Raw genomic sequence first — 57,671 nt, 5'->3', positions numbered from 1 at the left:
CCAAGCCTTGGCGCAAGTGCGGCGTGGTGTGTCTGGCACGGCAGCCCTAGAGGCTGTGCCGTCAAGCTTGCGCCCTGGCGTGCAAGCCTTGCTGTTTCAGGCCTTGCGCCAGTTGGGGCGTGCGCAAGCCTTGCGTGCGCAACTGGCGTCGCGTGCGCCTGCACCTTTACCAGATGCCTTGCTGTGTACCGCACTGGCTTTGGCGTGGGACCCAGAGAATGCGCCTTACGAGCCCCACACCTTGGTCAACCAAGCTGTGGAAGCTGCCAAAAAAACGCGAAGCTTGCAAATGCAAGCCAACTTTTTAAACGCTTGCTTGCGCCGCTTTTTGCGAGAGCGAGATGCCTTGGTCAAAGCCACAGACAACGACGTGCACGCGCAATGGAATCATCCTGAGTGGTGGGTTAAGCGCTTGCAAAATGACCACCCCGACCATTGGCAAAACATCCTGCAGGCGAACAACCAAGCCGCACCCATGACATGGCGGGTCAACACCTCGCGCATCAGCCGTGAGGCGTTACAAACTGATTGGGCCAACCACGGCATCGTCTCGCAGCCTGTGGGCGAGCAAGGCTTGGTACTGGCGCAAGCCCACAGCGTGCGCGACATACCTGGATTTGCCGAAGGTCTGTGTTCGGTACAAGATGCCGCTGGCCAATGCTCAGCGCAAATTTTGCTCAAAGACCTCGCGCCCGTAGATCAAAAACTGCGCGTGCTCGACGCTTGCGCAGCACCCGGGGGCAAGACAGCGCACTTGCTGGAGCTGCTCCGCGACACCTCTGAAGTTATCGCTCTCGACATTGATCCACAACGCTGTGAACGCATCACGCAAAACTTGCAACGCATTGGCCGCTCAGCCAAGGTGATTGCCGCCGATGCGGCACAAACCAAAACATGGTGGGACGGCCAATTGTTTGATGCGATTCTTTTGGATGCTCCGTGTACAGCCTCGGGCATCGTGCGACGTCACCCAGATGTGCGTTGGTTGCGTCGTGAGGCTGATATCGACAAGCTGGCTGCGATTCAGAAAAATTTACTCAAACAGTTGTGGCCTTTGGTCAAACCTGGTGGTCGCTTGTTGTACTGCACCTGTTCAGTTTTCAGAGCTGAAGGTGAGAACCAAGCCAAAACGTTTGTTGAACACAACACCAATGCCCGTTTACTGCCGTCTCCGGGGCATTTAAGACCCCAAAGTGGCTCAACAACTGCCGTGCTCACCGACAATCTACAGGGTGACCACGATGGCTTTTATTACGCACTGCTGGAAAAATTTTCTGCGCCTTGATCTGCTCATTTTGGGTGGCCTCAAACGCGGACAGCAGCTGTGCGTGGCGCTCTTGGTCGTGATGTCACTGTTTGTTTCTGGTGTCGCGCAAGCTGATACAACAGTTGAATTGCAAGGACTGAAATTAGAACGACAAGACACAGGCCTGTATATGTCGGGTCAGTGGCGATTTGATTTGCCACCCGCACTAGAAGATGCCTTGCTCAAAGGCATCACACTTTACTTCGTGACTGAAGTGGATGTCAGTCAAGAGCGTTGGTATTTTTACAACCAACGTGTTGCGCATGCAGAGCGCCATGTGCGTTTGTTTTACCAACCCCTCACGCGCCGCTGGCGCGTCAACATTTCGCCACAGCCTTTCAATGTCAGTGGCTTGGGCGTGAGTCTGGGACAAAGTTACGACACAGCCGAGGATGCGCTGAATGCTGTGCGTCGAATTGTCCAATGGCGCATCGCGAATGCGGCCGAGGTGAGTTCGGATGCTAAGCAAACCATAGCGATCAATTTCAAGCTGGATCTCAAACAATTGCCGCGTCCATTGCAAATCGGTGCGGCTGGCCAAAGTGATTGGAATATCAGCTTTGGTAAAACGCAGCGTATGGAGCTGGTGCCATGATCGAGCTTGCAGAAAAGCGCACGCGCCTTTCTAGCTTTCAGTTGAGATGGTTGTTGGTCATCAGCGCTGCGGTGGTGTTAGGGCTTGGATTGGTTTTGTTGTTCTTGCTGACGCAAGCCGCAGATAACCGCGAACTTTACGAACAAAACTACCGACAACTGTTTGGCTTGAATGTGGTGGTTGCCACGTTGTTGATGGGTGTGATCGTCTGGATGTCTGGCCGTTTACTCATGCGGTTACGTCAAGGAAAGTTTGGCAGTCGTTTGTTGCTCAAAATTGCCGCCACATTTGCGTTGGTCGGTTTTTTGCCAGGCTTGTTGATTTACAGCGTGTCGTATCAATTCGTATCCCGTTCGATTGAGAGTTGGTTTGATGTGAAGGTTGAAGGGGCCTTAGATGCAGGCTTGAGCTTGGGGCGCATCACACTGGACACCTTGGCCAATGATCTCGGTCAAAAAACACGTGCGGCGAGTTCGCAAATCAATGATCTGCCAGATGCTTCTGTGGGCATTGCCCTTGAACGCATGAAAGATCAGCTTGGTGCAGACGATGTGATTTTGTGGAGTACAGCCGGACAAGCAATTTCCAGTGCGGGCGAATCGCGCTACAAAATCAATCCCGACCGCCCCACGCCTGCGCAGTTGCGATTGGTCAAAACACAAAGCGTGGTGACAGCCATTGACGGCTTGGACGAAGCTGAATTGCAAGGCACAGCCAAGGCGCGCATTCGTGCACTGGTGTTGGTGGCGCCTTCTGGCTTGGGGCTGTTGATTGAGCCGCGTGTGTTGCAAGTCACCAAGGCTATCCCACCGACGTTGGTGAGCAATGCGTTGGCTGTAGAAGTGGCCTACCGTGAGTATCAAGAGCGTGCACTCGGTCGAGAAGGGCTGCGCAGCATGTACATCGGTACCCTGACCCTGAGTTTATTTTTGGCAGTGTTTGGTGCGGTGCTGCTGGCCGTGTTGTTGGGTAACCAACTGGCTCGTCCGTTGCTGATGTTGGCAGAAGGTGTGCGTGATGTGGCTGCCGGCGACTTGAGCCCCAAGCCCGCACTGCAAGGACGAGACGAATTGGGTGGCTTGACACGCTCATTCGCCCAGATGACCCAACAACTGGCTGACGCCCGTTCTGCGGTGGACCGAAGCATGCTGCAGGTACACACCTCGCGTGCCAACTTGCAAACCATCCTCGATAACCTCACCGCCGGTGTGATTGTGTTGACTGAGGATGGTCGCATTAAATCTTCCAACCCTGGTGCCACGCGGATCTTGCGTGTGCCATTGGCCGCATGGGAAGGCCGCTCGTTGCGTGATATCGAAGGTTTGGTGGAGTTCGCCGAACATGTGCACCACGAGTTTGACGGTTTCTTGGGCGAGCGCAGTCAACACGGTTTAGACCATTGGCAGCAATCGTTTGAACTGCATGCCACCGCCATCAGCCCGGCTGTGCAGTTGAGTGATGACAAGCAACAGCACATAACCTTGCTGGCGCGTGGTGCCGTGCTACCTAACAACGGTCGCTTGTTGGTGTTTGACGATATTTCTGAAATCGTCTCTGCACAACGTGCGCAAGCTTGGGGCGAAGTGGCGCGTCGTTTGGCGCATGAGATTAAAAATCCGCTCACACCTATTCAGCTCTCGGCTGAGCGTTTAGAGATGAAGCTCACAGGCAAGCTGCAAGAGCCTGAACAGCTGATCTTGAATAAATCGGTCAAGACCATCGTGGACCAAGTGGATGCGATGAAGCGTTTGGTCAATGAGTTTCGTGATTACGCACGACTGCCGGTGGCTGAGTTGAAGCCGCTGGACTTGAATGCTTTGGTGCAAGACGTGATGCAACTTTACGGGACAGAGAACGCTGCTGTGCCAGTGCATGCGCAACTCGATGTGGCTTGCCCCATCATCTTGGGTGATGCGCAGCAGCTGCGCCAAGTCGTGCACAACCTGCTGCAAAACGCGCAAGACGCAACCGAGGGGCAAGCACATCCCATGGTGTCGATTGCCACCCAATGGGTGCCGACATCAGGCCGTGTGCGCTTGGTGGTGCGTGACAACGGGCCAGGCTTTCCTCCCAAAATTCTGAACCGTGCGTTTGAGCCGTATGTGACCACCAAGACGCGCGGCACTGGCCTTGGATTGGCTGTGGTGAAGAAAATTGCTGATGAACATTCGGCACGCATTGACTTGAAAAATCGTGGATTACAGGGGCGGGTGATAGGGGCGCAAGTGTCGTTATCATTCCAAGTTGCAGAATCGCAACAAAACCAACTCATTTAATTCAGCGAGACAAGTTAAGACATGGCAAACATTTTGGTGGTGGATGACGAATTGGGCATTCGGGACCTCCTGTTTGAGATCCTCAACGACGAAGGTCATGCCGTTGAAGTGGCGGAAAACGCAGCGCAGGCACGCATAGCACGCCAAGCTGCACGCCCTGATTTGGTTTTGCTGGATATTTGGATGCCCGACACCGATGGCGTGACTTTGCTCAAAGAATGGGCAGGGGCCGGTTTGTTGAACATGCCCGTCATCATGATGAGTGGCCATGCCACCATCGATACAGCGGTCGAAGCGACACGGATTGGCGCACAAGCATTCCTAGAAAAACCCATCACCATGCAGAAATTGCTCAAAGCGGTTGAGCAGGGTTTGATGCGTAAGCCGATGGCTTCGCCAGCTGCCAAAGGACTTGCTTCTAGCACGAGCAAAGATGCCGCTGCATCACTTGTCACGCCGCAAGCCGTGGTGTTGCCGCCGACACATCAAAGCTTTGATTTGGAGCAACCGCTGCGCGAAGCGCGTGATGCGTTTGAGCGCGCTTACTTTGAATACCACCTCACGCAAGAGAGTGGTTCCATGACCCGTGTGGCTGACAAAACAGGTTTGGAGCGTACGCACTTGTATCGCAAGCTCAAGCAGCTTGGGGTCGACTTATCTAAGGCCAAGCGCGCGGCTTAGGCTGCTGCTTCGTGCTATAATTTCATTCACGGCCCGGTAGCTCAGTTGGTAGAGCAGCGGATTGAAAATCCGCGTGTCACAGGTTCGATCCCCGTCCAGGCCACCAGATTCAACCCCGTAGTTTCGCAAGAAGCTACGGGGTTTTTCTTTGTGCTGTGCAGTTTGTAGTCTCGTTGTACAACAAGGGTTACTCCTGATTTATCAGGCCAAACTCTGACGGTATTCTCTGTATACAGAATACAGAGCTCGGAATTTAATCTCTTCATCAACCACAAACCTCACAGGCAGAGCCATGAACACACGAGACAAAACCAATCCAGCAGACGCACCCACGGAAAAGAAGTTGGTTCCGTTTGGGGGCTACTACACCAGCCGCGAGCCGGGCCATGACCCCGAGCTGACGGAGACGGGGCCAGGCACGCCCTTGGGCGAATACATGCGTCGTTTTTGGCATCCGGTTTGCATGGCCATGGAGCTCACGGATACGCCACGTTTTCTGAAAATCATGGGGGAAGAGTTGGTGGCATTCCGTGATGGTTCGGGCCGCATTGGCTTGCTGCACGCACATTGCGTGCATCGCGGTGCTTCATTGGAATACGGCAAGATCGAAGAGCGTGGCATTTCATGCTGCTACCACGGCATGGTGTTTGACATCGATGGCACATGTTTGCGCGTGCCTTTCCCACAAGGTGAAGAGGAAGAAGGTGAGCGCTATCGTTGTTCGATCCGACAAGGGGCCTACAAGGCCTTCGAGCGTCATGGTTTGATCTTTGCCTACATGGGCCCGCCCGAGCAAGAGCCGCCATTTCCAGAGTGGGAAAGCAATTACACGGTGGCCGATGGTGATGAGCTGGTGCCGTACAGCAACTTCCAACATTGCAACTGGCTGCAAGTTCAAGACAACTCAGCCGACAACTATCACACCATGGCGTTGCACGCCAAACGCCAAGTGACAGGCGAGCATTACCAAGGCACCACGTTTGATGAGGTGGGTGCTGCATCGATGGAAGTGCCCCCCGATATGCAGTTCGTGCCTGTGCATGGTGGCCGTGGCCTGGCTGGTGCAGGTGCACGTCGTTCAGACGACGATCACATGTTCATCCGTGTGCAGCACCAAGTGTTGCCCAACATGAGCTTGCATGCCTACACCTCAGAGGATGGCAAGAAAAAGAAATTGTTCAGCCGCTTTCACATGATCCGTTGGACTGTGCCGGTGGATGACCAAAACAGCAAAATGATCGGATGGCGTGTCATGGGCCCCGGCATTGATACGCGTGGCATTGGCGACAAGAGCATGGTGGGTTACGAGACCATCGACTTCTTGGAAGGTCAAGTGGCCATGCGCCGTCCTGAGCGATTTGGCAAATACAAATTGGAAGACATGCCGCCTATCCCGACGGATCACCGCGCACGGGAAAACTACAAAGACTGCCAATACGCGCCTGGCGATTACGAGGCCATCATCAGCCAGCGCCCGATTGCGATTCATGCGTTGGAAAACCCCACCAAATTCGATGCAGGGTTGTACATGTTCCGTAAACTGCTGCGTGACGCTGTGCGCGGCACCAACCCGCAAGCCGGCCCAGAGCAGTTTGCCCAGTGGCTGCGTGATTGCGGTGGTGAGCCTAACAGCTACTGCTCGGGTAACGTGTTTGATTTGCCTGTTGGACGTACGACAGAAGAGGAAGTGACTTTGCGTCGTTACCTTGCCAAGCAAGTTCTGGCGATCATCACCGAGGCAGAAAAGCTCAAAGGTCAAGAGCGCGCTCAGTTTGTCCAAACCAAGATGGAAGCGCTCCAACAAGAAGTGCTGGCCAAGAGGCACGCATGAACGCCTCGTTGCCCAAAAACGTGATGTCACAACCGCCTGAGCACATGCAATTGCAGGTGCAGGCCATCCGCTTAGAAGCCCAAGGTATTTGTTCCTTTGAGTTGACGGATCCCAGCGGACATGCGTTGCCCAGCTTTGAGGCTGGCGCGCATGTGGATGTGCATTTGGCAGGAGGTCTTGTTCGCTCTTACTCATTGGCGGGCGATCCACAGGATGCAAGTAAATGGGTGCTGGGTGTGTTGCGCGAGCCCAAGAGTCGAGGCGGCTCACAAGCCATGCACGACAAGGTGCGCGTGGGCGATGTGATCACCGTCGGCCCTGTGCGCAATGCATTTCCAATGACCACCGATGCAAAACACACCATTTTGTTAGGGGGTGGCATTGGCATCACGCCGCTGAAGTCCATGGCGCATACGCTGGCTGCCAAAGGCGCGTCATTTGAATTGCACTACTGCGCACGCAGCTCCAAAAACGTTGCATTTGTCGATGTGTTGCGTACCGTTGTACCTGCTGAGCGCTTGCACTTTCACTTTGATGAGGGAGATCCTGCCAAGGGTCTAGACATCAAAGCGTTAATGTGGCGGCCGGCTGCTGACACACATGTGTACTACTGCGGGCCGGGAGGATTTATGAAAGCCTGCGCAGAAGCGAGTGCGCATTGGCCAGACGCTATGGTGCACAGCGAGCACTTCAAGGCGCCTGATCCTGTGGCCTCCGATATGCCCGACGGTGCATTTGAGGTGCGCTTGGTTCGCAGCGGCGAAACCATCCAAGTGGGGCCAGACCAAACCATCGTACGTGCCATTGAGCTCACGGGCAGAAGGGTTGCTACCTCGTGCCTATCCGGCTTGTGCGGCGCGTGCAAAGTGGACTATATCGACGGTGAAGTCGATCATCGCGACTACATCTTGAATGACGAAGAAAAGACACGTTGCCTCACCGTGTGTGTGTCACGCGCCAAGGGCAAAACATTGTCGTTAGATCTTTAAATAACCATCAGGAGATACATATGTTGGACAAAGTCAAAACACCCGTTGCAACGCAACACAAAAAATCAATTTATGACCCGATACAAAGTGGGTTGATTTACCCAGAGATGCCAAAGTTTGAAAGCTTTGAAGCCGAGCGACTGCACCGCAAGCAACGCCTGGTGGCCGCTTGCCGAGCATTCGCATTGGAAGGCTTTGACTACGGTTTTGCGGGGCACTTGACCATTCGCGACCCTGAGCATCCAGAGCTCTACTGGACCAATCCCATGTGTGTGCACTTCTCACAGGTCAAGGTGTCAAACCTGATCTTGGCCGATCACAAAGGCCATGTCGTGGAAGGAAAGCATGCCATCAACCGTGCGGGCTTTGTGCTGCATGCCGCAGTGCATGAGGCGCACCCCGACATCATTTCCATGTGTCATGCCCATACGGTGTATGGCACTGCCTTTGCCGCGCTGGGTCGCCCGCTTGAGCCTATCTCGCAAGATGCCGCGGCTTTCTTTGAAGACCATGTGGTGATCAAAGACGAAGCCGGTCAAGTCGCGGTGGAAGAGAGCGCGGGTTTGGCGGTGTGTGATTGGTTCAAGGGCGTGAAAGCCGCCATCCACCAAAACCACGGTTTGCTGACGGCCAGCCGCCACAGCATCGAAGCCGCGGCGTTTTGGTTCATCGCCTTGGAGCGTTGCTGCCGTCAACAGTTGATGGTTGAAGCCACGGGGCACAAGCCTGTGTTGGTCACGCCAGAGCGTTCACGCTACAGCCGTGAACACGTGGGCTCTGAATACATTGGCTGGTTGCATTTCCAACCCATTTACGACCATTTGGCTGCCACGCAACCCGACATGTTCGCGTAAGTGTCGTCGCTGGGAATCTGGTAGCCTCATCATGAAGAAAAAATGGAGTTCTGAATGAGTTTGGCCAAGATTCCCAGTCGTACAGACTACGTGGATGAAGTCTATAAAACATTGCTAGATGCCATCAGCGCGGGAAAGCTCGCACCAGGTGAACGCATCACCCAAGAAGACCTGGCTGAACGGCTCAACGTGTCGCGGTCGCCTGTTTTGCAAGCGTTGCGCTTGCTCAAAAAAGACGGCTTGCTTGAAGAAGCACCAGGCCGTGGTTTGGTGGTCGCCAAGCTCAACCCTGTTCAGATCGGTCACCTCTACCAAGTGCGCGGCGCGTTGGATGGCCTGGCCGCAAGGTTGGCTTCCGCGCGTCATGCCAAGATTCCTTTGTCGTTGATTGACGCGGGGCGCGAAGCCGCTGTGGGTTCAGATGTCAAAGCCATGATTGAGGCGGACACTGCGTTTCACAAAGCCATCTACGAAGCCTCTGGTAATCCGTTCATCGTGGATAACGCGATGCTGCACTGGATTCATCTGCGCCGCGTGATGGGCGCTGTCTTGCAAAGAAGCGTGGGCCGTGATGGCATTTGGGATGAACATGCCGCCATCGTCACAGCCATTCATGACGGCAATGGCGACCTGGCGGCCGCTTTGTCTGAACAGCACACAGACGTTGCGAGAGAGGCATTGGTCGGCAATCTTCAGCATTCCGAATCAGAACTTGAACGCATGGAAGCCTAAGACGGACATGACCCTATGGGACAACTTGCTGACGCGTTTCACCTCACTGTCGATGTCCCCCTTTACTTGGTGAAACGCCCTCGTTTGTGGCGATTGTTTTTTGGACTCGTGTGTTTTTCGCTTGGATTTTCTTTTCTGTGGGTTCCGCAAGCGACAGCCTATTGGCAGTCGAAGCAACTTGGTGATCCACAGACCGCAGGGCTGATTTTTCTACTGCTTGGAATTTTTTATGCCGCCAAGTCGGCGCTCAACGATCTCCTGTATGTGCATCGGATCAGTTTTAGTAAAAACGGTGTGCATTTGGTTTGGAGTCATGCCCCGCAGATATTTGGTCGTCGTGCGCAAAAAGAACGTTTGTTTCAATGGTCCGATTTGGACACGTTGGCTTGGGTGGAGAGCAACCATGAACACGCATTGACGCAGCACCTAGAAATTGAGTTCAAAGAAATAATTGGACTGAACACAAGCCGCATTAAAGTTCTCGTCAGTGACGATCGAAACGCAGACCATTGCGAAAAATTAATTTCTTGCTTGCCAGACGCATTCACAGTCCCCGAGTGGCTTGACGTGGCAAGAAAGAAAAAACTCGGAGGCCTGGCCTCTTCCTCATGACTCATTCCGTATCAAATTCTTCTATTCCTAGCGTGGTGGTGGCCTCTGTGGACCAAATGCGAGAAGCGATTCGTCGCAAAGGCCAACTCAAAGGGCGACAGGTTGATGCGTTGTCGTTGCAAGAAGTGCGCGCGCTCATTGGCGAAGCGCCGCATCGCCGCGATGTGTTGATTGAGCATTTGCACAAGCTCAACGACACCTACCGTTGTTTGCACGACCGCCACTTGGTGGCCTTGGCCAATGAGATGAAACTGCCGATGGCCGAGGTGTTTGAGGTGGCCACTTTCTATCACCACTTCGAAGTGGTGCGTGGCGATGAAGCCGTGCCAGGGCTGACCGTGCGCGTGTGCGAGGGCCTGAGCTGTGAGCTTGCAGGCGCCAAGCAGTTAATCGACAAATTACCAGCCTTGCTAGGCAGCCCAGATGTGCGCGTGATCGCAGCCCCTTGTGTGGGCCGTTGCGAACAAGCGCCAGTGGCCGTGGTGCACCAAAACCCTGTGCCACATGCCACGCCTGAATTGGTGGCGGCCACTGTGAGCGCCAAGCAAACCCACCAAGCCATGACCGAGCATGTCGACTTCGAAGCCTATGTGGCCGATGGCGGCTACCGCTTGCTGGCCGACCTGCACACGGGCAAAGCGGATGCTGAGCAAGTGCTCAACGCCATGGAAGATTCAGGCCTGCGAGGCTTAGGAGGTGCAGGTTTTCCTGCCGGTCGTAAATGGCGCATCGTGCGCGAGCAACCTGCGCCACGTTTGATGGCGGTGAACATTGACGAGGGTGAGCCTGGCACTTTCAAAGACCGCACCTACCTAGAGCGTGACCCGCATCGTTTTTTAGAAGGTATGTTGGTGGCCGCCCACGTGGTGGGCATGGATGCGATTTACATCTATTTGCGTGATGAATACCACGGCTGTCGCGCGTTACTCACGCAAGCGTTGGCGCATTTACGAGCCAACCCACCATGCCCCTTGCCGCACATCGAGTTGCGTCGTGGCGCAGGTGCCTACATTTGCGGCGAAGAGTCCGCCATGATTGAAAGCATCGAAGGCAAGCGCGGTGAACCGCGTATGCGTCCCCCTTACATTGCGCAAGTGGGCTTGTTTGGCAGGCCCACGCTCGAACACAACTTTGAAACCCTGTATTGGGTGCGCGACATCGTGCAAAAAGGCGCGCACTGGTTCAGTGGCTTTGGTCGCCATGGCCGAAAAGGTTTGCGCAGCTTCAGTGTGAGCGGGCGCGTCAAGCAACCAGGCGTCAAGCTCGCACCTGCGGGCATCACGATTCAAGAATTGATTGACGAGTATTGCGGCGGCATGTTGGATGGCCATGCGCTCTATGCGTATCTCCCGGGCGGTGCATCGGGTGGCATCTTGCCTGCGCGCATGAATGACATTCCCTTGGACTTTGACACCTTGCAACCCTATGGTTGCTTTATTGGCTCTGCCGCAGTGATTGTGTTGAGTCAATACGATTCGGCGCGTGATGCAGCGCTGAACATGATGAACTTCTTTGCGCATGAAAGCTGTGGCCAGTGCACGCCGTGTCGTGTGGGCACGGCCAAGGCAGCGCAGCTGATGCAAGCCAAGGTGTGGGACAACGCCACCTTGGAAGATTTGAATCAGGTGATGACCGATGCTTCGATTTGCGGTTTGGGCCAAGCCGCACCCAACCCAGTTCGTTGTGTGCAACAGTACTTTCCAGAGGAGATCGTTTAAATGAACGCTCCGATCCAATCCGCAGATTTGATGCCTCAAACGGTGGAGTTCAAGCTCAACGACCAGCGTGTACAAACCTATGAGGGTGAAAGCATTCTGAAAGCAGCGCAGCGTCATGGCGTGGACATTCCCCACCTTTGCTACAAAGATGGCCTGCGTGCAGATGGCAACTGCCGTGCTTGTGTGGTGGAAATCAAAGGCGAGCGCACCTTGGCGCCTAGCTGCTGTCGCACAGCGACCGCAGGTCTCGAAGTGCTAGTGAGTGACCGAGCTATCAAGAGTCAGAAGATGGTGTTGGAGATGTTGCTGTCTGACATGCCTGATGTGGGGTACAAGTGGAACGATGAAGGACAACATGGTGAGTTGAGCGACTGGGCTTCTCGCTTGAATGTTTCAGTCCGACCTGAGTTGCGTGCGTTGCGCCGCGAACAACCCGCGTGCGATGTGTCACACCCTGCGATGGCAGTCAACTTAGATGCATGTATTCAGTGCAACCGCTGCGTGCGTGCTTGCCGTGAAGAACAAGTGAATGATGTGATTGGGTATGCCCACCGTGGTGCACACAGCCAAATCGTGTTTGATTTGAATGACGAGATGGGCAACAGCTCGTGTGTGGCGTGTGGTGAATGTGTGCAGGCTTGCCCCACGGGCGCGTTGATGCCGAAGACGCAAATAGGTTCGCAAGTGGTGGACAAACAAGTGGACTCGGTGTGTCCGTTCTGTGGCGTGGGTTGCTTGCTGACCTACAACGTGAAGGACAACAAGATTGTCAGCGTCGATGGCCGTGATGGACCTGCCAACCACAACCGTTTGTGTGTCAAAGGTCGCTTTGGTTTTGATTACATCCACAGTCCGCAGCGATTGACGGTGCCGTTGATTCGCAAAGTGGGTGTGCCCAAAGATCCCGCGCTCATTGGCCAACTCAACCACGATGCGGCTGATTGGTCACAGGTGTTTCGCGAGGCAACCTGGGAAGAGGCGTTGGCCTTGGGTGCGGGCCAACTCAAACACTTGCGTGACACCCATGGCAAAAAAGCTTTGGCAGGTTTTGGCTCGGCCAAGGGCACTAACGAAGAAGCGTATTTATTCCAAAAACTGGTGCGCACCGGCTTTGGTTCCAACAACGTGGACCACTGCACGCGCTTGTGCCACGCCTCCAGCGTGGCCGCGTTGTTAGAGGGCGTGGGCTCAGCTGCCGTGAGCAACCAAGTCAATGATGTGGAACACGCCGAGTTGATTTTTGTCATCGGCTCCAACCCCACGTCGAACCATCCGGTGGCCGCCACATGGATGAAGAACGCCGCCAAGCGCGGCGCCAAAATTGTGCTGGCTGACCCGCGTGTGACCGATATGGGCAAACACGCGTGGCGCACCTTGCAGTTCAAGCCCGACACCGATGTGGCGATGATCAATGCCTTGATCCACACAGTGATTGAAGAGGGCTTGGCAGATGAGGCGTTCATCCGTGATCGCGTCAACAACTACGAGGCCTTGAAAGCCAACGTTCAGGGCTACAGCCCCGAAGCCATGGCGCCGATTTGTGGCATTCCCGCAGAAACTTTGCGTGAAGTCGCGCGCGCGTTTGCCACTGCCAAGGGCGCCATGGTGCTGTGGGGCATGGGCGTGAGTCAGCACGTGCACGGCACCGACAACGCACGTTGCTTGATTGCTTTGGTGTCAGTCACGGGTCAAATCGGCAAGCCAGGCTCGGGCTTGCACCCGCTGCGCGGACAAAACAATGTGCAGGGTGCGAGTGATGCGGGCTTGATCCCCATGATGTATCCCAACTACCAGCGTGTCACCAACAAGGCCGCGCACGATTGGTTTGAAAAGTTTTGGGACACACCGCTGGACGACAAGCCGGGCTACACCGTGGTGGAGATCATGGGCAAGATCTTGGCCGATGACAGCGACCCGCACAAAGTGCGCGGCATGTACATCATGGGCGAAAACCCCGCCATGAGCGACCCTGATTTGAACCACGCACGCCACGCTTTGGCCTCACTAGAGCATCTGGTGGTGCAAGACATCTTCATGACCGAAACTGCGTGGCTCGCCGATGTGGTGTTGCCTGCCACCGCTTGGCCCGAGAAAACTGGCACGGTCAGCAACACCGACCGCATGGTGCAGCTGGGCCAACAAGCCATTGATCCACCCGGACAAGCCAAACCCGATTTGTGGATCATTCAACAAATCGCCAAACGCGTTGGCTTGAATTGGAACTACGCAGGCCAGGACAGCGGCGTGGCCGAGGTGTACGAGGAAATGCGCCAGGCCATGCATGCAGCCATCAGTGGCATCACATGGGAGCGTTTGCAACGCGAATCCAGCGTGACCTACCCTTGCTTGACGGCAGAAGATCCGGGCGAGCCCACCGTGTTCAAAGAGCACTTTGCCACCGACGATGGTCGAGTGCATTTGGTGCCCGCCGACATCATTCCGGCCAATGAGCGACCCGACAATGATTTCCCATTTGTGCTCATCACCGGTCGTCAGTTGGAACACTGGCACACCGGCAGCATGACGCGACGCGCCACCGTGCTCGACGCCATCGAGCCCATGGCCACGGCATCGATGTGCGTTGCCGATATGCAGCGTTTGAAAGTGGAAGCGGGGGATGTGATCACCATTGCCTCACGCCGTGGCCAAGTGACCTTGCGTGTGCGCCGTGATGACGGCACGCCGCAGGGAGCGGTGTTTGTGCCGTTTGCGTATTACGAAGCGGCTGCCAATTTGATGACCAATGCCGCGTTAGATCCTTTCGGAAAAATTCCCGAATTCAAATACTGCGCTGTGGCCATTCATGCCGGTGGCAGCTTGGCGGAGTCGCGGGGCTTTGCTACTTGTTAGCCGCGCTCTCGGCGGAGGCGGCGCTGGCGCGCTGAGCAAACTCTGCGCGTAAAGCTTTTAGTTTTTCGCGCGGGTCTTCTTTGACCGTGTCTTTGTTCAGATCCATCTCAGCAATGAAGCGGCTGGGCATGGCGGCAATCATGTCGCGGCCTTTTTTGCGACGGCGTGTCCAGCTCACGGCCAGTGAGCGCTGGGCGCGAGTGATGCCCACGTACATCAGGCGGCGTTCTTCTTGCAAACGCACGGCGATGTTTTCGTTGGTTTGTTCAGAGCCTGGTTCGTCATCGAGTTTGAAGGGCAGCATGCCCTCGGTCACGCCCACCAGCATGACGTGTGGCCACTCCAAACCTTTGGAGGCATGCAACGTAGAGAGCGTCACCACGTTTTGGTCTTTTTCGCGTTCGGTGAGCGTCGACAGCAGCGCAATGGTTTGCGCCACCTCTAGCAAGTTCTTGATTTCATTGCCAGTGGTCACGCCGGCGGTGTCGTCTATCTGTCCGCCACAGCGCTGGGCCATCCAGTCGCAAAACTCCATCACGTTGTTCCACTTTGAGGCTGCGGCTTTTTCGCTTTCTTCGGCGTCGTAGAGGTGTTTTTCGTAGCCGATGTCTTTGAGCCAGTCGTTCAAAAATGCTCGCGCGTCTTCTGCGCCAGTGGTGAGGCGGGCGCGGAACTCAAGGTCGTTCACGTAGCGGCCAAATTCGTGCAGGCTGCCCAAGGCGCGGGCATTGAGTACCGAGGGCAGACTGTTGCTGAACAGCGCTTCAAACATGCTGAGTTTGTATTGGCTGGCGAACTGGCCCAGCGCGGCCAAGGTTTGGTGGCCAATGCCGCGCTTAGGGGTGGTGACAGTGCGCAAGAACGCAGGGTCGTCATCGTTGTTGACCCACAGGCGCAGCCATGCGCACAGGTCACGAATTTCTGCACGGTCAAAAAAGCTTTGGCCGCCAGATACCTTGTATGGGATTTGCGCTTTGCGCAGCGCCTTTTCAAAAATGCGCGCTTGGTGGTTGGCGCGGTACAGCACGGCAAAGTCTTTGAGCTCTTTGAAGCCGCAGCTGCCAGCATCGGTGCCCTCGCGCAAAGACTGAATGCGCGCCACCACGCGTTCGGCTTCGTGTTCTTCGTTGTCGGCATCGACCACGCGCACGGGTTCACCTTCGCCCAGTTCGGAGAACAAGGTCTTAGGAAAGAGCTTGGGGTTGAGTTGAATGACGTTGTTGGCCGCGCGCAAGATAGCGCTGGTGGAGCGGTAGTTTTGCTCCAGCTTGATGACTTTCAATGTCGGAAAGTCTTGCGGCAATTTGCGCAAGTTATCCAGCGTGGCACCACGCCAGCCGTAGATGGACTGGTCGTCGTCGCCCACCGCAGTAAAGCGGGCGCTTGCGTGATCAGGCCCTACCAAACACTTGAGTACTTCGTACTGGGTGGCGTTGGTGTCTTGGTATTCGTCCACCAGCACATGGCCGAGCTGGGCTTGCCATTTGGCGCGCACCTCATCGTGCTCTTGCAGCAGCTTCAGGGGCATGCCGATGAGGTCATCAAAGTCCACGCTTTGGTAGGCGCTCAAACGCTCTTCGTAGCGCGCCATGATTTTGGCAATGATGCGTTCGTTGTCGTCTTTGGCCTGCGCCATCGCTTGGGCTGAATTGAGGCCCATGTTTTTCCACAAGCTGATGGTCCATTGCCATTGGCGTGCGGTGGCGATGTCGGTGGTGCCGCCTGCGTCTTTCAGGATGCCGGTCACATCGGCGCTGTCCATGATGCTGAACTGGGGCTTCAACCCCATCACGCCACCGTCTTGGCGCAACATGCGCACACCGAGTGCGTGGAAGGTGCAAATCAACACATCGTTGGCGGGTTTGCCAATCAAACCCTTGGCACGCTCACGCATTTCGGCGGCGGCTTTGTTGGTAAAGGTAATCGCCGCGATGCGTTTGGGCTCTAACCCCGTTTGAATGAGACGCCCAATCTTGTGCGTGATGACACGTGTTTTGCCAGAGCCCGCCCCCGCCAACACCAGACAAGGACCGTGCAAGAAATTGACGGCTTCTTGTTGCGCGAGATTCAGACCAGCAGACATTCGATATGCAGTTTATTGAGCGTGATGCGAAGCGGGCAATGATACCGACCTGCCCAGAAGGCAAAATAGCGGTTGTGCTGAATATTCTTCTTGTTACCTTTCCCTTCTTTGCGCTTGTATTGGCCGGTTTTGTGGCCGCACATCGGCGCATGCTCCCGCTGGATGCGATTCCCGGCCTCAATGGTTTTGTGCTGTTCTTTGCGCTGCCTTGCATGTTGTACCGATTCGGAGCGAGCACGCCCATCGTGCAACTGCTAGACCCCACCTTGTTCTTTGGCTATTTGTTTTGTTCATTGCTGATGGTGGGCTTTGTGGTGGCGGTGAGCTTGAACAAGCGCATCGGTTGGAACGATGCTGCATTCGGTGCCTTGGTGGGGGCGTTTCCCAACACGGGCTTCATGGGTGTACCTTTGCTGGTGGCGTTGCTCGGGGCTTCTGCTGCGGGCCCTGCCATCGTGACCATCGTGGTGGATTTGGTGTTCACCACTTCGTTGTGTATTGCCTTGTCGCGCTTAGATGGGGCCGACGAGCACGGTGCAAGCCGTGCCGCCAAAAACGCCCTTAAAGGTGTGTTGACCAATCCCATGCCTTGGGCCATCAGCTTGGGCGGCCTGTCGTCGGCGATGGATTGGCAGTTGGTCGGACCCGTGGCTAAGACCTTGGGGCTGTTGGCCGATGCCGCATCGCCTGTGGCCTTGTTCACCATTGGGGCGGTGCTGGCGCGCTCACAAATTCAAGTGAAGGACAGCGGCCATCCGCCTATTCTGTGGCGTGACTTTTTGCCTGTGGCCATTTTCAAATTGGTGTTGCACCCCGTGCTGGTCTTGCTGGTGCTGGCCGCTGCGGTGCAAATGGGTTTTCACATCGACCGCTTCGCCATGGTGGTGGTGGTGTTGGTGGCCGCTTTACCAAGTGCCAGCAATGTGGCGTTGCTAACCGAGCGCTTTGGGGCAGACACTGGACGCATCGCTATGATTATTTTGGTCAGCACGGCGGCCGCGTTTTTCACCTTCTCAGGTGCCGTCGCTTTGCTGAACGGCTAAGTTTCTTAAATCGCGAGCGGGTCTACATCCACCGCCCAGCGAATGACTTGCCGATGCGTGCTGCGCATCGCGTGCAAATCGGCCTGCCAATGCGCCAAGAAATGTTGCAGCGCTTTGCGTGAGGTGCACTCAATCAGCATTTGCGCACGTTCGATGTTGGCCACGCGCTGAATCGTCATCGGCACAGCCGGATACAAATCAACCAACAGTTCATCGGCCAGTGCCGCACCTGCATCGCGGGCTGCGTTTAAAAAACCTTGTGCGGCTTCTTGGCTGCGTGCTTCTGCGCGCACCAAGGCTTGGAAGCTGAAAGGCGGCAAAGTGGCCTGTTCGCGCTCTTTGAGCTGTTGTTCCGCAAATGCTGGATAGTCGTGTTGCTTGAGCGCTTCAAACAGCGGGTGCAGTGGGTGAAAGCTTTGCACCCACATTTCGCAGGGGCTGACCAAGCTCATGCTGGCGTCGCGTCCTGCACGTCCTGCGGCTTGCATGAGCAAGCTGAACAAACGCTCGGGCGCGCGGAAATCGCTGGAGAACAAAGCGCCGTCTGGGTTGAGCGCAGCCACTAAGGTGACGCGCCTGAAGTCGTGCCCCTTGGCAATCATTTGTGTACCCACCAGCACATCCACTGCGCCGGCGTGCACCTCGGCCAGCTGGCGCTCCAGCTCGCCTTTGAGGCGCGTGCTGTCGGCGTCGATGCGGGCAATGCGAATGGGCTCGCCGTCGGGTCGGCGCACATCGGCCAACAGCTCGGCCAAATGTTCTTCGAGTTGTTCGGTGCCTCGGCCCAAGGGACTGATGTCTAAATTGCCGCAGCTTGGGCACGCACGCGGCACGGGTTGTGTGAAGCCACAGTGGTGGCAGCGCAGCGTGCGGTCGAGTTTGTGGAATACGCGGTAGGCGCTGCAATGGGGGCATTCGCTTTTCCAGCCGCAGTCGTTGCAGTTGAGCACGGGCGCATAGCCTCGGCGGTTGAGCAGCACCAAGATTTGTTCGCCGCGCGTCACGCGCTCGCGCATGGCGTCGAGCAGGTGGTTGGAGAACACGGTTTTGTACGGCTGGCGGTTCATGTCCACGCGGCGCACCAAAGGCAAAGCACCTTGACCCACGCGTGAGGGCATGGCTAAGCGCATGTAGCGGCCTGCGGGTCCCGCGTCGGTGGCTGAGCGGCTGTGATGCCAACTTTCCAATGACGGCGTGGCCGAGCCCAAAATCACTTTCGCGCCTTCGAGTTGTCCGCGATAGATGGCGAGGTCACGTGCTGAGTAGCGCGCGCCTTCTTGCTGTTTGTAGCTCGGGTCGTGTTCCTCATCCACCACGATGAGCTGCAAATGCGGCATGGATGCAAACACGGCCATGCGCGTGCCCAACACAATGCGCGCCTCTCCGCTGTGTGCGGCAAGCCAGTTTTTCAGGCGCTGCGCTGGCGTGAGGCTGCTGTGCATGGACACCAAACAGTCGGTGCCCCACTGCGGGCAAAAGCGCGCGCGAAAGCGTTCTTCGAGTTGGGGCGTGAGGTTGATCTCGGGCACCATCACCAAAATTTGCGCGTGTGGGTCGCGTTCTAACTCCGCTTGTGCTGCACGCAAGTACACCTCGGTTTTGCCGCTGCCCGTGTTGCCAAACAACAAGAACGGACCTTTGTTGGCCGCGATGTCTGCCAGTACGTGGGCTTGCTCGTCGGTCGGTGTGGGTATGGTTTGCGTGTCACCTTCATAGGGCACGACGGCTTTGGGTTTGCGCTTTAAGCGGCGCGCCCACTGCTCGGTGCTGAGGTCGCGCAGTTGGCTGGGCAGTGCCGCTAAGGCCACCTCGCCGGCGCTGCGCTGGTAGTAGTGCGCGGCAAATTGCACCAGCTGGCGCCAGTGGGCGCTGAGCGGCGTGAGGCCTTCCAGCACGCTGGCGATGGCGCGCAGTTGCATGGCGGCTGGCGCTTGGTTTTGCAGCGATGGGTCATCGGGCATCAACAACGATGGCTGCTCGCTGGTGTTCGTGTTTGCGAGCGAGGCTTTATCGTCGTTTGGGGTGTCCGGCTCGGCCTCCCCCCACACCACGCCCAGCAACTCTCGGCTACCCAAAGGTACACGCACCAAGGTGCCAGGCGCGTGCGCTGCATCGCTTTCGTACGTGAGTGCGCCACCAATACCGCTGTGCGCGGGGGTGTGAACCATCACTGAAATTTGGTGCGACATGTCAAGCGGTGAGTTGGGGTGTTTTGCTCAGGTGTTTTGGCAGAAGAGGCTTTAAGTCGTTGATTTACAAAGGCTTCAGGGTAAACCCAGAATTTTTGTGGATAACTTTGTTGATATCTACGGTTGAGTGGCTCCGAAGGCCCATGAATCAAGGCTTTGAACAAACTGCCTCAAAAAAATGCAGGCGGAGAATCCTATATGAATCAATGACTTACGAGAAACTAAAGTTTTTCCAAATGCGGCAAAAGAAAAAACCAACTTGGTGCGCTGGCTCAACTTTTTTGTGCATAAGTGTGAAGTCGAAGTAAAACTTTTGGTGACTTGACACACGATTTCTTGAGTCGACTTTAAGGTTTTCGCAAGGCACGGGAGTAGCTGTGCACCGTCTCGACCAACACGCCCACGCTCTCCGGCGGGGTGAATTGGCTGATGCCGTGGCCCAAGTTGAAAATTTGGGTCGGGCCGGTGGTGGTTTTGTTGGTGTGGGGTTTGCCGAATGCGTCCAACACGCGGCGCGCTTCGGCGGCCAAGGCGTCAGCAGGGGCAAACAAAGCATTGGGGTCGAGGTTGCCTTGCAGGGCTTTGCCGGGGCCGCCTACTTGGCCGCCTACCTGTGCACGAGCTTTGGCGAGATTGACCGTCCAGTCCACGCCCAACACTTCGCAGTCGAGGTCGGCCATTTCGGGTAACCACAAGCCGCCGCCTTTGGTGAACACCAAGCGGGGAATGACCATGCCATCGTGCGAGCGCTTGAGCTGTGCCAACACGCGCTTGGTGTAGGCCATGCTGAACTGTTGGAACATGCCATCGGCCAGCACGCCACCCCAGCTGTCAAAAATCATCACGGCTTGCGCGCCGGCTTCGATTTGGGTGTTCAGGTACAGGGCCACTGCGTCGGCGTTGATTTCCAAAATGCGGTGCATCAGGTCGGGGCGGCTGTACATCAAGCTCTTGACTTGGCGGTAGTCGTCTGAGCCTGCGCCCTCGACCATGTAGCAAGCCAAAGTCCAAGGGCTGCCTGAGAAGCCAATCAAAGGTACACGGCCGTTCAAAGCTTTGCGAATGGAGGTGACGGCGTCAAACACATAGCGCAGCTTGGCCATGTCGGGCACAGCCAGCTCGTTGACGGCCGCTTCGTTGCGCACGTTCTTGGCGAAACGTGGGCCTTCGCCTTGGGCGAAAGACAGGCCTAAGCCCATGGCGTCGGGCACGGTCAAGATATCGCTGAACAAAATGGCGGCATCGAGCGGGTAGCGCTCCAGCGGCTGCAAGGTGACTTCGGTGGCGAAGTCGGTATTGGTAGCCAAGCCCATGAAGCTGCCTGCCTTGGCGCGTGTGGCGCAGTACTCGGGCAAGTAGCGGCCGGCTTGGCGCATGAGCCAAACGGGGGTGTGGTCGGTGGCTTGGCGCATGCAAGCGCGCAAAAAGGTGTCGTTTTGGAGTGGTGCAAACATGGCGACATTGTCGCCGAGGACCGGCCTAGCCCAATTGACGGTGCTCAACCATCAAGCAAAGGTTTTGCACCACGACCAAGCCTGCATCGGTGGCTTGTTTGGCTGCGTCGTCGTTCACCACACCGATTTGCAGCCACAGCGACTTGGCACCAATCGCGATGGCTTCTGCTGCGATGGGTGGGATGTCATCGGAATTGCGAAAACAGTTCACCATGTCGATGCGTTCGTGCTGCGCAGCTTCGGTGAGTGAGGCGTAGGCTTTTTCGCCCAACACTTCCGTAGCGTTGGGGTTGATGGGCACGATGCGAAAACCGTGGTCTTGCATGTACTGGGCCACCCGAAAACTGTCGCGGTGTGGCTTGGGCGAGAGGCCCACCACGGCGATGGTTTTGCAATCGGCAAGGCTTTGGTGAACGGCGGCTTGGGTCATGGTTGGGTCGCTGGCAAGGTGGCCAATGCTTCTTTCATCTTGTTCACGCTGAGCAACTCCGACAACACCAACGGCACTTTGCCTGGCGCGTACAGCACATACACAGGCACACCGCTGCGGCCCAGGGCGGTGAGCGCGGCTGTGATGGCGGGGTCACGGCGCGTCCAGTCGGCACGCATGAGCGTGACTTGGCGTGCTGCCAAGTCTGCCAACACGTCGCTATTTGAGAGCGTGGATTTTTTGTTGATTTGACAGGTCACGCACCAAGCGGCGGTGAAGTCCACAAACACGGGACGGCCTTGGGCCAAGCTTTGGGCCACGGCAGCTTCGGACCATGGTTGCCACATATTGGGTGTACTGCTCGTGGTTGCCGATGCGCTGCTGGCCGTGGTGATATTCGCTGGCGCTTTCAGTTCTTCCGCAAAGTTCAACGCGCCCCAAACCAAGATCGCTGCAATCAACCAAGCCAAACCACGTGCGGCCAGCGTGTGTTGTTTGAGCGACCAAATGAACGCGGCGAGCAACAGCAAACCGCCCAGCGCAAACATGGCGGCATCTAAGCTGGTTTGCTGGCCCAGCACCCACAGCAACCAAACGACGGTGGCCAACATGGGGAAGGCTAGGAGCTGGCGCAGCGTGACCATCCATGGGCCAGGGTGCGGTAACACGCGCGCAACCGCAGGCACGAAGCTCGCCAGCAAATAAGGCGCAGCAAGCCCCAAGCCCATCACCATAAAAATGCTCAACGCTTGCCAAGTAGGCAAGGTCATTGCCAGTCCTAACGAGGCACCCATGAATGGCGCGGTGCAAGGCGATGCCACCGCCACTGCCAGCACGCCTGACAGACCAGCGTCCATGACGGGGTGTTTGTATTGAAAGCTCGCCACGCGGGAGGGCAGTATTTGCCCAAATTCAAATAAGCCAAACAAGTTCAGCGCAATGAGTGTGAAGAAGGCTGCCAGCACGCTCACCACGGCGGGCGATTGCAACTGAAAGCCCCAGCCCAATTGCTCGCCTGCTGCACGCAGGGCCAATACGCCAGCGCCCAAGGCCAAAAAGCTCAACACCACACCTGCGGTGTAGGCCATGCCCGCCACGCGGTGTGCACGGTGGGCTCGGCTGTGTTGCGCAAAGCCCAGCAGTTTGATGGCCAGCACAGGCAACACGCAAGGCATGAGGTTGAGGATGAGGCCGCCCACAAATGCGCCTAGCAGTGCTAAGACAAAACCCACTGCGCCTTCGTCGCTAACGACAGGTGCGATGGCGGGAGCAGTGGCAGCTGGTAGCTCTGACACAGCAGGCCAGGCGTGCGTGACGGGCGCCGAAATCTCAAAGCCTTGTCGCGCAGCGCCCATGCCTGTCGTGAGTAAAAAGCCCACCTGTTTGGGGTTGTTCAAACGCAAATCGCTCAGGGGAAGCTGCACTGTCCACACGCCGTCTTGCCAAGCTTGGTTCGCCTGTGGGTGTTGTTCTGTGGCGGATTCCACCAGTTCTGGCGTGTTTGGAAACACGCTCATCATTTGCCCGTGCAGCGAGGCGGGCAGGCCGCTGACTTGCAGCACCAAACGCTGTGCTTCAAAACTTGTGGTGACTTTGGCGTTGGGTAGAGATTGAGGTTGCTGCGCTTGCAGCGCGTCGAACGCCGCAGCCTGGGGTGCGAAGCTGCTGTTGACGGGAATGCGCAGCGCAAAGTCGCCCTCTTGTGGAATGCATTCGAGTCGGCAGACCAGCCAGTTGGCGTGCACTTGCAGGTCTAGCGTTTGCGAAGCGTTGGGTTTGAACGCTTGGGTCACGGCCAGGGGCACGGCCAGCAGCACGGTTTTCTCAAAGCCGTAGTTGGTGAGGTTGCCGGCATTGAGTTTGTGCGGCAGTGGCCATTGCACCTCACCCGCGGTGATGCCTGCCGGCAGATTGAGTTCAATTTGCGTGGGCAGGCCCGAGTCGCCAGGGTTGCGCCAGTAGGTGTGCCACTCGGGCTGGTGTGTGAGCTGCAAGCCCACCCACATAGGCTGACCTGCTTGCAGACCTTGTGGTGCGTGCGCGACTAACTCGGCACGTAGCTGCGGTGTGCTGACCACGGCGGTGGGCACACCTTGCGCCCATGCCGAGCCGAGCAGGCCAACGGCCCATAAAACACATGAGATGAGTTTGAACATGCGCCAGATGTTACCTAGCCGCAGCCGCGCGCGTGCAGCAGGTCTAGAGGAGGGAAAGTAAGATGGCGTTTATGACTGCGAACACCAGCACACACACCGCCCAAGCTTTGGCCTCGCACCGTTGGGCCGAGCTCAACACGCGTGACTTTGCCGCGCTTGACCCCGCACGCACCGTGGTCGTGTTGCCCCTTGGTGCAACCGAACAACATGGGCCACACCTGCCTTTATCAGTAGACACCGTGCTGGTGGATGGCGTGGTTAATGCCGCGCTGGGGCATTTGGCGGCAACTGACCCCGTGTTGGTGTTGCCCACACAAACCGTGGGTTTGAGCACGGAGCACACGGCGTTTGCCGGCACCTTGCATTTATCACCCCAAACGCTGATTCAGCTCTGGTGCGACATTGGCGCATCGGTGGCGCGTGCGGGTGTGAAGAAGCTGCTGATGTTCAACGCCCACGGCGGCAATGTGGGGCTGATGGATGTGGTGGCACGCGAGCTGCGCGCGCAGCATGGCTTGATTGTTTACAGCAGCAGTTGGTACAACCTGCCGCTGGATGCGGATGTGATGGGTCAGTTCTCAGCGGATGAGCACCGCTTTGGCATCCATGCGGGCGACATAGAAACCTCGATGATGCTGGCGCTGTCGCCAGCCAGCGTGAACATGGCTGAGGCGCAAAACTTTGCATCCACCTCACAAGACCGTGCCAAGCACTATGTGGTGTTGGGCAACGGCAAAAGCGCCAAACTCGGCTGGCACATGCAGGACTACAACCCACAGGGCGCCGCGGGCAATGCCGCTGCAGCCACAGCCGCCAAGGGCGAGGCCCTGGTGCACAGTGCCGGCGAGCAACTGGCGCTGTTGCTCAAAGAACTCATTGCGTTGCCGTTGACCACTGTTCGCGTGTGAGACTTGCTGTGGCGAGAGCCAAGGCAAGCGCAGGCGTCAGTAGACCTTAAGCGAACGTCACCCAGTCTTTGTGGCTGGGTGTTTCCAAGTGCGGCAGGCTGTTAAAACTCAGCAGACTGTGTCGCTTCGTGCTAAAGCTCAACTCTGTCACGGCTGTGTTGCGCAGCCGCATGTTCAGCTCAATGCTGGTTTCTGGGCTGGTACGCAGCACATGTGCCACGGCAGTAGCGATCGGCCCGCCGCTGGACACCAACAATACATTTCCTGCGTGCTGCTGGCGAATGTGGTCCAAAGCTGATGTGACCCCTTTGGCAAACTCAGCGTAGCTAGGCATGCCCTGCGGGCTGACCACCCCAGCCATCCATTGCGTGAGGCCATCGCGCAGCAAACGGAAATGTTGTTTGTAGCCTTCAGGCGTGGTGGGCTTGACTAACTCGCCCGGCTGAATGGCGCGAATGATGGCATCAGCGTCGTATTCATTTAGGCCCGGCCACACCGCGGCTTCGTGCTGCGTGCCCATCCCCGCTTGAATGCCCGCCAAGGTTTGCGCATGGCGCTTGAGTGCGCCGGTGATGACCGCTTCAAAAGTGATGCCCTGTGTACGCCAGTGTTCGCCCAAGCGTTGGCTTTGCTGTTGTCCCAAGGGGCTGAGCTGGTCATAGTCGGCGGCGCCTAGAGAGGCTTGCCCGTGTCGCACTAAGTAAAGGTGTCCCATGGCTGTGAAGTCTGTTGTTTGTCCTCATTTTGAGGATGGGGCGTCAGAGTTGCAGTCGCGGCAGAGACCCTCAGTCACGTGCGCGGCACGGCTTAAGCTGCTTGCAGTGCGGCAGAGCGAACCATCCACACCACTGTGCCCAAAAGCGCCAAGGCCATGATGCGGTTGAACCATTGCAGCCGTTGGGCAGTGTCGTTGGGGCCGCGCAGCCAATGGCGCAAGCTGGCTCCTATCCATGCATAGGTCAGGTTGCTGGTGAGTCCAAAGAACATGAAGATGGGCAAGGTTTCCAGAAGTCTTGCCACGGTGTCGTCATGGCCAATGACCCAGCCACTCACCACCGACAAAGCCAAGAACCACGCTTTGATGTTGATGAATTGCAGCATCACGCCATGTTTGAAACCCACGACGGGGCCAATTGCCGCTTCACTCAAATGCTGCGTGTTCGCTAGTTTCCAAGCCAGCCATAACAAGTACAAAACACCCGCCGCCAGTAGGCCCCAACGCAGCGGTGGGTAGCCCAGCACCATCACGCCTAAGCCGGCAGCATTGAGCACTAGCAGCAGGCCCCAGCCTGCGGGTACAGCGCATACAAAAGGCAGCGCACGACGCAGTCCGTGGTTGGCTGCAATCGTGGCCGACAGGGCGGTGTTGGGCCCCGGTGTGAAGGTGCCCACGGTGGCGAGGGCAATCAAGGCAAATAGTTCTTCGCTGCTCATGCAGGCGAGGATAGTTGCTCCCAACGCTCTAGGGCTGTCATCAGCGCGTCTTCAATTTCGGTATCGCGTTTGTGGATTTGCGCAACTTTGGCGGGGTCGCTGGCGTAGAGGCTGTTGTCGCTTAATGCGGCTTGGGTTTCTTTGTGTTCTGCTTCTAGTGAGGCAATGAGTTCTGGCAGAGCTTCCAACTCGCGCTGCTCTTTGTAGCTCAGCTTGCGGGTTTTGGCAGTGCTGGAAGCTGCTGCCGCCGCCGTGGGCTTGGGAGCTTCTGCTGCTTTGGTAGCCACAGGTGCGGCAGGCTTGGCTTGCGGTGCAAGGCTGCGTGCGCGTTCAGATTGGATGAGCCAGTCTTGCACGCCGCCTTCGTATTCGCGCCAGAAGCCGGGGTTGTCGTCGGTGGCTTCAAACACCAAGGTGCTGGTGGCCACGTTGTCGAGGAAGGTGCGGTCATGGCTGACGATGAACACGGTGCCGTTGTAGTTTTGCAGAAGCTCTTCGAGCAGCTCTAGCGTGTCAATGTCCAAGTCGTTGGTGGGTTCGTCCAGCACCAGCACGTTGGCTGGGCGTGCAAACAAACGAGCCAACAGCAAGCGGTTGCGTTCGCCACCTGACAACGAGCGCACGGGCGATGTGGCGCGTGACGGCGAGAACAAGAAGTCGTCTAAGTAGCTTTTGACGTGCTTGCGTTGCGTGCCGATTTCGATCCATTCGCTGCCTGGGCTGATGAAGTCTTCCAGCGAAGCATCCATGTCTAGGCCGTTGCGCATTTGGTCAAAGTACGCCACCTGTAAGTTGGCGCCTTGGCGAATCTTGCCGCTGTCGGCTTCGAGCTCGCCCAAGATCATTTTCAGTAAGGTGGATTTGCCAGCGCCATTGGGGCCGATCAGACCAATCTTGTCGCCGCGCAAGAAAGTTGCTGAGAAGTTCTTGGTAATGACTTTGCCTCCAAAGGCTTTGTCCACCTCGGTGAGCTCGGCCACGATCTTGCCTGTTGGAGCACCGCTGGCCACGTCGAGCTTGACACGTCCCACAGCGTCGCGACGGGCTTCGCGCTGGGCGCGTAAGGCTTCGAGTCGACCAATGCGGCTTTGGCTGCGCGTACGGCGGGCTTCCACGCCTTTGCGAATCCACACTTCCTCGCCAGCCAGTAGTTTGTCGGCCTTGGCGTTGATGACGGCTTCTTGCGCGGCTTGTTCTTCCTTTTGGAGTTGGTATTGCGAGAAGTTACCGGGATAGGTCAGCAAATGGCCGCGGTCTAACTCGACGATACGCGTGGCAACCTTGTCCAAGAAGGAACGGTCATGCGTGATGGTGATGATGCTGCCCTTGAAGTCAATCAAGAGTTGTTCGAGCCACTCAATGCTGTCGAGGTCCAAGTGGTTGGTAGGCTCGTCTAGTAAGAGCACATCAGGCGATGTAACCAACGCTTGTGCCAACGCCACACGTTTCAGGGTACCGCCCGAGAGCGCATTGATACGCGCATCAGGGTCAAGGTGCAAGCGGTGCAAAGTTTCTTGCACGCGCTGCTCCCAGTTCCATCCATCAAACATTTCAATCTCGTTTTGCATGGCTGTGAGGTCTCCCTCGCCAGCGCAGTACTGTTCAATCAGGTGGATGATGCGGGCTAAGCCTGCACTGACAGACTCAAACACGGATGCATTGCTGTCGAGTTGTGGCTCTTGGGCGACGTAGGTGACGCGCAGGCCTTGTTGCACGCGCAGATCACCATCGTCAGGCTTCTCTATTCCGCCTAGGATGCGTAAGAGAGATGATTTGCCAGCGCCATTGCGGCCAATCAGGCCAACGCGCTCAGCTGTTTCAAGGGAAAACTCTGCGTGATCAAGAAGAGCGACGTGCCCAAAAGCGAGTTGGGCGTTCTGTAGGGTAATTAAAGACATGCTCCATTATCAAGGGCTGCCTACAGGCGGCTTCTTATCTATAAGTGTGATGGATGCGAAGAGGGTTCAAAAGAGTAAATGTGAAGTTTTTCTAAAATAGTTGCGCGCGGTTTAAAAGTAGTGCTATACTGACAGGCTTCGCTGATAAGAACTGTTTAGGGTTTACCAGAAACAAGTTAGCGGAGGCGGTTAGAAAAGATTTTTAAAATTTCTTCGAAATGTTCAAAAATCCGATGTATACTGCAAGGCTTCGCTGATCGCAGCGTAGTTGCTCAAGTAGTTGAGTGGTTCATTAAAAACATACAGCCGATAAGCGTGGGCGTTTGATGGTGATTGCCAAGTTCTTTAGGAACTTAGCTTTAATTAGCTAACAAACGCTCATGAAGTAAAAAAGATGTGAAATTCGTCAAAGAAAATCACGTCGATTCCAATTTATGAGTTGGTCGAAAGACCGAAAAAATTATCAAGATCGAACTATAGAGTTTGATCCTGGCTCAGATTGAACGCTGGCGGAATGCTTTACACATGCAAGTCGAACGGCAGCACGGACTTCGGTCTGGTGGCGAGTGGCGAACGGGTGAGTAATATATCGGAACGTGCCCAGTCGTGGGGGATAACGTAGTGAAAATTACGCTAATACCGCATACGATCTAAGGATGAAAGCGGGGGATCGCAAGACCTCGCGCGATTGGAGCGGCCGATATCAGATTAGGTAGTTGGTGAGGTAAAGGCTCACCAAGCCAACGATCTGTAGCTGGTCTGAGAGGACGACCAGCCACACTGGAACTGAGACACGGTCCAGACTCCTACGGGAGGCAGCAGTGGGGAATTTTGGACAATGGACGCAAGTCTGATCCAGCCATTCCGCGTGCAGGACGAAGGCCTTCGGGTTGTAAACTGCTTTTGTACAGAACGAAAAGGTCTCTATTAATACTAGGGGCTCATGACGGTACTGTAAGAATAAGCACCGGCTAACTACGTGCCAGCAGCCGCGGTAATACGTAGGGTGCAAGCGTTAATCGGAATTACTGGGCGTAAAGCGTGCGCAGGCGGTTATATAAGACAGATGTGAAATCCCCGGGCTCAACCTGGGAACTGCATTTGTGACTGTATAGCTGGAGTGCGGCAGAGGGGGATGGAATTCCGCGTGTAGCAGTGAAATGCGTAGATATGCGGAGGAACACCGATGGCGAAGGCAATCCCCTGGGCCTGCACTGACGCTCATGCACGAAAGCGTGGGGAGCAAACAGGATTAGATACCCTGGTAGTCCACGCCCTAAACGATGTCAACTGGTTGTTGGGTCTTCACTGACTCAGTAACGAAGCTAACGCGTGAAGTTGACCGCCTGGGGAGTACGGCCGCAAGGTTGAAACTCAAAGGAATTGACGGGGACCCGCACAAGCGGTGGATGATGTGGTTTAATTCGATGCAACGCGAAAAACCTTACCCACCTTTGACATGTACGGAATTCGCCAGAGATGGCTTAGTGCTCGAAAGAGAACCGTAACACAGGTGCTGCATGGCTGTCGTCAGCTCGTGTCGTGAGATGTTGGGTTAAGTCCCGCAACGAGCGCAACCCTTGTCATTAGTTGCTACATTTAGTTGGGCACTCTAATGAGACTGCCGGTGACAAACCGGAGGAAGGTGGGGATGACGTCAAGTCCTCATGGCCCTTATAGGTGGGGCTACACACGTCATACAATGGCTGGTACAAAGGGTTGCCAACCCGCGAGGGGGAGCTAATCCCATAAAACCAGTCGTAGTCCGGATCGCAGTCTGCAACTCGACTGCGTGAAGTCGGAATCGCTAGTAATCGTGGATCAGAATGTCACGGTGAATACGTTCCCGGGTCTTGTACACACCGCCCGTCACACCATGGGAGCGGGTTCTGCCAGAAGTAGTTAGCCTAACCGTAAGGAGGGCGATTACCACGGCAGGGTTCGTGACTGGGGTGAAGTCGTAACAAGGTAGCCGTATCGGAAGGTGCGGCTGGATCACCTCCTTTCTGGAAAACTGCAATCTAAATTGAACGTCCACACTTATCGGTTGTTTTGAAGGTTGTCGTCGATTAAGCTCAGATAGCTGAGTAAGTCGCGACCGGCTTGGGTCTGTAGCTCAGTTGGTTAGAGCACTGTGTTGATAACGCAGGGGTCGTTGGTTCGATTCCAACCAGACCCACCAAACGTCTAAGTGATTCATTGGGGGATTAGCTCAGCTGGGAGAGCACCTGCTTTGCAAGCAGGGGGTCGTCGGTTCGATCCCGTCATCCTCCACCATTTATTCATTCAACAACAAAGCAGCTTCTGTTGAGGCTTCTTTGTTGTTGATCGATATTGATTGATTAACTAGGCTGTTCATTAAAAATTCATAGAGTAGATATCAGAGTTACTAGCGGAAACTGCACATTCGTAAAGGTTTAGTGCAGACCGTGCCGCTAGTAACATTTTTGATTGCGTCAAAACGAATATTCAAATTTCAATTTGGATTTCAAGTAATGACGAATGTTCTTTAATAGCGATATTGAAGGATTATTCATATTACGGCATAACGCGACAGGTGAGAGACCTGTCAAATCAGTCCTTGAAAACAATTTTTGATCTCGAAAGAGGCGTCAAAGTTATAGGGTCAAGTGACTAAGAGCATATGGTGGATGCCTTGGCAATGATAGGCGACGAAAGACGTGATAGCCTGCGATAAGCTTCGGGGAGCTGGCAAATTAGCTTTGATCCGGAGATTTCTGAATGGGGAAACCTTACCGAAAGGTAATCCTGCAGTGAATACATAGCTGCAGGAGGCGAACCGGGTGAACTGAAACATCTCAGTAGCTCGAGGAAAAGACATCAACCGAGATTCCGAAAGTAGTGGCGAGCGAAATCGGAGAAGCCTGCTAGTGATAGCACAAGACTTAACGGAACAACCTGGAAAGGTTGACTATAGAGGGTGATAGTCCCGTACGTGAAAAGACCTGTGTGGTACTAAGCTAGCGATAAGTAGGGCGGGACACGTGTAATCCTGTCTGAATATGGGGGGACCATCCTCCAAGGCTAAATACTCATCATTGACCGATAGTGAACTAGTACCGTGAGGGAAAGGCGAAAAGAACCCCGGGAGGGGAGTGAAATAGATCCTGAAACCGTATGCTTACAAAAAGTAGGAGCCTCGTAAGGGGTGACTGCGTACCTTTTGTATAATGGGTCAGCGACTTACATTCAGTGGCAAGGTTAACCGAATAGGGAAGCCGTAGAGAAATCGAGTCCGAATAGGGCGAATTAGTCGCTGGGTGTAGACCCGAAACCAAGTGATCTATCCATGGGCAGGATGAAGGTGCCGTAACAGGTACTGGAGGTCCGAACCGACTAATGTTGCAAAATTAGCGGATGACCTGTGGATAGGGGTGAAAGGCTAAACAAACTTGGAAATAGCTGGTTCTCTCCGAAAACTATTTAGGTAGTGCCTCAAGTATTACCTGCGGGGGTAGAGCACTGTTTTGGCTAGGGGGTCATGGCGACTTACCAAACCAATGCAAACTCCGAATACCGCAGAGTACAGCTTGGGAGACAGAGCACCGGGTGCTAACGTCCGGACTCAAGAGGGAAACAACCCAGACCGCCAGCTAAGGTCCCTAAAATTGGCTAAGTGGGAAACGAAGTGGGAAGGCTAAAACAGTCAGGATGTTGGCTTAGAAGCAGCCATCATTTAAAGAAAGCGTAATAGCTCACTGATCGAGTCGTCCTGCGCGGAAGATGTAACGGGGCTAAGCCAGTTACCGAAGCTGCGGATTTGCAATTTATTGCAAGTGGTAGGAGAGCGTTCTGTAAGCCTGTGAAGGTGCGTTGTAAAGCGTGCTGGAGGTATCAGAAGTGCGAATGCTGACATGAGTAGCGTTAAAGGGGGTGAAAAGCCCCCTCGCCGTAAGCGCAAGGTTTTCTACGCAACGTTCATCGGCGTAGAGTGAGTCGGCCCCTAAGGCGAGGCAGAGATGCGTAGTTGATGGGAAACAGGTAAATATTCCTGTACCGATGTGTAGTGCGATGTGGGGACGGAGAAGGTTAGCTCAGCAGACTGTTGGATATGTCTGTTCAAGCCTGTAGTCGTGCCTGGTAGGTAAATCCGCCGGGCTTAGATGAGGGGTGATAACGAGGATGCTTGCATCCGAAGTGAGTGATACCCTGCTTCCAGGAAAAGCCACTAAGCTTCAGCTACACACGACCGTACCGCAAACCGACACTGGTGCGCGAGATGAGTATTCTAAGGCGCTTGAGAGAACTCAGGAGAAGGAACTCGGCAAATTGACACCGTAACTTCGGAAGAAGGTGTGCCTTTAGTATGTGAACCTGTACAAGGGGAGCAGAATGAGGCCTCAGAGAATCGGTGGCTGCGACTGTTTAATAAAAACACAGCACTCTGCAAACACGAAAGTGGACGTATAGGGTGTGACGCCTGCCCGGTGCTGGAAGATTAAATGATGGGGTGCAAGCTCTTGATTGAAGTCCCAGTAAACGGCGGCCGTAACTATAACGGTCCTAAGGTAGCGAAATTCCTTGTCGGGTAAGTTCCGACCTGCACGAATGGCGTAACGATGGCCACACTGTCTCCTCCTGAGACTCAGCGAAGTTGAAATGTTTGTGATGATGCAATCTCCCCGCGGAAAGACGGAAAGACCCCATGAACCTTTACTGTAGCTTTGTATTGGATTTTGAACGGATCTGTGTAGGATAGGTGGGAGGCTTTGAAGCCGGGACGCTAGTCTCGGTGGAGCCAACGTTGAAATACCACCCTGGTGCGTTTGAGGTTCTAACCTAGGTCCATTATCTGGATCGGGGACAGTGCATGGTAGGCAGTTTGACTGGGGCGGTCTCCTCCCAAAGCGTAACGGAGGAGTTCGAAGGTACGCTAGTTACGGTCGGACATCGTGATGATAGTGCAATGGCATAAGCGTGCTTAACTGCGAGACTGACAAGTCGAGCAGATACGAAAGTAGGACATAGTGATCCGGTGGTTCTGTATGGAAGGGCCATCGCTCAACGGATAAAAGGTACTCTGGGGATAACAGGCTGATACCGCCCAAGAGTTCATATCGACGGCGGTGTTTGGCACCTCGATGTCGGCTCATCTCATCCTGGGGCTGTAGCCGGTCCCAAGGGTATGGCTGTTCGCCATTTAAAGAGGTACGTGAGCTGGGTTTAAAACGTCGTGAGACAGTTTGGTCCCTATCTTCCGTGGGCGCTGCAGATTTGAGGAAGCCTGCTCCTAGTACGAGAGGACCGGAGTGGACACACCTCTGGTGTATCGGTTGTCACGCCAGTGGCATTGCCGAGTAGCTATGTGTGGAAGAGATAACCGCTGAAAGCATCTAAGCGGGAAACTCGTTTCAAGATGAGATCTGCCGGGGCCTTGAGCCCCCTAAAGAGTCGTTCAAGACCAGGACGTTGATAGGTCAGGTGTGGAAGCGTAGTAATACGTTAAGCTAACTGATACTAATTGCTCGTGCGACTTGACCCTATAACTTTGATCTATTGATCAAGGAAGTTATGCCAAGTGACGCATTCAAAATAAATCTGATATTGCTCTATGAATTCGTCGCCTTGATTTGATCAAGGTGACAACAAGTTATGCCTGATGACCATAGCAAGTTGGTACCACTCCTTCCCATCCCGAACAGGACCGTGAAACGACTTAGCGCCGATGATAGTGCGGGTTCCCGTGTGAAAGTAGGACATCGTCAGGCTATTACAGCCTCAGAAACCCCCGCTCGATTGAGTGGGGGTTTTTGTTCCCAGGCTCTCTACCTAAGGGTAGAGATGTTTGGAGATTCTTCTAAACGAAAAATCTCCAAACATTTGCAAAGTGGCACTTAGTTGTGCTATACTGCAAGGCTTCGCTGATCGCAGCGTAGTTGCTCAAGTAGTTGAGTGGTTCATTAAAAACATACAGCCGATAAGCGTGGGCGTTTGATGGTGATTGCCAAGTTCTTTAGGAACTTAGCTTTAATTAGCTAACAAACGCTCATGAAGTAAAAAAGATGTGAAATTCGTCAAAGAAAATCACGTCGATTCCAATTTATGAGTTGGTCGAAAGACCGAAAAAATTATCAAGATCGAACTATAGAGTTTGATCCTGGCTCAGATTGAACGCTGGCGGAATGCTTTACACATGCAAGTCGAACGGCAGCACGGACTTCGGTCTGGTGGCGAGTGGCGAACGGGTGAGTAATATATCGGAACGTGCCCAGTCGTGGGGGATAACGTAGTGAAAATTACGCTAATACCGCATACGATCTAAGGATGAAAGCGGGGGATCGCAAGACCTCGCGCGATTGGAGCGGCCGATATCAGATTAGGTAGTTGGTGAGGTAAAGGCTCACCAAGCCAACGATCTGTAGCTGGTCTGAGAGGACGACCAGCCACACTGGAACTGAGACACGGTCCAGACTCCTACGGGAGGCAGCAGTGGGGAATTTTGGACAATGGACGCAAGTCTGATCCAGCCATTCCGCGTGCAGGACGAAGGCCTTCGGGTTGTAAACTGCTTTTGTACAGAACGAAAAGGTCTCTATTAATACTAGGGGCTCATGACGGTACTGTAAGAATAAGCACCGGCTAACTACGTGCCAGCAGCCGCGGTAATACGTAGGGTGCAAGCGTTAATCGGAATTACTGGGCGTAAAGCGTGCGCAGGCGGTTATATAAGACAGATGTGAAATCCCCGGGCTCAACCTGGGAACTGCATTTGTGACTGTATAGCTGGAGTGCGGCAGAGGGGGATGGAATTCCGCGTGTAGCAGTGAAATGCGTAGATATGCGGAGGAACACCGATGGCGAAGGCAATCCCCTGGGCCTGCACTGACGCTCATGCACGAAAGCGTGGGGAGCAAACAGGATTAGATACCCTGGTAGTCCACGCCCTAAACGATGTCAACTGGTTGTTGGGTCTTCACTGACTCAGTAACGAAGCTAACGCGTGAAGTTGACCGCCTGGGGAGTACGGCCGCAAGGTTGAAACTCAAAGGAATTGACGGGGACCCGCACAAGCGGTGGATGATGTGGTTTAATTCGATGCAACGCGAAAAACCTTACCCACCTTTGACATGTACGGAATTCGCCAGAGATGGCTTAGTGCTCGAAAGAGAACCGTAACACAGGTGCTGCATGGCTGTCGTCAGCTCGTGTCGTGAGATGTTGGGTTAAGTCCCGCAACGAGCGCAACCCTTGTCATTAGTTGCTACATTTAGTTGGGCACTCTAATGAGACTGCCGGTGACAAACCGGAGGAAGGTGGGGATGACGTCAAGTCCTCATGGCCCTTATAGGTGGGGCTACACACGTCATACAATGGCTGGTACAAAGGGTTGCCAACCCGCGAGGGGGAGCTAATCCCATAAAACCAGTCGTAGTCCGGATCGCAGTCTGCAACTCGACTGCGTGAAGTCGGAATCGCTAGTAATCGTGGATCAGAATGTCACGGTGAATACGTTCCCGGGTCTTGTACACACCGCCCGTCACACCATGGGAGCGGGTTCTGCCAGAAGTAGTTAGCCTAACCGTAAGGAGGGCGATTACCACGGCAGGGTTCGTGACTGGGGTGAAGTCGTAACAAGGTAGCCGTATCGGAAGGTGCGGCTGGATCACCTCCTTTCTGGAAAACTGCAATCTAAATTGAACGTCCACACTTATCGGTTGTTTTGAAGGTTGTCGTCGATTAAGCTCAGATAGCTGAGTAAGTCGCGACCGGCTTGGGTCTGTAGCTCAGTTGGTTAGAGCACTGTGTTGATAACGCAGGGGTCGTTGGTTCGATTCCAACCAGACCCACCAAACGTCTAAGTGATTCATTGGGGGATTAGCTCAGCTGGGAGAGCACCTGCTTTGCAAGCAGGGGGTCGTCGGTTCGATCCCGTCATCCTCCACCATTTATTCATTCAACAACAAAGCAGCTTCTGTTGAGGCTTCTTTGTTGTTGATCGATATTGATTGATTAACTAGGCTGTTCATTAAAAATTCATAGAGTAGATATCAGAGTTACTAGCGGAAACTGCACATTCGTAAAGGTTTAGTGCAGACCGTGCCGCTAGTAACATTTTTGATTGCGTCAAAACGAATATTCAAATTTCAATTTGGATTTCAAGTAATGACGAATGTTCTTTAATAGCGATATTGAAGGATTATTCATATTACGGCATAACGCGACAGGTGAGAGACCTGTCAAATCAGTCCTTGAAAACAATTTTTGATCTCGAAAGAGGCGTCAAAGTTATAGGGTCAAGTGACTAAGAGCATATGGTGGATGCCTTGGCAATGATAGGCGACGAAAGACGTGATAGCCTGCGATAAGCTTCGGGGAGCTGGCAAATTAGCTTTGATCCGGAGATTTCTGAATGGGGAAACCTTACCGAAAGGTAATCCTGCAGTGAATACATAGCTGCAGGAGGCGAACCGGGTGAACTGAAACATCTCAGTAGCTCGAGGAAAAGACATCAACCGAGATTCCGAAAGTAGTGGCGAGCGAAATCGGAGAAGCCTGCTAGTGATAGCACAAGACTTAACGGAACAACCTGGAAAGGTTGACTATAGAGGGTGATAGTCCCGTACGTGAAAAGACCTGTGTGGTACTAAGCTAGCGATAAGTAGGGCGGGACACGTGTAATCCTGTCTGAATATGGGGGGACCATCCTCCAAGGCTAAATACTCATCATTGACCGATAGTGAACTAGTACCGTGAGGGAAAGGCGAAAAGAACCCCGGGAGGGGAGTGAAATAGATCCTGAAACCGTATGCTTACAAAAAGTAGGAGCCTCGTAAGGGGTGACTGCGTACCTTTTGTATAATGGGTCAGCGACTTACATTCAGTGGCAAGGTTAACCGAATAGGGAAGCCGTAGAGAAATCGAGTCCGAATAGGGCGAATTAGTCGCTGGGTGTAGACCCGAAACCAAGTGATCTATCCATGGGCAGGATGAAGGTGCCGTAACAGGTACTGGAGGTCCGAACCGACTAATGTTGCAAAATTAGCGGATGACCTGTGGATAGGGGTGAAAGGCTAAACAAACTTGGAAATAGCTGGTTCTCTCCGAAAACTATTTAGGTAGTGCCTCAAGTATTACCTGCGGGGGTAGAGCACTGTTTTGGCTAGGGGGTCATGGCGACTTACCAAACCAATGCAAACTCCGAATACCGCAGAGTACAGCTTGGGAGACAGAGCACCGGGTGCTAACGTCCGGACTCAAGAGGGAAACAACCCAGACCGCCAGCTAAGGTCCCTAAAATTGGCTAAGTGGGAAACGAAGTGGGAAGGCTAAAACAGTCAGGATGTTGGCTTAGAAGCAGCCATCATTTAAAGAAAGCGTAATAGCTCACTGATCGAGTCGTCCTGCGCGGAAGATGTAACGGGGCTAAGCCAGTTACCGAAGCTGCGGATTTGCAATTTATTGCAAGTGGTAGGAGAGCGTTCTGTAAGCCTGTGAAGGTGCGTTGTAAAGCGTGCTGGAGGTATCAGAAGTGCGAATGCTGACATGAGTAGCGTTAAAGGGGGTGAAAAGCCCCCTCGCCGTAAGCGCAAGGTTTTCTACGCAACGTTCATCGGCGTAGAGTGAGTCGGCCCCTAAGGCGAGGCAGAGATGCGTAGTTGATGGGAAACAGGTAAATATTCCTGTACCGATGTGTAGTGCGATGTGGGGACGGAGAAGGTTAGCTCAGCAGACTGTTGGATATGTCTGTTCAAGCCTGTAGTCGTGCCTGGTAGGTAAATCCGCCGGGCTTAGATGAGGGGTGATAACGAGGATGCTTGCATCCGAAGTGAGTGATACCCTGCTTCCAGGAAAAGCCACTAAGCTTCAGCTACACACGACCGTACCGCAAACCGACACTGGTGCGCGAGATGAGTATTCTAAGGCGCTTGAGAGAACTCAGGAGAAGGAACTCGGCAAATTGACACCGTAACTTCGGAAGAAGGTGTGCCTTTAGTATGTGAACCTGTACAAGGGGAGCAGAATGAGGCCTCAGAGAATCGGTGGCTGCGACTGTTTAATAAAAACACAGCACTCTGCAAACACGAAAGTGGACGTATAGGGTGTGACGCCTGCCCGGTGCTGGAAGATTAAATGATGGGGTGCAAGCTCTTGATTGAAGTCCCAGTAAACGGCGGCCGTAACTATAACGGTCCTAAGGTAGCGAAATTCCTTGTCGGGTAAGTTCCGACCTGCACGAATGGCGTAACGATGGCCACACTGTCTCCTCCTGAGACTCAGCGAAGTTGAAATGTTTGTGATGATGCAATCTCCCCGCGGAAAGACGGAAAGACCCCATGAACCTTTACTGTAGCTTTGTATTGGATTTTGAACGGATCTGTGTAGGATAGGTGGGAGGCTTTGAAGCCGGGACGCTAGTCTCGGTGGAGCCAACGTTGAAATACCACCCTGGTGCGTTTGAGGTTCTAACCTAGGTCCATTATCTGGATCGGGGACAGTGCATGGTAGGCAGTTTGACTGGGGCGGTCTCCTCCCAAAGCGTAACGGAGGAGTTCGAAGGTACGCTAGTTACGGTCGGACATCGTGATGATAGTGCAATGGCATAAGCGTGCTTAACTGCGAGACTGACAAGTCGAGCAGATACGAAAGTAGGACATAGTGATCCGGTGGTTCTGTATGGAAGGGCCATCGCTCAACGGATAAAAGGTACTCTGGGGATAACAGGCTGATACCGCCCAAGAGTTCATATCGACGGCGGTGTTTGGCACCTCGATGTCGGCTCATCTCATCCTGGGGCTGTAGCCGGTCCCAAGGGTATGGCTGTTCGCCATTTAAAGAGGTACGTGAGCTGGGTTTAAAACGTCGTGAGACAGTTTGGTCCCTATCTTCCGTGGGCGCTGCAGATTTGAGGAAGCCTGCTCCTAGTACGAGAGGACCGGAGTGGACACACCTCTGGTGTATCGGTTGTCACGCCAGTGGCATTGCCGAGTAGCTATGTGTGGAAGAGATAACCGCTGAAAGCATCTAAGCGGGAAACTCGTTTCAAGATGAGATCTGCCGGGGCCTTGAGCCCCCTAAAGAGTCGTTCAAGACCAGGACGTTGATAGGTCAGGTGTGGAAGCGTAGTAATACGTTAAGCTAACTGATACTAATTGCTCGTGCGACTTGACCCTATAACTTTGATCTATTGATCAAGGAAGTTATGCCAAGTGACGCATTCAAAATAAATCTGATATTGCTCTATGAATTCGTCGCCTTGATTTGATCAAGGTGACAACAAGTTATGCCTGATGACCATAGCAAGTTGGTACCACTCCTTCCCATCCCGAACAGGACCGTGAAACGACTTAGCGCCGATGATAGTGCGGGTTCCCGTGTGAAAGTAGGACATCGTCAGGCTATTACAGCCTCAGAAACCCCCGCTCGATTGAGTGGGGGTTTTTGTTTTTGTGCTTCGATTAATTAATATTGATGATATGTTCATCATCCATTGCGCAGGCGCAGCTTTTCTCCAAACTTTTACATAAGTCAAAGAACCAAGCGTCAAAGCTTTTCTCTTCTGCATATTTCTCAAAAAGCATTTTCAGATATTGTGTAGCATGTCCCCACATCAAAAAATCCACCAATTTAATTCGTTGGAATTCGAGTAATTTGAATTTCAAAAGTACTTTTGCAGCGTAACTTGCATGCTTGTCAGGAGCTTTTTTAAATTGATCTAATCGGCTTCTTGCCCGATCAATTGCATCTGATACATCTGAGAACGCTGAGCCATGTCCCGGTAGTACGAGTTTGGGGTTTAAGTTTTCAATAATATTTAACGTAGATTCAACTTCATCAAAGGCGCTGACGCCTTCTATTTCAGGGAAAACAACACCAAAACCGTTCTCCCAAAGCGCATCAGCAGAAATTAAAACGCCTGCAGACTCGTTAAAGATAACCACAGAGTGCGGGTCATGGCCTGGTGCTACGTGGATGCGCCAAATCTGGTTATTGAGAACCACGGCATCACCATCTTGCAGTGACGCGGTTCGTTTGAAGGGTGGGCAGTGCTGACCTGTCGGCACATAAGTCAGTAACTGAGGATTCCAGTCGTCCACAAATTCAGCGTGCCCAGGGGGGATGTATGTTTTCAGCGCTGGGTAAATCGCTTGGAGATGGGCATTGCCACCGCAATGATCGCTGTGCAAATGCGTATTGATCAGCATCGTCAGTGGCTGCTGATGCAAAGCGGTAGAAATCAATGCGTGCGTCTGTTCAGCGTGTGTCCAATAGCCACTGTCTATGAGAATGGCTTGTTCTGAGTCCTGAATTAGGATGTTGTTAGAGGACAGCCATCCTCTTTCAAAAAAGGTAACGCCAGCGGGTAGTGAATGCATAGGGCAATGAAAAACATGCAGTCAGTCTGCACTTACGATGTCATTCTGACAGCAAGTTCAAAAGCAAACCTATACGTCAGTGCTAAACGTTACAGCTTTTCAATTTTGATAATTTAGAGTGGTCACACTAAACCATGTCAGATAACTGAAAGAATGAGGGAAAACCCGTAAAATAATTTCATGTCACTCGTACAAACTCTTGCAAAAACCACCCTTCAAGGGGGAAGACAAATGCTGCGCTTCACCGGTGTATCGCAAGAGCAACTTCGTAAAAGCGAAGGGGTTCTAATCCCCATTGCGCCGCTTGGCGTGGAGCATTTGCCTCAGATCTTGAAGCATCTGCTCGCTTTGTCTGAGCATGACCGCTATTTGCGGTTTGGTTATACCGCCACAGACGAGCATGTTCAGCGTTATGTCGACGGCTTGAACTTCGAACGCGATGAAATTTACGGCATTTTCAATACCGATCTCGAAATCATCGCGATGGCGCATTTGGCGCTCATCAAAGATCCAGGACGTGACTTCAGTTCTGAATTCGGTGTTTCTGTTGCAGCACATGCACGTGGCCGAGGCTATGGCGCCCGCTTGTTTGAACGTGCGGTGATTCATGCTCGCAACGAAAAGGTGTACCAGATGTACATCCATGCCTTGAGCGAAAACGCCCCCATGATTCGCATCGCTCGTAAAGGCGGCGCCAAAATCGAGCGCGATGGCTCAGAAACAGAAGCCTATTTGCGTTTGCCTAAGCGTGATTTGGACAGTCGTGTCACAGAGTTTGTGGCCGACCAGTACGCCAAAACCAACTACAGCATCAAAGAAGACGCCAAGCGTTTCTGGAACTTTCTATCCAAAGTCCAAGAAATTCGCGAAGGCGTGCGCGATGCGCGCCACCAAGCAGCGGAATAAGTGAATAGCCCAGTGACATGGGCTATGCTTAAGGCTTGTGAGACTCTCGTAGCTTTTCGCTGCAACACTGTGATACCCCCGCAATCCCGAGATATCGAAAAGCAAGACAAGCGTAGCTATTGGCAACGCATACTCGAGTTCATTCACCCAGGTCCTGATTCCCGCGAAGAGCTGCTCGGTGCGCTCTCGGATGCAGAAGACAACCAAGTCATCGGTGCAGAAAGTCGCCTCATGCTCGAAGGCGTGCTGCGCATGGCCGACTTGACCGCTGGTCAAGTCATGGTGGCAGCGCCACGCATGGACCTCATCAATCTCGATGCAGCGATTGAAGAAAGCCTGCATCAGGTGATCGACACCGGCCACTCTCGCTTCCCCGTCTACGAAGGCGAGCGCGACAACTTGGTGGGCATTTTGCTGGCGAAGGACTTGCTCAAGCTCCAGCGCGCGCCTTCTCTGAACATTCGCACCTTGTTGCGCCCGCCGGTTTTCATTCCCGAAAGCAAAGGACTGAACGACTTGTTGCGTGAGTTCCGCAATACACGCAATCACATGGCCTTGGTGGTGGATGAGTTTGGCCGTATCGCAGGACTGATCACCATTGAAGACGTGCTCGAACAAATCGTGGGCGACATTGAAGATGAGTTCGACAGTCAAGAAGACGTGGGTGATATCTTTGCGCTGGCAGATCAAACCTATCGCGTCAGCGGTGATGCATCGCTTGAGCGCGTTGGCGAGGCATTTGGCACCCATCTCGAAGTCACCGCAGCAGAAGCGTCTGATGACACGCACTTCGACACCATTGGTGGTTTCATTGCACACGCCATGGGTCATGTCCCGCGCCGCGGAGAACACTTTGAAATCAACAAGCTACGTTTCGAGGTGTTGCACACCCGCGGCGGTGCTGTGAAGTGGTTCAAGGTGTACCCAGCCCCTGAAGACAAAGCGCCGCAATAAGGCATGCAACACAGCGCACAAACCACACGGCGATGGCCTATTAGTCCGCACGCTACAGCCGTCTTGTTGTTGGCAGGGATTGCCCAAGCGCTGTCGCTCGCGTGGCCATTTGACGGTGCATTCAAAGGCAACGCACAAGGCTGGCTGCAATGCCTGAGCTTGGCCGTACTTGCCTTCCACGTTGACCGAAGTCAGTCAGGTAAAGAGGCGTTTGTCAAAGCGTGGGTCTTTGCGTTGGCATGGCTCGCTGGCAGCATTTGGTGGCTGTTCATTTCGATGCATCGTTATGGCGGGTTGCCAGCTCCCGTGGCAGGCTTGGCTGTTGGCTTGATGGCTGCAGGCTTGGCGTTGTTCTACGCAGCTGCTGCAGGCATGTATCACGCCATATGCAAAACGGGTGTGGGGGTGCTGCCGCGTGCCGGTGCTTTTGCCGCGGTTTGGGTGTTGGCCGAGATGGTGCGTGGCACGCTTTGGACGGGTTTTCCGTGGGGCGCTGTGGGCTATGCACATGTGGATAGCCTGTTGCAACACTGGGCACCTTGGATGGGCGTTTATTGTCTCTGTGCTTTGTCTGCCTTCATGGCGATGGCTGTGGCAGCCGAAAGAAAACATAACCGCCCCACCACCCTTGCAACACAACTCGTCGTTGCTGCGATCGTGGCGGTGCTGGGCTACACATGGTTCATGTCGCCAAGCCAACGTGTGGATGAGGAGGCGCTCTCCAAAAAGCCCCTCAGCGTCACCTTGCTACAAGGCAACATCCCGCAAGATTTGAAATTCGGAGAAGGCGTCAGCCTTGCGCTGCGTGACTACCGAGAGGCATTGTTGTCCAGCGCCAGTGACCTCACCGTCACGCCAGAAACTGCGATTCCATTGATTCAACAGCAAATGCCTGAACGCTATTGGAGCCAACTGGAAACGCATTTTTCTAAAGGAAAACAAGCCGCGCTCATCGGGCTGCCACTGGCGCAGCGTAGCGAGCAAGGTCAATTGCAATACAGCAACTCAGCCATCGCGCTGATGCCGCAAACCATACCGGCATCGACCGCCAACTACCAGTACGACAAACACCACTTAGTCCCCTTTGGGGAGTTTGTGCCACCGCTCTTTCAGTGGTTTGTGCGCATGATGAACATCCCGCTGGGCGATTTCAACCGTGGCGATGTGGCGCAGCCAAGTTTTGTGTTCAAAGGCGAGCGCATCGCCCCCAACATTTGTTACGAAGATTTGTTTGGCGAAGAGTTGGCGCGCAGCTTTGCTGACCCAGACAAAGCCCCCACCTTGATGGTCAACCTCAGCAACATCGCGTGGTTTGGCGACACCGTGGCGATTGACCAGCATTTGCACATATCCCGCATGCGCGCCTTAGAGCTAGGCCGACCCATGCTGCGTGCCACCAACACGGGCGCTACCGCCATCATCAATGCCCAAGGTCAAGTCACGCATCGCCTGCCCAGCGCCGTGCAAGGTGTCCTGACCGCTGAGGTCTATGGCGTGCATGGGCCCATCACGCCCTATGCTCAATGGGTATCGGTTTGGGGGCTTTGGCCATTGGCGGGCTTGGCTTTGCTGACCCTCTGCATCGTTGCCGCCATGGCACATGCATCTAGGCACGGCCAGAGGCGTTTCGGCCCGTAAAATCAGAGGTTTGCGGGCGTATTGACCTGCAGTCTAAATTGCCAGCGTCTGCTGGCCACTTTGCATGCTGACTTTTCAAAAAATCATTCTCACACTCCAGTCCTACTGGGCCAAGCAAGGCTGCGCCTTGTTGCAACCCATCGACATGGAGGTCGGTGCGGGCACCTCGCACACCGCCACGTTCTTGCGGGCCTTAGGCCCAGAGCCCTGGAAGGCTGCTTATGTGCAACCTAGCCGCCGCCCCAAAGATGGTCGTTATGGTGAGAACCCCAACCGCTTGCAGCACTACTACCAATACCAAGTGGTGTTGAAGCCCGCGCCCAGCAACATCTTGGAGCTGTACTTGGGGTCACTCGAAGCGCTCGGCTTTGACCTCAAGAAAAACGACATCCGCTTCGTCGAAGACGATTGGGAAAACCCAACCTTGGGCGCATGGGGCTTGGGCTGGGAAGTTTGGCTCAACGGCATGGAAGTCACGCAGTTCACTTACTTCCAACAAGTCGGTGGCATTGACTGCAAACCCATCACCGGCGAAATCACCTACGGTCTCGAACGCTTGGCCATGTACCTGCAAGGTGTGGACAACGTCTACAACCTGCAATGGACCGATGGCTTGACGTACGGTGACGTCTACAAACAAAACGAAGTGGAGCAATCCACTTACAACTTCGAGCACAGCGATGCCGAGTTCTTGTTCACCGCTTTTGGTGCGCACGAGAAACAAGCGCAGCACCTCATGGGCGCGCAGTTGGCGTTGCCTGCGTATGAGCAAGTGCTCAAAGCTGCACACACCTTCAACTTGCTAGACGCACGTGGTGCCATCAGCGTGACCGAGCGCGCGGCCTACATCGGCCGCATCCGTAACTTGGCACGCGCCGTGGCGCAAAGCTATTACGAGAGCCGCGAGCGCTTGGGCTTCCCCATGGCTCCGCGCGAATGGGTCGAACAAATGCCAAAGAAGACCGCTTGAGCGTAGGACACAAGAACATGACGACACAAAACCTACTCATCGAACTCTTCGTGGAAGAGCTGCCTCCTAAGGCTTTGCAAAAACTCGGCGACGCTTTTTCTAGCGTGCTGTTTGAGCAACTCAAAGCCCAAGGCTTGACCGCTGCCAATTCAGCCGTGACGGCCTACGCATCGCCTCGCCGTTTGGCTGCACACATCACCGCCGTGTCTGCATTGGCCACTGACAAAGCTGTGCAACAAAAACTCATGCCCGTCACTGTGGGCTTGGACACCAATGGCCACGCCACGCCTGCCTTGTTGAAAAAACTGCAAGCCTTGGGCGCAGGCCCCGAGGCCGTGGCCCAACTCAAACGCGCCCCCGATGGCAAAGCCGAAGCCTTGTTCTACGACAGCATCGTCAAAGGCGCGAGCTTGGCCGATGGCCTGCAAAAAGCCTTGAGCGAAGCCATCGCTAAGTTGCCGATTCCAAAAGTGATGAGCTACCAGCTCGAAACCGATTGTGAATTGCCAGGCTGGAGCAGCGTCAACTTTGTGCGCCCCGCACACAGCTTGATCGCTTTGCACGGCAGCACCGTGGTGCCCGTCAAAGCTTTGGGATTGACCGCTGGCAACAGCACACAAGGCCACCGCTTTGAAGCCAAGGTATCACCAGTTGTGTTGGCCAATGCTGATGTCTACGCAGAGACTCTCGCCAAAGACGGCGCAGTCATCGCGAGCTTCACTGAGCGCCGTGCTGAGATTGCACGCCAACTTGAAGCGGCTGCAGCGAAGGTAGGTGGCGGAGTCAAAGCCATTGAAGACGCTGCGTTGTTAGACGAAGTGACCGCCTTGGTCGAACGCCCCAATGTGTTGGTGTGCGAGTTCGAAAAACAATTCCTCGACGTGCCACAAGAGTGCCTCATCCTCACGATGAAGGCCAACCAAAAATACTTCCCGCTGCTCGACGCCGTAGGGAAGCTCACCAACCAATTCTTGGTGGTCAGCAACATCACGCCCGATGATGCGTCCGCCGTGACGGGTGGCAACGAGCGCGTGGTGCGCCCCCGTTTGGCCGACGCCAAATTCTTCTTTGACCAAGACCGCAAAAAGACACTCGCTTCGCGCGTGGATGGTTTGGCCAAAGTCGTGTATCACAACAAACTCGGCACCCAAGGCGAGCGCACCGACCGCGTGCGCGCCATTGCCAAAGGCATCGCGGCTTTGTTGCCGCAAGCCAAAGACGCCGCCTTTGTGTCAGCCGTTGACGCCGCTGCACAGCTGGCCAAGACAGATTTGCTGACCGACATGGTGGGCGAGTTCCCCGAGTTGCAAGGCATCATGGGCGGCTACTACGCCCGTCACGATGGCCTGGGCGAGGACGTGGCACAAGCCATCGAAGACCACTACAAGCCCCGCTTTGCTGGCGACGAATTGCCACGCAACACCGTCGGTGTGGTGGTGGCTTTGGCCGACAAGTTAGAGACCTTGGTAGGCATGTTTGGCATTGGCAATTTGCCCACGGGTGACAAAGATCCGTTCGCGTTGCGTCGTCACGCTTTGGGCGTGGTGCGCATGTTGAGCGAAGCCAATTTGGATGTAGCCTTGGACGCGCTGCTTGCACAAGCCATTCCCGCATTCGGCGACAAAATCACTGACCCTGCTGCGGCTTTGTCCTCGTTCATTTACGACCGCCTCTCAGGCGGCCTGCGCGAGCAAGGCTACTCGGCCCAAGAAGTCGAAGCCGTGTTGGCCTTGCGCCCACAACGTTTGAGCGATGTGGCCAAACGCCTCACCGCTGTTCGCGCCTTCGCCGCCTTGCCCGAAGCCGCCGCTTTGGCCGCCGCGAATAAACGCATTGGCAACGTGCTCAAAAAAGCAGGCGAGGTCGATGCACACGTCAACACCGCCTTGTTCAAAGAAGACGCCGAGCAAGCGTTGTACGCGGTCATGCAAAAGTTGTTGCCTGAATCCGAGGCTCAGTTCAATGCAGGTGACTACACCGCATCGCTACAAACTTTAGCGACGCTGCGTTCGCCTGTGGATGCGTTCTTTGACGACGTCATGGTCAACGCCGAAGAGATGGACTTGCGTTTGAACCGCCAAGGCATGTTGAAGAAACTGCACGAAGCCATGAACCGCGTGGCCGATTTGTCTGCCCTCGCTTCTTAACGTCGAAGCCCAGCCATGCAAACCAAACTCGTCATCCTCGACCGCGACGGCACCATCAACCAAGACAGCGACGACTACGTCAAGTCGGCCGATGAATGGATCCCACTGCCAGATGCACTCGAAGCGATTGCGCGTTTGAACCATGCGGGCTGGCATGTGGTGGTCGCATCCAACCAATCCGGCTTGGGTCGTGGTTTGTTTGATGTGGCCGCTTTGAATGCCATGCACACCAAGATGCACAAGCTCTTGGCGGCTGCAGGTGGCCGCATCGATGCTGTGTTTTATTGTCCGCACAGCCCCGAAGAAACATGCAACTGCCGCAAGCCCTTGCCCGGCTTGTTTGAGCAAATCGGCGAGCGCTACGGCATGGATCTCAAGGGCGTGCACACCGTGGGCGATTCGCTGCGCGATTTGCAAGCAGGTGCTGCTGTCGGTTGCGCCACGCACTTGGTGCACACAGGCAAAGGCGCCAAGTTCAAAGGTCAAGCCGTGCCCGCTGACTTTCCGCAAGGCACGTTGGCGCATGCTGACCTCAGCGCGTTTGCAGACTGGTTGCTGGCTCAATCAGAGTCCGCCACTAAAACCAACAAAGCAGGATCACCCATATGATGGCCATGCTCCGTTCAACGCTGCACATGGCGTTCATGTTTGTCACGGTCATCCCGTACACCTTGCTCATCTTGCTGGCGCGTTTGTTGGGCGCCAAGGGCAACGTGCGTTACGCCTTTGCACAAAAGTGGCTCACGCTCAGCATCGACGCTGCACGCGTCCTCATGGGCATTCGCTATCAAGTGCACGGCCAAGAAAACTTGCCTGTGGGCGAAACCAGCCCCGCCATTTTGTTGGTCAAGCATCAGTCCACGTACGAGACGTTTTTGATGCCGGCCATCATGCCGCACCCCTTGGCTTATGTGTTCAAAAAAGAACTGCTGTATGTGCCGTTCTTTGGCTGGTCCATCGGCAGCTTGGACATGATCCACATCGATCGCAGCCAACGCACTAAAGCGTTTGCCAAAGTGGTGGAGCAGGGCCAGGCGCTACTCGATAAAGGCGTGTGGGTCATCATGTTTCCAGAAGGCACGCGCATTCCTCGCGGTGAGCGCGGTAGCTACAAAACAGGTGGCACACGTTTGGCCATTGCCACAGGTGCACCGGTCATTCCAATTGCGGTGACATCAGCCAAATGTTGGCCACGCAAAGCCTTCGTCAAGACTTCCGGGGTGGTGGATGTGTCAATTGGCAAGCCGATTCCTAGCGTTGGTCGCGATGCGGAAGAGTTGATGCGCGAAGTCGAAGCTTGGATTGAGTCTGAAATGCACCGCCTCGACCCCGAGGCCTACGTCGCTCAGCACTGAGCCCGCACGCATGAGCCGCTTCTTGCAACTCGTGCTCGACATGTTCGACGGGGCCACTGCCAAGGCCCTGCAAGGTCTCGGCACAGACAAGCGGCCTAGCCCCAAAAAACGTCAACCCAAAGCCCCCAAGCGCATCAAGCCGCAAACCTTGTTTGGCGGCTTGCACCGCGATGCCAACGCGTTGCCAGCAACGCCTGCGCTACACGGCCCACATTTGCCCTCTGAACCCTTGGGGCAGGTGCTGCCCAAAGCGCATTACGCGCACCCGCGCGCCACGCGTCGCATTCAACTCGGCACCACCGATGTGGCCTATGCGTTTCGACGTGGCAAGCGCCGCACCATCGGTATGGCGATTGGGCCCGACGGCCTAGAGGTCAGCGCACCGCGTTGGGTCACGCTGGGCGAGGTGGAATCCGCCTTGCACGAAAAAGCCGATTGGATTGCGCGCAAGCTGGTGGAGATGCAAGAGCGCCAACAGCAGCTCGGTGCGGCGCGTATCGTGTGGGCTGATGGCGTGGTGTTGCCGTATTTGGGCGATCAGCTCAAAGTGGTGCTCGACTCAAGCAGCACGCTCAAAAAGAACAGCGCACAGTTTGAGCCCTCAGACGCAGGCACGCACACCCTGCGCCTGGGCCTCCCCCTCAACGCCGAGCCCCCACAAATCCGCGACGCTGTCCAAGCCTGGCTGATGCGCCAAGCCAAAGCCTTGTTTGTCGAGCGGCTCAACCACTACGCGCCGCAGCTGGGCGTGCAGTGGCAGCGCGTGTCGCTCAGCAGCGCTGCCACGCGTTGGGGCAGTGCCAGCGCCAATGGCGCCATTCGCCTCAATTGGCGTTTGGTGCACCACAAGCGTGACGTGATCGACTACGTGGTGGCCCACGAACTCAGCCATTTGCGAGTCATGGACCACAGCCCGCGCTTTTGGGAAACCGTGCAAAGCATCATGCCCGACTATGCCCAGCGCAGGCGTGTTCTTAAGGATGAACCCTTACCTCCGTGGTCTTGACTTAGTTTTTGGAGATTTCCCGTCATAATTGACGTTTACGTAAACGTAAACAAGGAAATCATGGCGACCACCTATTCCATCAGCGACTTAGCACGTGAGTTTGACCTCACCACGCGAGCCATCCGTTTTTACGAAGACATGGGCCTGTTGCAGCCCGAACGCTCTGGCCCCGGCGGGCGTAACCGTGTCTACAGCCACCGCGACCGCACGCGCCTCAAGCTCACCTTGCGCGCCAAGCGCTTAGGGCTGTCGTTGACCGAGGCCAAAGACTTGATCGACATGTACGACAGTCCGCGCGACACCGGCCCACAGTTGCAAAAGTTTTTGGTCGTGCTCGACGCGCACAAGCGTGAACTCGAAGCCCAAATGGCCGAAATATTGGCCAACCTCGATGAGGTGAAGGCGCACGAAAAAGAAGCGCGCACCTTGCTGGCCAAACAAGGCGAGAAATCTGCCAAGACGACCAAGACTGTGAAAGCGAGCAAGGCATGACACATCCTGAACTTCACGCCCGCATTGAAGCCAGCTTTGTGCGCCAAGGCATGATGCAGCACCTCGGCGCGCGCATCGTCTCTGTGGCCCCCGGCGAAGTGGAAATTGCGTTGCCCTATTCCGAGCGCGTCACCCAGCAGCAAGGCGGCTACCACGGTGGCGCCATGGGGGCCTTGGCTGACATTGCGGCAGGCTACGCAGGTCTGACGATGGCCGCAGAGGGCCAAGAGGTGACCACGGTGGAATACAAGATCAACTTCCTCGCAGCCTTCTCTGGCGGCGAGCTTCGCGCACGCGGTCATGTGGTGCGTGCAGGCAAACGCCTCATCATCACCACCGCTGAAGTGGTGCACCTCGACGACAACGGCGGCGAATCGCCCTGCGCTTTGATGCAGCAGACCCTCGCCACCGTCAACAAAACCTATTAAGCCCATCGGAGATAAACATGAACAACTTACCCGGCCTCAATTTCCAACTCGGTGAAGATATCGATGCCCTGCGCGATGCCGTGCGCGACTTCGCACAAGCCGAAATCGCACCGCGTGCTGCACAGATCGACCATGACGACCAATTTCCCATGGACCTGTGGCGCAAGATGGGCGACCTCGGCGTGTTAGGCATCACCGTGGGTGAAGAGTACGGTGGCGCCAACATGGGCTACCTCGCGCACATGATTGCGATGGAAGAAATCTCACGCGCCTCTGCTAGCGTGGGCCTGAGCTACGGCGCACACAGCAACTTGTGCGTGAACCAAATCAATCGCAATGGCACCGAAGCGCAACGCGCCAAGTACCTGCCCAAACTCATCAGCGGCGAACACGTGGGCGCCTTGGCGATGTCTGAGCCAGGCGCGGGTTCTGACGTCATCAGCATGAAGTTGAAAGCCGAAGACAAAGGCGGCTACTACCTGCTCAACGGCAGCAAGATGTGGATCACCAACGGCCCCGACGCTGACACCTTGGTGGTCTACGCCAAGACCGAGCCAGAGTTGGGTGCACGCGGTGTGACTGCTTTTTTGATCGAGAAGGGCATGAAAGGTTTCAGCGTCGCGCAAAAGCTCGACAAGCTGGGCATGCGAGGTAGCCACACAGGTGAACTGGTGTTCAACAATGTTGAAGTACCAGAGGTCAACATTTTGGGCGGCCTCAACATGGGCGCCAAAGTGTTGATGAGCGGTTTGGACTACGAACGCGCCGTGCTGACTGGCGGCCCCTTGGGCATCATGCAATCGGTGATGGACAACGTCATCCCCTACATTCACGACCGCAAGCAGTTTGGCCAAAGCATTGGCGAATTTCAACTCATCCAAGGCAAAGTCGCCGACATGTACACCGTGCTGCAAGCCGGTCGCAGCTTTGCCTACACCGTGGCAAAAAACTTAGATTTACTGGGCACCGACCACGTGCGCCAAGTGCGCAAAGACTGTGCCTCCGTTATTTTGTGGACTGCCGAAAAAGCCACGTGGATGGCAGGCGAAGGCGTGCAAATTTTTGGCGGCAACGGCTACATCAACGAATACCCGCTGGGCCGTATGTGGCGTGACGCCAAGTTGTACGAAATTGGTGCAGGCACCAGCGAAATTCGCCGCATGTTGATTGGCCGCGAACTATTCGCCGAAACTTGTTAAGGAATTAGCACCACTGCGACAATTGACGCATGACTAATTCACTGCAACACCTCTTCGATAACAACCGCGCTTGGGCGGACCGCATGATTCAAGAGAATCCTGCGTATTTCTCACGCTTGGCCAACCAGCAAAACCCCAAGTATTTGTGGATTGGTTGTTCTGACAGCCGCGTGCCTGCCAACCAAATCACGGGTCTTGACCCGGGTGAAGTGTTTGTGCATCGCAACGTGGCCAACGTGGTGGCGCATTCAGACTTGAACGCTTTGTCGGTCATTCAATACGCGGTTGATGCGCTGAAGGTCGAACACATCATGGTGGTAGGCCATTACGGATGTGGTGGCGTGATCGCTGCGACGCGCGGCACACGCGTGGGCTTGGCTGACAACTGGTTGCGTCATGTGCAAGACGTGCGCTTGCGCCATCGCCAACGCCTCAATCATTTGCCACAAGCCGAGCTTGAATCGGTCATGTGTGAGATGAACGTCATTGAGCAAGTCGGCAACGTTGCTTTGTCCAACGTCATGCAAGACGCGTGGGGCCGTGGCCAAAAGGTGACCGTGCACGGCTGGATTTACGGCCTCGACAACGGCTTGGTCAAAGACCTCGGTGTGACCATGAGCCATGCCGGTGAAGTGGTCGATGTGTTCCGCAACGCTTTCAAACGCTACCCCCGTGGTGGCATGCTTCCCGCCGCGTGACCCTCGGGGTCGGCGCGGCATTTTTCTTTTTGTCATTTGGAGAAATTCATGTCCGACCCTATCGTCATCGTCAGCGCCGCTCGCACGCCCATGGGCAGCTTCCAAGGCGACTTCTCTAGCCTTGCCGCGCACGACCTCGGCGGTGCAGCTATCAAAGCTGCTGTTGAGCGTGCTGGTATCAACCCCGAGCTAGTGACTGAAGTGTTGTTTGGCAACTGCTTGATGGCAGGCCAAGGCCAAGCCCCTGCACGTCAAGCGGCGTTCAAGGGCGGTTTGCCCAAGAGTGCTGGCGCTGTCACGCTGTCCAAGATGTGCGGCTCAGGCATGCGCGCGGCGATGTTTGCGCACGACATGTTGATTGCAGGCACACACGATGTGTTGGTGGCCGGTGGTATGGAGAGCATGACCAACGCACCTTACCTCATGCTCAAGGGCCGTGGCGGCTATCGCATTGGCCACGATCGCATCTTTGACCACATGATGCTCGACGGTTTGGAAGACGCTTACGAGCCAGGCCGCAGCATGGGCACCTTTGGTGAAGACTGCGCCGCCAAGTACAACTTCACACGCGCCGAGCAAGACGCATTTGCCACGGCCAGCGTGCAGCGTGCCAAGGCCGCTACCGAGAGCGGTGCCTTCGCCACAGAAATCACGCCCGTCACTGTGAAAACCCGTGCAGGCGAAACCGTGGTGTCGATTGACGAAGGCCCAGGAAAAATCAAGCTCGACAAAATCACCTCGCTCAAGCCCGCGTTCAAAAAAGACGGCACCATCACGGCGGCCTCTAGCTCGTCCATCAATGACGGTGGCGCAGCCATGGTGTTGATGCGCGAGAGCACAGCCAAGAAGTTGGGCTGCAAGCCATTGGCCCGCATCGTCAGCCACGCCACCCACGCGCAAGAACCTGAATGGTTTGCCACTGCACCCGTCGGCGCCACACAAAAAGCCTTGGCCAAAGCCGGCTGGAAAGTGGAAGACGTGGACCTGTGGGAAGTCAACGAAGCCTTCGCGGTGGTGCCCATGGCTTTGATGAAAGAACTCAATGTGTCGCACGACATCGTCAACGTCAACGGTGGTGCATGTGCTTTGGGTCACCCCATCGGCGCATCCGGTGCGCGCATCATGGTCACGCTCATTCATGCACTCAAAGCACGCGGCCTGAAAAAAGGCTTGGCCACGCTTTGCATCGGCGGCGGCGAAGGCACCGCAGTCGCACTCGAACTCGTTTAAGTTTTCGTCATGCCAACCGCACTCATCATCGGCGCGTCGCGCGGCATTGGGCTTGAGCTGGTTCGCCAATACGTGGCGGACGGCTGGCGCGTCATTGCCACCGCGCGTGACGATGCTGGGCGCGATCGCATTCAAGCTCTCGGCGCGCAGTGCTTGCGCGTCGATGTGGCGAACCCCATCAGCGTCTCCTCGTTCGAGTGGATGCTCGATGGCGAAAAGCTAGACCTCGCTTTGTATGTGGCGGGCGTCATCGACCACAACGCCGCCAACACCCCGCCCACGCAAGACGCGTTTGACCGCGTCATGCACACCAACGTCATGGGCGCGATGATGGTCATCCCGCAAGTCGCGCCGATGGTCGAAGCCGCCAACGGCGTGTTCGCTTGCATTAGCAGCGTGATGGGCAGCTTGCAAGGCACTCGCAGCAGCGATGCGGCGCTGTACCGCATCAGCAAAGCCGCGCTCAACATGGTGGTACGCACCTCGCAGCCCGAGTACCCACGTGTACGCATGGTGGCGATGCACCCAGGCTGGGTGCAAACTGAGATGGGCGGCGCCAACGCCACGCTCACGCCAGAGCAAGCCGTCACGCGCATGCGTCAAACGCTGGCGCACATCAAGCCCGAAAATGCTGGGCAGTTTTTGTCTTACGACGGCAGCACCATTGCTTGGTGATGTCTTTCACACACACATTTCATAACGGATAAAGCCATGTTGCTCACCCCCGACCAAACCATGATTCGCGATGCCGTGCGCGACTTTGCGCAGCAAGAGCTGTGGCCCAACGCCGCCAAGTGGGACAAAGAACACACCTTTCCGCACGAGGTGCACAAAGGCTTGGCCGCACTCGGCGCTTACGGTATTTGCGTGCCCGAAGACTTGGGCGGTGCTGGCTTGGACTACACCACGCTCGCCATTGTTTTAGAAGAAATCGCCGCAGGCGATGGTGGCACCAGCACCGCCATCAGCGTGACCAACTGTCCCGTCAACGCCATCCTCATGCGCTACGGCAACGACGCGCAAAAGAAGCAATGGCTTACCGAATTGGCGCAAGGCAACATGCTCGGCGCGTTTTGCTTGACCGAGCCACACGTTGGATCTGACGCTTCCGCGCTGCGTACCACCGCCACCAAAGAAGGCGACGAATACGTCATCAACGGCGTGAAGCAATTCATCACCAGCGGTAAAAACGGCCACGTGGCCATCGTCATTGCCGTCACCGATAAAGGCGCAGGCAAAAAAGGCATGAGCGCGTTCATCGTGCCCACCAGCGCACCGGGTTACCAAGTGGCACGCCTGGAAGACAAGCTCGGCCAACACAGCAGCGACACCGCGCAAATTAACTTTGACAACTGCCGCATCCCCGCCGAGAACTTGATCGGTACGGAAGGCGAGGGCTACAAGATCGCGCTGTCTGCTTTGGAAGGCGGCCGCATCGGCATCGCCGCGCAAAGCATTGGCATGGCCCGCAGCGCGTTTGAAGCGGCGTTGCAATACAGCAAAGACCGCGTGAGCTTTGGCACCGCCATCTTCAACCACCAAGCCGTGGGTTTCCGCTTGGCCGATTGCGCCACGCAGCTTGAAGCTGCACGTCAGCTCATGTATCACGCCGCCAGCTTGCGCGATGCATGTTTGCCGTGTTTGAAAGAGGCGGCCATGGCCAAGCTCTTTGCCAGCGAAACTGCAGAGCAGGTGTGCAGCGTTGCCATTCAAACCTTGGGTGGCTACGGTGTGGTGAGCGACTTCCCCGTCGAGCGCATCTACCGCGACGTGCGCGTGTGCCAAATTTACGAAGGCACCAGCGACGTGCAAAAAATCATCATCCAACGCGCCTTGGCTTAAATCCCCATGCCAGCTAAGGCTGGGGTGGTCTGCAGGACAATGGCGCCAGTTTAAAAACGGAGTTGCCCATGTCCTTTGCTACCAACCACACCGCCACGTTGCTCAAGTACGGTGGTATCAGTTTCATCGCTGGTGCTGTGAATCACGGCATGTTCAGCGAAACGCGCTCGGTCATCACCGCCTTATTCGGTGTGTGTTTTTACTTGTTAGGCTCGTGGTTGGAGATGCGTGTGCAAGACGCTCAGCGTCAAAGTTGGGCCGATGTGTTGGGCGTGGGCATTGTGTCGTCCATCGGCCTGGGCTTCTTCACGGGTGGCTTGCAACACTTTCCTGATTCGCCTGACCGCAGCTTGTGGGTGGTGCCTTTGGGCTTCACCTTGAGTTTGTTGGCCATGTACTACATGGATTGGCGCACGCGCATGTCGGTGAACCGCTTGATCACCTATGCCTTGTTTTCGATTGCAGTGGTCTCTGGAGCTTCGGCGTTGGCGTGGTCTCAACTGACAGGGCACCCTGCGGATGATCATGGCCACTCTCATGGCACGGCTGAAGCACAAAAGGCAGAAGCACATGCGCATGGCAGTGACGTCAGCACACCTCCCGTCACACGCACCATCACCGTGACGATGAGTGATGACATGCGCTTCACCCCAGCGAATTGGCAAGTCACATCAGGCGAAACGGTGCGCATCCAGTTGGTCAATGCCGGCAAGGTGCGCCACGAGTTCATCATCGGCACGGAAGCTGAGTTGAAAGCCCATGCGGCGGAAATGAAAACGCCAAGCGCAGCACACCACCACCATGACAGCAACGCGGTCAGCGTGGATGCGGGCGCTCAAGGTGAATTGGTGTGGACGTTTACCGATGCTGGCGTGCTACACATCGCGTGCTTTGAGCCCGGTCACTATGACGCGGGCATGCGCGGCACGATTTCAGTATTGCCCTGAGTCCGGTATGCGTGCCAGCGCTGCCTGCCCCTGCGGGCGCATCGACACCAAGAAACGTCCAGCGACATACGTTGATTGCTGCGGTCGTTTCGTGGCGCACTTTGACACCACACCTGCCCCAGATGCCGAACACCTCATGCGTTCGCGCTACAGCGCGTTTGTGCGCGAGCAAGCCAACTATTTGCTTGCCACGTGGCACAGCAGCACGCGTCCTGCATCGCTCGACTTCGATACAGGCGCCAAGTGGTTAGGCCTGGAGGTGCGCGAGCACAAAGTCACAGGGGCTGACACGGCCGAGGTGGAGTTTGTGGCGCGCTATCGCGTGGATGGCCGCGCCGTGCGCCTGCACGAGCGCAGCCGCTTTGTGCGCGAAGATGGCCGCTGGTTTTATGTCGATGGTGACCAGCGCGGATAATTCCCGCATGACATTTGAAGCAGTTTTGTTTGATTGCGATGGCGTGCTGGTTGACAGCGAAGCCATCACCTGCGGTGCCTTGCGCGATATGCTGGATGAAAACGGCTGGCGCTTGAGCTTGGCCGAATGCATGGCGCACTTTGTAGGCCACACCGTGCGCAGCCGCGCTGACTTGATTGAACGTCACACAGGCAAGCCACTGACCGATGCGTTCATGGATGAGTTCTATCGCCGCCGCAACCTTCGCCTAGAAAGCGACATCACTGCCATCGACGGCATTCACGATGCTGTGCGTCATCTGCATGAGCGCTGTGAGGGGCGCATTGCCGTGGCTTCTGGTGCAGACCGTTACAAAGTCGAGATGATGTTGCAGCGTGTGGACCTTGCGCAGTTTTTTGAAGGTCGAATTTTCAGCGGCCATGAAATGCCACGCAGCAAACCTTTCCCTGATGTGTACTTGGCCGCGGCTGCGCATTTGCAAGTTGACCCTGCGCGCTGCTTGGTGGTGGAAGACACATCCGTAGGCATCACGGCGGGGGTGGCTGCGGGCGCGACGGTGTGGGCCTATGCGCCGCCGCTTGCACCCACTGATGTGCTGGTGCAAGCGGGCGCCAAGCATGTGTTTGCCCACATGAACGACTTACGTTTGCCGTCATTGAGCAGCCTCGCCTGAGGTGTGTGGACGCTCAGCCCTGCTGCTGAGCCAAGGCGATGATGTCTTTCGCCTCGACCACCACGCGCCCCTTGTTTTGTCGCGCGGCATTGAGCATGGCTTGGCCCACATCTGCGGTGGTCACGATGGCGTTGGGTGCGAAGCGTCGTATCAATGACAGAAACGGATTCGTCACCCGATAAAACCACTGGTAAAGCGGTGTTTTGGATTGAATGCCATCCAAGGGTTGAATGAGGCCTGGGCGAAACAAATACACGCTTTGAAATGGCAGTTTCTGCAAGTCGTTTTCTGTTTTGCCTTTGATGCGTGCCCACATGCTGGCGCCTTGTTCGCTGCTGTCGGTGCCGGTGCCAGAGACATACGTGAACGTCATGTTGGGGTTCAGTTGCGCAAGCAG

41 protein-coding genes, 5 tRNA genes and 6 rRNA genes (2 of these 52 running past the window's edge) are annotated in these 57,671 nt (G+C 55.3%); 42 read left to right on the top strand and 10 right to left on the bottom strand.

Features of this window, described 5'->3' with window-relative positions; translation table 11 throughout:
• The 12 genes from rsmB to fdhF form a co-directional block, all read left to right on the top strand.
• Positions 1–1,285, top strand: the 3' portion of a protein-coding gene (gene rsmB / locus LINBF2_RS11885) for a 16S rRNA (cytosine(967)-C(5))-methyltransferase RsmB (RefSeq protein ID WP_281889138.1). It extends 56 nt beyond the left edge of the window; the window shows 1,285 of its 1,341 coding nt (coding positions 57–1,341); the start codon falls outside the window, past its left edge; the stop codon is at positions 1,283–1,285.
• Positions 1,286–1,346: 61 nt separating this feature from the next.
• The gene (locus LINBF2_RS11880; protein ID WP_104800577.1) at positions 1,347–1,901 is read left to right on the top strand and encodes a DUF4390 domain-containing protein; all 555 of its coding nucleotides are present in this window, start codon (positions 1,347–1,349) and stop codon (positions 1,899–1,901) included.
• Positions 1,898–4,177 carry an ATP-binding protein gene (locus LINBF2_RS11875; protein WP_104800539.1) on the top strand — a complete coding sequence of 760 codons (2,280 nt, stop codon included), beginning with the start codon at positions 1,898–1,900 and terminating at the stop codon, positions 4,175–4,177. Before LINBF2_RS11880 ends, LINBF2_RS11875 begins: the two co-directional genes overlap by 4 nt.
• Positions 4,178–4,198: 21 nt before the next feature.
• The gene (locus LINBF2_RS11870) at positions 4,199–4,858 is read left to right on the top strand and encodes a response regulator (RefSeq protein ID WP_104800540.1); all 660 of its coding nucleotides are present in this window, start codon (positions 4,199–4,201) and stop codon (positions 4,856–4,858) included.
• Positions 4,859–4,888: 30 nt separating this feature from the next.
• Positions 4,889–4,964: transfer RNA gene (locus LINBF2_RS11865), tRNA-Phe, on the top strand.
• 186 nt (positions 4,965–5,150) lie between these two features.
• The gene (locus LINBF2_RS11860) at positions 5,151–6,689 is read left to right on the top strand and encodes a Rieske 2Fe-2S domain-containing protein (RefSeq protein WP_281889134.1); all 1,539 of its coding nucleotides are present in this window, start codon (positions 5,151–5,153) and stop codon (positions 6,687–6,689) included.
• Positions 6,686–7,678: a PDR/VanB family oxidoreductase gene (locus LINBF2_RS11855; protein ID WP_281889132.1), complete on the top strand. Its 993-nt coding sequence runs from the start codon at positions 6,686–6,688 to the stop codon at positions 7,676–7,678. The genes LINBF2_RS11860 and LINBF2_RS11855 overlap by 4 nt, the downstream gene beginning before the upstream one ends.
• Positions 7,679–7,698: 20 nt before the next feature.
• Entirely contained in the window at positions 7,699–8,532 is an 834-nt protein-coding gene (locus tag LINBF2_RS11850) for a class II aldolase/adducin family protein (protein WP_281889130.1), read from the top strand.
• A gap of 54 nt (positions 8,533–8,586) precedes the next feature.
• The gene (locus LINBF2_RS11845; RefSeq protein ID WP_281889128.1) at positions 8,587–9,264 is read left to right on the top strand and encodes a GntR family transcriptional regulator; all 678 of its coding nucleotides are present in this window, start codon (positions 8,587–8,589) and stop codon (positions 9,262–9,264) included.
• Between the two features lie 15 nt (positions 9,265–9,279).
• Positions 9,280–9,876 (top strand): hypothetical protein, encoded by a 597-nt coding sequence (locus LINBF2_RS11840; RefSeq protein ID WP_281889126.1) that lies wholly within the window; start codon positions 9,280–9,282, stop codon positions 9,874–9,876.
• On the top strand, positions 9,873–11,594 hold the full coding sequence (locus tag LINBF2_RS11835) for an NADH-ubiquinone oxidoreductase-F iron-sulfur binding region domain-containing protein (RefSeq protein ID WP_281889124.1): 1,722 nt from the start codon (positions 9,873–9,875) through the stop codon (positions 11,592–11,594). Before LINBF2_RS11840 ends, LINBF2_RS11835 begins: the two co-directional genes overlap by 4 nt.
• Positions 11,595–14,444, top strand: coding sequence for a formate dehydrogenase subunit alpha (gene fdhF, locus LINBF2_RS11830; RefSeq protein WP_281889122.1), 2,850 nt, complete (start codon positions 11,595–11,597; stop codon positions 14,442–14,444). It begins immediately after the preceding gene.
• On the opposite strand, the gene LINBF2_RS11825 is transcribed toward fdhF, so the two are convergent.
• Positions 14,434–16,527: a UvrD-helicase domain-containing protein gene (locus LINBF2_RS11825; protein WP_281889120.1), complete on the bottom strand. Its 2,094-nt coding sequence runs from the start codon at positions 16,525–16,527 to the stop codon at positions 14,434–14,436. The two genes, fdhF and LINBF2_RS11825, sit on opposite strands and share 11 nt — an antisense overlap.
• Before the next feature lie 74 nt (positions 16,528–16,601).
• Between LINBF2_RS11825 and LINBF2_RS11820 the strand changes: the two genes are divergently transcribed.
• Positions 16,602–17,570, top strand: coding sequence for an AEC family transporter (locus tag LINBF2_RS11820; RefSeq protein ID WP_281889118.1), 969 nt, complete (start codon positions 16,602–16,604; stop codon positions 17,568–17,570).
• A 5-nt stretch (positions 17,571–17,575) separates the two neighbouring features.
• On the opposite strand, the gene priA is transcribed toward LINBF2_RS11820, so the two are convergent.
• The 4 genes from priA to LINBF2_RS11800 all read right to left on the bottom strand — a co-directional run bounded on the left by priA (position 17,576) and on the right by LINBF2_RS11800 (position 23,799).
• On the bottom strand, positions 17,576–19,759 hold the full coding sequence (priA, locus tag LINBF2_RS11815; protein WP_281889115.1) for a primosomal protein N': 2,184 nt from the start codon (positions 19,757–19,759) through the stop codon (positions 17,576–17,578).
• A 347-nt stretch (positions 19,760–20,106) separates the two neighbouring features.
• Positions 20,107–21,213, bottom strand: coding sequence for a uroporphyrinogen decarboxylase (gene hemE / locus LINBF2_RS11810; RefSeq protein ID WP_281889113.1), 1,107 nt, complete (start codon positions 21,211–21,213; stop codon positions 20,107–20,109).
• A 25-nt stretch (positions 21,214–21,238) separates the two neighbouring features.
• Complete coding sequence (locus LINBF2_RS11805; RefSeq protein WP_281889111.1) at positions 21,239–21,643, bottom strand: CoA-binding protein; 405 nt, start codon at positions 21,641–21,643, stop codon at positions 21,239–21,241.
• Positions 21,640–23,799 (bottom strand): thioredoxin family protein, encoded by a 2,160-nt coding sequence (locus LINBF2_RS11800; RefSeq protein ID WP_281889109.1) that lies wholly within the window; start codon positions 23,797–23,799, stop codon positions 21,640–21,642. The genes LINBF2_RS11805 and LINBF2_RS11800 overlap by 4 nt, the downstream gene beginning before the upstream one ends.
• A 71-nt stretch (positions 23,800–23,870) precedes the next feature.
• Between LINBF2_RS11800 and LINBF2_RS11795 the strand changes: the two genes are divergently transcribed.
• A complete protein-coding gene (locus LINBF2_RS11795) occupies positions 23,871–24,707 on the top strand; it encodes a creatininase family protein (protein ID WP_281889107.1) in 837 nt (278 codons plus the stop codon).
• Between the two features lie 46 nt (positions 24,708–24,753).
• Here the strand turns inward: LINBF2_RS11795 and LINBF2_RS11790 are convergent, their stop codons facing one another.
• The 3 genes from LINBF2_RS11790 to LINBF2_RS11780 form a co-directional block, all read right to left on the bottom strand.
• Positions 24,754–25,422 carry a histidine phosphatase family protein gene (locus tag LINBF2_RS11790; RefSeq protein ID WP_281889105.1) on the bottom strand — a complete coding sequence of 223 codons (669 nt, stop codon included), beginning with the start codon at positions 25,420–25,422 and terminating at the stop codon, positions 24,754–24,756.
• A gap of 92 nt (positions 25,423–25,514) precedes the next feature.
• Positions 25,515–26,141, bottom strand: a complete 627-nt coding sequence (locus LINBF2_RS11785; RefSeq protein ID WP_281889103.1) for a LysE family translocator — start codon at positions 26,139–26,141, stop codon at positions 25,515–25,517.
• A complete protein-coding gene (locus LINBF2_RS11780; protein WP_281889101.1) occupies positions 26,138–28,039 on the bottom strand; it encodes an ATP-binding cassette domain-containing protein in 1,902 nt (633 codons plus the stop codon). The genes LINBF2_RS11785 and LINBF2_RS11780 overlap by 4 nt, the downstream gene beginning before the upstream one ends.
• 471 nt (positions 28,040–28,510) lie before the next feature.
• Between LINBF2_RS11780 and LINBF2_RS11775 the strand changes: the two genes are divergently transcribed.
• The 10 genes from LINBF2_RS11775 (at position 28,511) to rrf (LINBF2_RS11730) (ending at position 39,397) form a co-directional block, all read left to right on the top strand.
• Positions 28,511–30,045: ribosomal RNA gene (locus LINBF2_RS11775) — 16S ribosomal RNA — on the top strand.
• A 99-nt stretch (positions 30,046–30,144) separates the two neighbouring features.
• A tRNA-Ile gene (locus LINBF2_RS11770) sits at positions 30,145–30,221 on the top strand.
• A gap of 19 nt (positions 30,222–30,240) precedes the next feature.
• Positions 30,241–30,316: transfer RNA gene (locus LINBF2_RS11765), tRNA-Ala, on the top strand.
• A 347-nt stretch (positions 30,317–30,663) separates the two neighbouring features.
• Positions 30,664–33,542: ribosomal RNA gene (locus LINBF2_RS11760) — 23S ribosomal RNA — on the top strand.
• 113 nt (positions 33,543–33,655) lie between these two features.
• Positions 33,656–33,768 (top strand): 5S ribosomal RNA (rrf, locus tag LINBF2_RS11755).
• Positions 33,769–34,139: 371 nt separating this feature from the next.
• Positions 34,140–35,674: ribosomal RNA gene (locus tag LINBF2_RS11750) — 16S ribosomal RNA — on the top strand.
• 99 nt (positions 35,675–35,773) lie between these two features.
• A tRNA-Ile gene (locus tag LINBF2_RS11745) sits at positions 35,774–35,850 on the top strand.
• Between the two features lie 19 nt (positions 35,851–35,869).
• Positions 35,870–35,945 (top strand) — tRNA-Ala (locus LINBF2_RS11740).
• A gap of 347 nt (positions 35,946–36,292) precedes the next feature.
• A 23S ribosomal RNA gene (locus LINBF2_RS11735) occupies positions 36,293–39,171 on the top strand.
• A 113-nt stretch (positions 39,172–39,284) separates the two neighbouring features.
• Positions 39,285–39,397, top strand: a 5S ribosomal RNA gene (gene rrf / locus LINBF2_RS11730).
• The 16S, 23S and 5S rRNA genes sit together here with 4 tRNA genes alongside, the layout of an rRNA operon.
• Positions 39,398–39,456: 59 nt before the next feature.
• Here the strand turns inward: rrf (LINBF2_RS11730) and LINBF2_RS11725 are convergent.
• Positions 39,457–40,374, bottom strand: coding sequence for an MBL fold metallo-hydrolase (locus LINBF2_RS11725; RefSeq protein ID WP_281889099.1), 918 nt, complete (start codon positions 40,372–40,374; stop codon positions 39,457–39,459).
• Between the two features lie 231 nt (positions 40,375–40,605).
• Between LINBF2_RS11725 and LINBF2_RS11720 the strand changes: the two genes are divergently transcribed.
• The 18 genes from LINBF2_RS11720 (at position 40,606) to LINBF2_RS11635 (ending at position 57,274) form a co-directional block, all read left to right on the top strand.
• Positions 40,606–41,280: a GNAT family N-acetyltransferase gene (locus LINBF2_RS11720; protein WP_281889097.1), complete on the top strand. Its 675-nt coding sequence runs from the start codon at positions 40,606–40,608 to the stop codon at positions 41,278–41,280.
• A gap of 69 nt (positions 41,281–41,349) precedes the next feature.
• Entirely contained in the window at positions 41,350–42,234 is an 885-nt protein-coding gene (locus LINBF2_RS11715; protein WP_281889095.1) for a CBS domain-containing protein, read from the top strand.
• A gap of 3 nt (positions 42,235–42,237) precedes the next feature.
• Positions 42,238–43,872 (top strand): apolipoprotein N-acyltransferase, encoded by a 1,635-nt coding sequence (gene lnt, locus LINBF2_RS11710; RefSeq protein WP_281889093.1) that lies wholly within the window; start codon positions 42,238–42,240, stop codon positions 43,870–43,872.
• A gap of 64 nt (positions 43,873–43,936) precedes the next feature.
• Entirely contained in the window at positions 43,937–44,842 is a 906-nt protein-coding gene (glyQ, locus tag LINBF2_RS11705; protein ID WP_281889091.1) for a glycine--tRNA ligase subunit alpha, read from the top strand.
• A 17-nt stretch (positions 44,843–44,859) separates the two neighbouring features.
• A complete protein-coding gene (gene glyS / locus LINBF2_RS11700; protein WP_281889089.1) occupies positions 44,860–46,989 on the top strand; it encodes a glycine--tRNA ligase subunit beta in 2,130 nt (709 codons plus the stop codon).
• 15 nt (positions 46,990–47,004) lie between these two features.
• The gene (gene gmhB, locus LINBF2_RS11695; RefSeq protein WP_281889087.1) at positions 47,005–47,598 is read left to right on the top strand and encodes a D-glycero-beta-D-manno-heptose 1,7-bisphosphate 7-phosphatase; all 594 of its coding nucleotides are present in this window, start codon (positions 47,005–47,007) and stop codon (positions 47,596–47,598) included.
• A complete protein-coding gene (locus tag LINBF2_RS11690; protein WP_281891334.1) occupies positions 47,598–48,344 on the top strand; it encodes a lysophospholipid acyltransferase family protein in 747 nt (248 codons plus the stop codon). Before gmhB ends, LINBF2_RS11690 begins: the two co-directional genes overlap by 1 nt.
• 10 nt (positions 48,345–48,354) lie before the next feature.
• Positions 48,355–49,350, top strand: a complete 996-nt coding sequence (locus LINBF2_RS11685; protein WP_281889085.1) for a SprT family zinc-dependent metalloprotease — start codon at positions 48,355–48,357, stop codon at positions 49,348–49,350.
• A gap of 60 nt (positions 49,351–49,410) precedes the next feature.
• A complete protein-coding gene (locus tag LINBF2_RS11680; protein ID WP_104797079.1) occupies positions 49,411–49,842 on the top strand; it encodes a MerR family DNA-binding transcriptional regulator in 432 nt (143 codons plus the stop codon).
• A complete protein-coding gene (locus LINBF2_RS11675; RefSeq protein ID WP_281889082.1) occupies positions 49,839–50,270 on the top strand; it encodes a PaaI family thioesterase in 432 nt (143 codons plus the stop codon). Before LINBF2_RS11680 ends, LINBF2_RS11675 begins: the two co-directional genes overlap by 4 nt.
• A 17-nt stretch (positions 50,271–50,287) precedes the next feature.
• Positions 50,288–51,469 (top strand): isovaleryl-CoA dehydrogenase, encoded by a 1,182-nt coding sequence (locus tag LINBF2_RS11670; RefSeq protein WP_281889080.1) that lies wholly within the window; start codon positions 50,288–50,290, stop codon positions 51,467–51,469.
• A gap of 29 nt (positions 51,470–51,498) precedes the next feature.
• A complete protein-coding gene (gene can / locus LINBF2_RS11665) occupies positions 51,499–52,167 on the top strand; it encodes a carbonate dehydratase (RefSeq protein WP_281889078.1) in 669 nt (222 codons plus the stop codon).
• 48 nt (positions 52,168–52,215) lie between these two features.
• Positions 52,216–53,397, top strand: coding sequence for an acetyl-CoA C-acyltransferase (locus LINBF2_RS11660; protein WP_281889076.1), 1,182 nt, complete (start codon positions 52,216–52,218; stop codon positions 53,395–53,397).
• Between the two features lie 9 nt (positions 53,398–53,406).
• On the top strand, positions 53,407–54,072 hold the full coding sequence (locus LINBF2_RS11655; protein WP_281889074.1) for an SDR family oxidoreductase: 666 nt from the start codon (positions 53,407–53,409) through the stop codon (positions 54,070–54,072).
• Positions 54,073–54,108: 36 nt separating this feature from the next.
• Complete coding sequence (locus LINBF2_RS11650) at positions 54,109–55,239, top strand: acyl-CoA dehydrogenase family protein (protein WP_281889071.1); 1,131 nt, start codon at positions 54,109–54,111, stop codon at positions 55,237–55,239.
• Positions 55,240–55,307: 68 nt separating this feature from the next.
• Positions 55,308–56,186, top strand: coding sequence for a cupredoxin family protein (locus LINBF2_RS11645; protein ID WP_281889069.1), 879 nt, complete (start codon positions 55,308–55,310; stop codon positions 56,184–56,186).
• A 7-nt stretch (positions 56,187–56,193) separates the two neighbouring features.
• On the top strand, positions 56,194–56,601 hold the full coding sequence (locus LINBF2_RS11640) for a YchJ family metal-binding protein (RefSeq protein ID WP_281889067.1): 408 nt from the start codon (positions 56,194–56,196) through the stop codon (positions 56,599–56,601).
• 7 nt (positions 56,602–56,608) lie between these two features.
• Positions 56,609–57,274 carry an HAD family phosphatase gene (locus LINBF2_RS11635; RefSeq protein WP_281889065.1) on the top strand — a complete coding sequence of 222 codons (666 nt, stop codon included), beginning with the start codon at positions 56,609–56,611 and terminating at the stop codon, positions 57,272–57,274.
• A 13-nt stretch (positions 57,275–57,287) separates the two neighbouring features.
• Here LINBF2_RS11635 and LINBF2_RS11630 read toward each other — a convergent pair whose 3' ends face one another.
• Positions 57,288–57,671, bottom strand: the 3' portion of a protein-coding gene (locus tag LINBF2_RS11630) for an NAD-dependent epimerase/dehydratase family protein (RefSeq protein ID WP_281889063.1). The gene runs 291 nt beyond the window's last position; only the last 384 of its 675 coding nucleotides appear in the window; its start codon lies beyond the right edge, outside the window — the gene reads right to left on this strand; the stop codon is at positions 57,288–57,290.

Origin of the sequence: Limnohabitans sp. TEGF004 (assembly GCF_027924965.1) — a bacterium.
Classification (GTDB): domain Bacteria; phylum Pseudomonadota; class Gammaproteobacteria; order Burkholderiales; family Burkholderiaceae_C; genus Limnohabitans.
This window is presented reverse-complemented; position numbering and strand designations above follow the sequence as displayed.

What these genes read in the sequence shown, in the direction of transcription:
- LINBF2_RS11880 (WP_104800577.1), top strand. Translation starts at nt 1,347, where the DNA reads ATGTCACTGTTTGTTTCTGGTGTCGCGCAAGCTGATACAACAGTTGAA.
- LINBF2_RS11875 (WP_104800539.1), top strand. Translation starts at nt 1,898, where the DNA reads ATGATCGAGCTTGCAGAAAAGCGCACGCGCCTTTCTAGCTTTCAGTTG.
- LINBF2_RS11870 (WP_104800540.1), top strand. Translation starts at nt 4,199, where the DNA reads ATGGCAAACATTTTGGTGGTGGATGACGAATTGGGCATTCGGGACCTC.
- LINBF2_RS11860 (WP_281889134.1), top strand. Translation starts at nt 5,151, where the DNA reads ATGAACACACGAGACAAAACCAATCCAGCAGACGCACCCACGGAAAAG.
- LINBF2_RS11855 (WP_281889132.1), top strand. Translation starts at nt 6,686, where the DNA reads ATGAACGCCTCGTTGCCCAAAAACGTGATGTCACAACCGCCTGAGCAC.
- LINBF2_RS11850 (WP_281889130.1), top strand. Translation starts at nt 7,699, where the DNA reads ATGTTGGACAAAGTCAAAACACCCGTTGCAACGCAACACAAAAAATCA.
- LINBF2_RS11845 (WP_281889128.1), top strand. Translation starts at nt 8,587, where the DNA reads ATGAGTTTGGCCAAGATTCCCAGTCGTACAGACTACGTGGATGAAGTC.
- LINBF2_RS11840 (WP_281889126.1), top strand. Translation starts at nt 9,280, where the DNA reads ATGGGACAACTTGCTGACGCGTTTCACCTCACTGTCGATGTCCCCCTT.
- LINBF2_RS11835 (WP_281889124.1), top strand. Translation starts at nt 9,873, where the DNA reads ATGACTCATTCCGTATCAAATTCTTCTATTCCTAGCGTGGTGGTGGCC.
- fdhF (WP_281889122.1), top strand. Translation starts at nt 11,595, where the DNA reads ATGAACGCTCCGATCCAATCCGCAGATTTGATGCCTCAAACGGTGGAG.
- LINBF2_RS11825 (WP_281889120.1), bottom strand. Translation starts at nt 16,527, where the DNA reads ATGTCTGCTGGTCTGAATCTCGCGCAACAAGAAGCCGTCAATTTCTTG.
- priA (WP_281889115.1), bottom strand. Translation starts at nt 19,759, where the DNA reads ATGTCGCACCAAATTTCAGTGATGGTTCACACCCCCGCGCACAGCGGT.
- hemE (WP_281889113.1), bottom strand. Translation starts at nt 21,213, where the DNA reads ATGTTTGCACCACTCCAAAACGACACCTTTTTGCGCGCTTGCATGCGC.
- LINBF2_RS11805 (WP_281889111.1), bottom strand. Translation starts at nt 21,643, where the DNA reads ATGACCCAAGCCGCCGTTCACCAAAGCCTTGCCGATTGCAAAACCATC.
- LINBF2_RS11800 (WP_281889109.1), bottom strand. Translation starts at nt 23,799, where the DNA reads ATGTTCAAACTCATCTCATGTGTTTTATGGGCCGTTGGCCTGCTCGGC.
- LINBF2_RS11795 (WP_281889107.1), top strand. Translation starts at nt 23,871, where the DNA reads ATGACTGCGAACACCAGCACACACACCGCCCAAGCTTTGGCCTCGCAC.
- LINBF2_RS11790 (WP_281889105.1), bottom strand. Translation starts at nt 25,422, where the DNA reads ATGGGACACCTTTACTTAGTGCGACACGGGCAAGCCTCTCTAGGCGCC.
- LINBF2_RS11785 (WP_281889103.1), bottom strand. Translation starts at nt 26,141, where the DNA reads ATGAGCAGCGAAGAACTATTTGCCTTGATTGCCCTCGCCACCGTGGGC.
- LINBF2_RS11780 (WP_281889101.1), bottom strand. Translation starts at nt 28,039, where the DNA reads ATGTCTTTAATTACCCTACAGAACGCCCAACTCGCTTTTGGGCACGTC.
- LINBF2_RS11725 (WP_281889099.1), bottom strand. Translation starts at nt 40,374, where the DNA reads ATGCATTCACTACCCGCTGGCGTTACCTTTTTTGAAAGAGGATGGCTG.
- LINBF2_RS11720 (WP_281889097.1), top strand. Translation starts at nt 40,606, where the DNA reads ATGCTGCGCTTCACCGGTGTATCGCAAGAGCAACTTCGTAAAAGCGAA.
- lnt (WP_281889093.1), top strand. Translation starts at nt 42,238, where the DNA reads ATGCAACACAGCGCACAAACCACACGGCGATGGCCTATTAGTCCGCAC.
- glyQ (WP_281889091.1), top strand. Translation starts at nt 43,937, where the DNA reads ATGCTGACTTTTCAAAAAATCATTCTCACACTCCAGTCCTACTGGGCC.
- glyS (WP_281889089.1), top strand. Translation starts at nt 44,860, where the DNA reads ATGACGACACAAAACCTACTCATCGAACTCTTCGTGGAAGAGCTGCCT.
- gmhB (WP_281889087.1), top strand. Translation starts at nt 47,005, where the DNA reads ATGCAAACCAAACTCGTCATCCTCGACCGCGACGGCACCATCAACCAA.
- LINBF2_RS11690 (WP_281891334.1), top strand. Translation starts at nt 47,598, where the DNA reads ATGGCCATGCTCCGTTCAACGCTGCACATGGCGTTCATGTTTGTCACG.
- LINBF2_RS11685 (WP_281889085.1), top strand. Translation starts at nt 48,355, where the DNA reads ATGAGCCGCTTCTTGCAACTCGTGCTCGACATGTTCGACGGGGCCACT.
- LINBF2_RS11680 (WP_104797079.1), top strand. Translation starts at nt 49,411, where the DNA reads ATGGCGACCACCTATTCCATCAGCGACTTAGCACGTGAGTTTGACCTC.
- LINBF2_RS11675 (WP_281889082.1), top strand. Translation starts at nt 49,839, where the DNA reads ATGACACATCCTGAACTTCACGCCCGCATTGAAGCCAGCTTTGTGCGC.
- LINBF2_RS11670 (WP_281889080.1), top strand. Translation starts at nt 50,288, where the DNA reads ATGAACAACTTACCCGGCCTCAATTTCCAACTCGGTGAAGATATCGAT.
- can (WP_281889078.1), top strand. Translation starts at nt 51,499, where the DNA reads ATGACTAATTCACTGCAACACCTCTTCGATAACAACCGCGCTTGGGCG.
- LINBF2_RS11660 (WP_281889076.1), top strand. Translation starts at nt 52,216, where the DNA reads ATGTCCGACCCTATCGTCATCGTCAGCGCCGCTCGCACGCCCATGGGC.
- LINBF2_RS11655 (WP_281889074.1), top strand. Translation starts at nt 53,407, where the DNA reads ATGCCAACCGCACTCATCATCGGCGCGTCGCGCGGCATTGGGCTTGAG.
- LINBF2_RS11650 (WP_281889071.1), top strand. Translation starts at nt 54,109, where the DNA reads ATGTTGCTCACCCCCGACCAAACCATGATTCGCGATGCCGTGCGCGAC.
- LINBF2_RS11645 (WP_281889069.1), top strand. Translation starts at nt 55,308, where the DNA reads ATGTCCTTTGCTACCAACCACACCGCCACGTTGCTCAAGTACGGTGGT.
- LINBF2_RS11640 (WP_281889067.1), top strand. Translation starts at nt 56,194, where the DNA reads ATGCGTGCCAGCGCTGCCTGCCCCTGCGGGCGCATCGACACCAAGAAA.
- LINBF2_RS11635 (WP_281889065.1), top strand. Translation starts at nt 56,609, where the DNA reads ATGACATTTGAAGCAGTTTTGTTTGATTGCGATGGCGTGCTGGTTGAC.